General features: G+C 62.4%; 44 protein-coding genes and 1 riboswitch (2 of these 45 running past the window's edge). Of the genes, 17 read left to right on the plus strand and 27 right to left on the minus strand.

The features are described from left to right. From FMF02_RS05710 to FMF02_RS05730, 5 genes are all read left to right on the plus strand, one after another. A protein-coding gene (locus FMF02_RS05710) for a patatin-like phospholipase family protein (RefSeq protein ID WP_019130739.1) crosses the window boundary here: on the plus strand, positions 1-1,401 show its 3' portion. The gene continues 921 nt to the left of window position 1, outside the view; only the last 1,401 of its 2,322 coding nucleotides appear in the window; its start codon lies off the left edge, out of view; its stop codon occupies positions 1,399-1,401. A gap of 31 nt (positions 1,402-1,432) precedes the next feature. After that, positions 1,433-2,281, plus strand: a complete 849-nt coding sequence (locus tag FMF02_RS05715; RefSeq protein WP_019130738.1) for an HAD family hydrolase — start codon at positions 1,433-1,435, stop codon at positions 2,279-2,281. An 11-nt stretch (positions 2,282-2,292) separates the two neighbouring features. Next, on the plus strand, positions 2,293-2,877 hold the full coding sequence (gene rdgB / locus FMF02_RS05720) for an RdgB/HAM1 family non-canonical purine NTP pyrophosphatase (RefSeq protein ID WP_019130737.1): 585 nt from the start codon (positions 2,293-2,295) through the stop codon (positions 2,875-2,877). Between the two features lie 25 nt (positions 2,878-2,902). Then, entirely contained in the window at positions 2,903-4,315 is a 1,413-nt protein-coding gene (locus FMF02_RS05725) for a sulfatase family protein (RefSeq protein ID WP_141412454.1), read from the plus strand. A 370-nt stretch (positions 4,316-4,685) separates the two neighbouring features. Continuing rightward, on the plus strand, positions 4,686-6,839 hold the full coding sequence (locus FMF02_RS05730; RefSeq protein ID WP_162502275.1) for a PL29 family lyase N-terminal domain-containing protein: 2,154 nt from the start codon (positions 4,686-4,688) through the stop codon (positions 6,837-6,839). A 73-nt stretch (positions 6,840-6,912) separates the two neighbouring features. Here the strand turns inward: FMF02_RS05730 and pth are convergent, their stop codons facing one another. From pth to FMF02_RS05745, 3 genes are all read right to left on the minus strand, one after another. After that, the gene (pth, locus tag FMF02_RS05735; RefSeq protein WP_141412456.1) at positions 6,913-7,476 is read right to left on the minus strand and encodes an aminoacyl-tRNA hydrolase; all 564 of its coding nucleotides are present in this window, start codon (positions 7,474-7,476) and stop codon (positions 6,913-6,915) included. A 49-nt stretch (positions 7,477-7,525) separates the two neighbouring features. Further along, positions 7,526-8,101, minus strand: coding sequence for a 50S ribosomal protein L25/general stress protein Ctc (locus FMF02_RS05740; RefSeq protein WP_019130733.1), 576 nt, complete (start codon positions 8,099-8,101; stop codon positions 7,526-7,528). A gap of 162 nt (positions 8,102-8,263) precedes the next feature. Next, positions 8,264-10,036: a hypothetical protein gene (locus FMF02_RS05745; protein WP_141412457.1), complete on the minus strand. Its 1,773-nt coding sequence runs from the start codon at positions 10,034-10,036 to the stop codon at positions 8,264-8,266. A gap of 336 nt (positions 10,037-10,372) precedes the next feature. On the opposite strand from FMF02_RS05745, the gene FMF02_RS05750 reads away from it, so the two are divergent. From FMF02_RS05750 to FMF02_RS05760, 3 genes are all read left to right on the plus strand, one after another. Continuing rightward, positions 10,373-11,347, plus strand: coding sequence for an ABC transporter ATP-binding protein (locus tag FMF02_RS05750; protein WP_141412458.1), 975 nt, complete (start codon positions 10,373-10,375; stop codon positions 11,345-11,347). 113 nt (positions 11,348-11,460) lie between these two features. After that, the gene (locus tag FMF02_RS05755; RefSeq protein WP_141412459.1) at positions 11,461-12,777 is read left to right on the plus strand and encodes an ABC transporter permease; all 1,317 of its coding nucleotides are present in this window, start codon (positions 11,461-11,463) and stop codon (positions 12,775-12,777) included. 22 nt (positions 12,778-12,799) lie between these two features. Further along, positions 12,800-13,651, plus strand: coding sequence for an endonuclease/exonuclease/phosphatase family protein (locus FMF02_RS05760; protein WP_026074955.1), 852 nt, complete (start codon positions 12,800-12,802; stop codon positions 13,649-13,651). Between the two features lie 74 nt (positions 13,652-13,725). Here FMF02_RS05760 and FMF02_RS05765 read toward each other — a convergent pair whose 3' ends face one another. The 3 genes from FMF02_RS05765 to nrdD all read right to left on the minus strand — a co-directional run bounded on the left by FMF02_RS05765 (position 13,726) and on the right by nrdD (position 17,489). Then, positions 13,726-14,604, minus strand: coding sequence for an enoyl-ACP reductase FabI (locus FMF02_RS05765; RefSeq protein ID WP_019130727.1), 879 nt, complete (start codon positions 14,602-14,604; stop codon positions 13,726-13,728). Between the two features lie 251 nt (positions 14,605-14,855). Continuing rightward, on the minus strand, positions 14,856-15,332 hold the full coding sequence (locus tag FMF02_RS05770) for a 4Fe-4S cluster-binding domain-containing protein (protein ID WP_141412460.1): 477 nt from the start codon (positions 15,330-15,332) through the stop codon (positions 14,856-14,858). Positions 15,333-15,341: 9 nt separating this feature from the next. Further along, on the minus strand, positions 15,342-17,489 hold the full coding sequence (gene nrdD, locus FMF02_RS05775) for an anaerobic ribonucleoside-triphosphate reductase (protein WP_019130725.1): 2,148 nt from the start codon (positions 17,487-17,489) through the stop codon (positions 15,342-15,344). Positions 17,490-17,791: 302 nt separating this feature from the next. Further along, positions 17,792-17,996, minus strand: a riboswitch (cobalamin riboswitch). A gap of 491 nt (positions 17,997-18,487) precedes the next feature. On the opposite strand from nrdD, the gene FMF02_RS05780 reads away from it, so the two are divergent. Next, positions 18,488-20,539 carry a hypothetical protein gene (locus tag FMF02_RS05780; protein ID WP_141412461.1) on the plus strand — a complete coding sequence of 684 codons (2,052 nt, stop codon included), beginning with the start codon at positions 18,488-18,490 and terminating at the stop codon, positions 20,537-20,539. 91 nt (positions 20,540-20,630) lie between these two features. Here the strand turns inward: FMF02_RS05780 and FMF02_RS05785 are convergent, their stop codons facing one another. The 3 genes from FMF02_RS05785 to trhA all read right to left on the minus strand — a co-directional run bounded on the left by FMF02_RS05785 (position 20,631) and on the right by trhA (position 24,598). After that, the gene (locus tag FMF02_RS05785; RefSeq protein ID WP_141412462.1) at positions 20,631-21,188 is read right to left on the minus strand and encodes a DUF4924 family protein; all 558 of its coding nucleotides are present in this window, start codon (positions 21,186-21,188) and stop codon (positions 20,631-20,633) included. 304 nt (positions 21,189-21,492) lie between these two features. Next, complete coding sequence (locus FMF02_RS05790) at positions 21,493-23,727, minus strand: inorganic phosphate transporter (protein WP_141412463.1); 2,235 nt, start codon at positions 23,725-23,727, stop codon at positions 21,493-21,495. Positions 23,728-23,950: 223 nt separating this feature from the next. Beyond that, positions 23,951-24,598 carry a PAQR family membrane homeostasis protein TrhA gene (gene trhA, locus FMF02_RS05795; RefSeq protein ID WP_141413580.1) on the minus strand — a complete coding sequence of 216 codons (648 nt, stop codon included), beginning with the start codon at positions 24,596-24,598 and terminating at the stop codon, positions 23,951-23,953. Positions 24,599-25,011: 413 nt separating this feature from the next. Here trhA and FMF02_RS05800 point away from each other — a divergent pair, with 413 nt between their 5' ends. Continuing rightward, positions 25,012-27,210 (plus strand): RelA/SpoT family protein, encoded by a 2,199-nt coding sequence (locus tag FMF02_RS05800; RefSeq protein WP_141412464.1) that lies wholly within the window; start codon positions 25,012-25,014, stop codon positions 27,208-27,210. 119 nt (positions 27,211-27,329) lie between these two features. Here FMF02_RS05800 and FMF02_RS05805 read toward each other — a convergent pair whose 3' ends face one another. From FMF02_RS05805 to FMF02_RS05825, 5 genes are all read right to left on the minus strand, one after another. Beyond that, a complete protein-coding gene (locus FMF02_RS05805) occupies positions 27,330-30,503 on the minus strand; it encodes a glycoside hydrolase family 2 TIM barrel-domain containing protein (RefSeq protein ID WP_141412465.1) in 3,174 nt (1,057 codons plus the stop codon). Between the two features lie 157 nt (positions 30,504-30,660). Next, complete coding sequence (locus FMF02_RS05810) at positions 30,661-31,674, minus strand: ROK family protein (protein WP_019130718.1); 1,014 nt, start codon at positions 31,672-31,674, stop codon at positions 30,661-30,663. Positions 31,675-31,979: 305 nt separating this feature from the next. Then, a complete protein-coding gene (locus FMF02_RS05815) occupies positions 31,980-32,555 on the minus strand; it encodes a sugar O-acetyltransferase (RefSeq protein WP_019130717.1) in 576 nt (191 codons plus the stop codon). A gap of 111 nt (positions 32,556-32,666) precedes the next feature. Beyond that, on the minus strand, positions 32,667-33,404 hold the full coding sequence (locus FMF02_RS05820) for an acyltransferase (RefSeq protein ID WP_141412466.1): 738 nt from the start codon (positions 33,402-33,404) through the stop codon (positions 32,667-32,669). Between the two features lie 24 nt (positions 33,405-33,428). Continuing rightward, positions 33,429-34,247: a helix-turn-helix domain-containing protein gene (locus FMF02_RS05825; protein ID WP_443611740.1), complete on the minus strand. Its 819-nt coding sequence runs from the start codon at positions 34,245-34,247 to the stop codon at positions 33,429-33,431. Positions 34,248-34,712: 465 nt separating this feature from the next. Here FMF02_RS05825 and FMF02_RS05835 point away from each other — a divergent pair, with 465 nt between their 5' ends. From FMF02_RS05835 to FMF02_RS05865, 7 genes are all read left to right on the plus strand, one after another. Continuing rightward, on the plus strand, positions 34,713-35,684 hold the full coding sequence (locus FMF02_RS05835; protein WP_141412469.1) for a polyprenyl synthetase family protein: 972 nt from the start codon (positions 34,713-34,715) through the stop codon (positions 35,682-35,684). A 154-nt stretch (positions 35,685-35,838) separates the two neighbouring features. Then, positions 35,839-37,098, plus strand: a complete 1,260-nt coding sequence (locus FMF02_RS05840) for a peptidase U32 family protein (RefSeq protein ID WP_141412470.1) — start codon at positions 35,839-35,841, stop codon at positions 37,096-37,098. 68 nt (positions 37,099-37,166) lie between these two features. Then, positions 37,167-37,868, plus strand: a complete 702-nt coding sequence (locus FMF02_RS05845) for a Bax inhibitor-1/YccA family protein (RefSeq protein ID WP_141412471.1) — start codon at positions 37,167-37,169, stop codon at positions 37,866-37,868. Positions 37,869-37,966: 98 nt separating this feature from the next. Next, a complete protein-coding gene (locus FMF02_RS05850) occupies positions 37,967-39,364 on the plus strand; it encodes an aminopeptidase P family protein (RefSeq protein WP_141412472.1) in 1,398 nt (465 codons plus the stop codon). A gap of 4 nt (positions 39,365-39,368) precedes the next feature. Next, positions 39,369-39,914, plus strand: a complete 546-nt coding sequence (locus FMF02_RS05855) for a phosphorylase family protein (protein WP_141412473.1) — start codon at positions 39,369-39,371, stop codon at positions 39,912-39,914. 70 nt (positions 39,915-39,984) lie between these two features. After that, on the plus strand, positions 39,985-40,215 hold the full coding sequence (locus tag FMF02_RS05860) for a hypothetical protein (protein ID WP_141412474.1): 231 nt from the start codon (positions 39,985-39,987) through the stop codon (positions 40,213-40,215). Then, positions 40,208-41,026 (plus strand): 1,4-dihydroxy-6-naphtoate synthase, encoded by an 819-nt coding sequence (locus FMF02_RS05865; RefSeq protein WP_162852311.1) that lies wholly within the window; start codon positions 40,208-40,210, stop codon positions 41,024-41,026. Before FMF02_RS05860 ends, FMF02_RS05865 begins: the two co-directional genes overlap by 8 nt. 160 nt (positions 41,027-41,186) lie before the next feature. Here the strand turns inward: FMF02_RS05865 and FMF02_RS05870 are convergent, their stop codons facing one another. The 13 genes from FMF02_RS05870 to FMF02_RS05930 form a co-directional block, all read right to left on the minus strand. Then, a complete protein-coding gene (locus FMF02_RS05870; protein ID WP_141412475.1) occupies positions 41,187-41,747 on the minus strand; it encodes a 4'-phosphopantetheinyl transferase family protein in 561 nt (186 codons plus the stop codon). A 43-nt stretch (positions 41,748-41,790) separates the two neighbouring features. Next, positions 41,791-43,077, minus strand: coding sequence for a gliding motility-associated protein GldE (gene gldE / locus FMF02_RS05875; protein WP_141412476.1), 1,287 nt, complete (start codon positions 43,075-43,077; stop codon positions 41,791-41,793). 37 nt (positions 43,078-43,114) lie between these two features. Further along, on the minus strand, positions 43,115-44,428 hold the full coding sequence (gene ftsZ / locus FMF02_RS05880) for a cell division protein FtsZ (protein ID WP_141412477.1): 1,314 nt from the start codon (positions 44,426-44,428) through the stop codon (positions 43,115-43,117). 108 nt (positions 44,429-44,536) lie between these two features. Then, entirely contained in the window at positions 44,537-46,012 is a 1,476-nt protein-coding gene (gene ftsA / locus FMF02_RS05885; RefSeq protein ID WP_141412478.1) for a cell division protein FtsA, read from the minus strand. 72 nt (positions 46,013-46,084) lie between these two features. Continuing rightward, a complete protein-coding gene (locus FMF02_RS05890) occupies positions 46,085-47,179 on the minus strand; it encodes a POTRA-like domain-containing protein (RefSeq protein ID WP_141412479.1) in 1,095 nt (364 codons plus the stop codon). 3 nt (positions 47,180-47,182) lie between these two features. Beyond that, a complete protein-coding gene (murC, locus tag FMF02_RS05895; RefSeq protein WP_141412480.1) occupies positions 47,183-48,565 on the minus strand; it encodes a UDP-N-acetylmuramate--L-alanine ligase in 1,383 nt (460 codons plus the stop codon). Between the two features lies 1 nt (position 48,566). After that, the gene (gene murG / locus FMF02_RS05900) at positions 48,567-49,667 is read right to left on the minus strand and encodes an undecaprenyldiphospho-muramoylpentapeptide beta-N-acetylglucosaminyltransferase (RefSeq protein WP_141412481.1); all 1,101 of its coding nucleotides are present in this window, start codon (positions 49,665-49,667) and stop codon (positions 48,567-48,569) included. A gap of 32 nt (positions 49,668-49,699) precedes the next feature. Next, positions 49,700-51,238, minus strand: a complete 1,539-nt coding sequence (locus tag FMF02_RS05905; RefSeq protein WP_141412482.1) for a YifB family Mg chelatase-like AAA ATPase — start codon at positions 51,236-51,238, stop codon at positions 49,700-49,702. A gap of 4 nt (positions 51,239-51,242) precedes the next feature. Beyond that, positions 51,243-52,811, minus strand: a complete 1,569-nt coding sequence (dnaB, locus tag FMF02_RS05910) for a replicative DNA helicase (protein WP_019130700.1) — start codon at positions 52,809-52,811, stop codon at positions 51,243-51,245. Between the two features lie 259 nt (positions 52,812-53,070). After that, on the minus strand, positions 53,071-53,793 hold the full coding sequence (locus FMF02_RS05915) for a ComF family protein (protein ID WP_141412483.1): 723 nt from the start codon (positions 53,791-53,793) through the stop codon (positions 53,071-53,073). Next, positions 53,777-56,035 carry a replication restart helicase PriA gene (priA, locus tag FMF02_RS05920; RefSeq protein ID WP_141412484.1) on the minus strand — a complete coding sequence of 753 codons (2,259 nt, stop codon included), beginning with the start codon at positions 56,033-56,035 and terminating at the stop codon, positions 53,777-53,779. Before priA ends, FMF02_RS05915 begins: the two co-directional genes overlap by 17 nt. A gap of 8 nt (positions 56,036-56,043) precedes the next feature. Beyond that, positions 56,044-56,961 (minus strand): YitT family protein, encoded by a 918-nt coding sequence (locus FMF02_RS05925; protein WP_026074950.1) that lies wholly within the window; start codon positions 56,959-56,961, stop codon positions 56,044-56,046. 62 nt (positions 56,962-57,023) lie between these two features. Then, on the minus strand, positions 57,024-57,671 hold the 3' portion of the coding sequence (locus tag FMF02_RS05930; RefSeq protein ID WP_019130696.1) for a YitT family protein. 267 nt of this gene lie beyond the right edge of the window; only the last 648 of its 915 coding nucleotides appear in the window; the start codon falls outside the window, past its right edge; its stop codon occupies positions 57,024-57,026.

Genomic DNA, 57,671 nt, shown 5'->3' on the forward strand with positions numbered 1-57,671 from the left:
ATGGACTCGCTCAAAAGCGCCGTTCCGCGCCGCATGTCGCGGGGCGAGGCGCTGCGCCGCCGCGCCGCCTTCCGCGAACGCTGCCCCGAGCTGCTTTTCAACCGCTACGCGATCGAGGGGCTGAATCCCGCCCAGACGACCTACGTGCGCGACAACATGCAGCTCGACCACCAGCACGACGGCGAACCGAAGATCCTTTCGTTCGAGCGGGTGAAGGACAAATACTTCTCGGTGCTGGCCGACGGCAATTTCTCCACCGAATACCCCTACATGCGCTACGATCCGAAGTCGGGCTATTACGGCATCGATTTCCGGCTGACGACCAAGCCCGACTACAAAATCCTGATCGGCGGTAACATCTCGTCGACGGCCTTCAACCAGGCCTACGTCGGGTTCGAATACCACCGCATCCGCCATGCGGCCAACCGCTACTACACCCACCTGTTCCTCGGGCCGGTATCGTCGGCCGTCATGCTGGGCGGACGGACGGACTTCTTCCTCTGGCGGCCGCTGTTCGTCGATTATTCGTACAACTTCACGGCCCGCAACTACAAGAACGGCAATTTCGGCAACCTCACGTCGGTGTCGAACACCGAGTCGATGAAGTTTCTGGAAAACTTCCTCTCGCTGGGATTCGGCTTTCCGGTCACGCACCGCAGCGCCTTCGTGATCCGGCTCAACGGCGGACAGGAGCGCTACTATTACAGCCTCGACCGCGCCTCCTACAAGGAGAACTACTATGAGGATCTGACCACGCTCAACTACATTTCGCCGAAGATCGAGCTGCGGCGCAGTTCGCTGGACAGGATGATCTTCCCGCACTCCGGTACGTCGCTCTCGCTGTCGGGCATCTATCTCTACGGCCGCGACCGTTTCGTGCCGAGTCCCTATTCGCGCGACGAGCAGCGGCTGCGCAAGTCGAAGCGGGATGTCTCGTGGTGGGGCGCCCGCATCGTGTGGAACCAGTATTTCCAGATTTCGGGCAGCAAATGGTTTTCGCTGGGTTACGGCGCCGAGGCTGTCGTGACGACGATCCCCACGCTGAGCAACGACAAGGTGACGCGCATGCTGATGCCGGCCTACCGGCCTACGCTCCATTCGCAGACGGTCTACATGCCCGAATACCGCGCCAAGCGCTATGCGGCGGTCAGCGTGATGCCGACCTTCGATTTCAGCGACCGGTTCTTCCTGCGGACGGGCATCTACGCGATGTTCGCCGAGCGGTTCCGACCGACCGACGACAGGATGCGTTACATCGTCGACGCGTCGCTGGTCTATCATACGGGCATCGGCCCGATCAGCCTCTCGCTGACGAAGTACAACGTCAAGAACTGGGACAACCTCTTCCTGACCTTCAATTTCGGCTATGCGATGTTCCGTCCGCGCGGAATCCACTATTGACGACCCTATGGTTTAACGATTCGACGACTATATGACACAAGAACCCAAAATCACGGCGGCGCTGATCTACGACTTCGACGGTACGCTGGCGCCCGGCAACATGCAGGAGTACGATTTCATTCCCGCCGTCGGCCAGAGCAACAGGGAGTTCTGGAACGACGCCAATTCGCTGGCCGAGGAGCAGGACGCCGACATGACGCTTACCTACATGGCCAAGATGCTCGAAGCGGCGCGCTCGCGCAAACTGTCGCTGCGCCGCGAGGCGTTCCAGGAGTCGGGACGCAACATCCGGCTCTTTCCGGGCGTGAAGGAGTGGTTCGGCCGCATCAATGCCTATGCCGCCGCGCGGGGCGTGCGCGTGCTGCACTACATCAATTCGTCGGGCTTGAAGGAGATGATCGAGGGGACGCCCATCGCGTCCGAGTTCCGCAAGATCTACGCCTGCTCGTTCCTCTACGACGTCGACGGCATCGCCTACTGGCCCGGCGTGGCGGTCAACTATACCAATAAGACGCAGTTCATCTTCAAGATCAACAAGGGCGTCGAGTCGGTGTCGGACTGCAAGCTGGTCAATCAGTATATCGAGGAGCGCGAACGTCCCGTCCCTTTCAGCCGTATGATCTACGTGGGCGACGGGACGACCGACATTCCCTGTATGCGGCTGGTGAAGAACTTCGGTGGGCACTCGATCGCCGTCTACAACCCCGCGTCGGCGAAGGTGGGGCGCAAGGACCTGGCGTCGCTCATCCGCGACAACCGCGTCAACCACGTCTGTGCGGCCGATTATACCGAAGGGTCGGAGATCGACCGGCTGGTGAAACTCATCATCGACAAGATCGCGGTCGACTTCGAGCTGCAACAGCTCGAAATCCCGCGTTAAACGCATCGCTCATGAAGATCGTATTCGCAACCAACAACGCCCACAAGCTCGCCGAGGTGCAGGCCGTGCTGGGCGACGCCTACGAACTGGTGACGCCGCGCATGTGCGGCGTGGAGGAGGAGATTCCCGAAAACCAGCCGACGCTCGAAGGCAATGCCTCCGAGAAGTCGCACTACCTGCGCGCCCGCACGGGGCTCGACTGCTTCGCCGACGATACGGGTCTCGAAGTCGAGGCGCTGGACGGCGCGCCGGGCGTCCATTCGGCGCGCTATGCCTCCGACGGCCACGACTTCGCGGCCAACAACCGCCTGCTGCTGCGCAACTTGGAGGGGGTGGCCAACCGCCGCGCACGCTTCCGCACGGTCATTTCGCTGCTTGTGGGCGACGAGGAGCACCTCTTCGAAGGGGTCGTCGAGGGGCGCATCGTCGAACGGGAGAGCGGAGCCGAGGGGTTCGGTTACGATCCGCTCTTCGTGCCCGACGGCTGCGACCGTACCTTCGCCGAGATGTCGCCCGACGAGAAGAACGCCGTGTCGCACCGCGGCCGCGCCGTGCGCAAACTGGCCGCCTTCCTGCGCGCCCGCGGCGAAAAGTGACACCCCGACTTCGACACTCCGGCCGATGACCGATAAAGCCCTCCTTCTGCACTGGCTGGCAGCCTGCTCCGGCCCGCTGCTGGCCGCAGGTGCCGCGCAGGCGCAGCAAGCCGCCCCCGCGCAGCGCCCCAACATCCTCTTCATTCTGACCGACGACCAGCGGTGGGACGCCGTGGGATACGTCAACCCGATCGTCCGCACGCCGCACATCGACTCGCTGGCCCGCGAAGGGGTCTGCTTCCGCAACGCCTTCGTCACGACGCCGATCAGCGCCGCCAGCCGCGCGTCGCTGCTTACGGGCATGTACGAGCGCACGCACGGCTACACCTTCCGGCAGGGCCCGCTCAAAGAGCCTTACATGCAGCAGTCCTATCCCGTCCTGCTGCGTGCGAGCGGCTATACGACCGCCTATTTCGGGAAGTTCGGCGTCACCTATCCCGGTGCGCAGCGGCTCTTCGACGCGGCCGACCTCTACGACCGCCGCGGCAAATTCCCCGACCGCCGCGGCTATTTCTACAAGACGATCGACGGCGATACGGTACACCTGACCCGCTATACGGGCTACGAGGCGCAGCGATTCCTGCGCGAAGTCGATCCGTCGAAGCCCTTCTGTCTGTCGCTCGGTTTCAGTGCCCCGCATGCCCACGATCCCGCACCGGAGCAGTATTTCTGGGAGCCGTGGGCCGATTCGCTCTACCGCGACCTGACCGTCGCGCCGCCGCTGCTGGCCGACGACCGCTACTTCGAGGAGCTGCCCGAGGCGGTGCGCAGGGGCTACAACCGCGTGCGCTGGACGTGGCGCTACGATACGCCGCAGAAGTACCAGCACAGCGTCAAGGGCTACTACCGCATGATCTCGGAGGTCGACCGCGAGGTGGGAGCTATCCGGCAAGTGTTGCGCGAGCGGGGGCTCGACCGCAATACGATCATCGTCTTCATGGGCGACAACGGTTATTTCCTCGGCGAGCGGCAGCTGGCCGGCAAATGGCTGATGTACGACCGTTCGCTGCGGGTGCCGATGCTCATCTACGACCCGCGCGGCCGCGACCCCCGCGAGGTGGAGGACATGGTGCTCAATATCGACGTTCCGGCGACGATCCTCGATGCGGCGGGCGTCGCCGTGCCCGAAGCCTATCAGGGCGTCAGCCTGCTGGGCTACACCCGCGGCGAGGCGCCGGCCGCCGACCGCGAAGCGTTCCTGTGCGAACATCTCTGGGAGCTGGACGAAATCCCTTCGAGCGAGGGAATCCGCACCGAGCGGTGGAAATACATGCGTTACCGCTTCATCCCGGGTCGGGAGGAGCTTTACGATCTGGCGGCCGATTCGGAGGAGGCGGTCAATCTCGCCTCCGATCCGGCCTACGGCCGGACGTTGGAGGAGCTGCGCCGGGAGTGCGATCGGCAGATCGAACGTTACGTCTCGCTGCGCCGCCACTGATTCCGGGCGAAGGTGTTCCTCCCGAAAAATCCATGCCGGAGAACAGTGCGCAGCCGCGGCCGTACGCTTTTTCGGGGAAATCGGTTCGGAATGCTTCTCGGGGATTTTTCTGCCGGAATGAAGGCTTTCCCCGGATTTTCCCGATGGAATGCAACCTTTTGTGGCTTAAAATGTTCGGATCGTTATTCCGTGCCGGAACATGCTGCCGGCGTGCGGTTTGCATCTCTTCGGAAAAAAGCGTATCTTTATCGGAAGAGCCGGCGCCGGAGGGCGGCCGGCTCATCGCCCTCGACGGCCCGCTGCCTGCGGGGCGGATACTGCCTGCGAAGAGATGAAAGAAACCCTATTTATTCACTTAACTCAACTGTTTATGAAACATTTTATCCTATGGGGTCTGACGCTCGCGGCCGTGGTGCTGGGCGGGTGCTCGGACGATTACGACGACACGGAGCTTCGCACGGGGTTGAACGATCTGCGGGATCGCGTCGCGAAACTCGAAACGCAGCTGACGAAGCTCAACGGCGAAATCACGACGATCGATGCGCTGGTCAGGAAATTGGAGAGCAATGTCTCGGTGGTGAAGGTCGAGCCGGGCACGGACGGCAAAAGCTACACGATCTACTTTTCGGACGACACGAAAGCGGTGATTGCCAACGGCGAGGACGGCGCCGCGGGCAAGGATGCTCCGGTGATCGGCGTGAAGGAGGAGGACGGTGTCTACTACTGGGCGCAGACGATCGACGGAAAGACGACGATCCTCGAAGTCGACGGGCAGAAACTGCGCGTGACGGCCGAAGTTACCCCCCCCCGGCTGTCGGTCGACGAAGAGGGTTACTGGGAGGCGAGCTATGACGGCGGAGATACGTGGGAGCGGATCACGAATGCCGCGGGCGAGCCGGTGAAGGCCGTGACGGACGACGGATCGTCGATTCAGGACTCGTTTTTCAGCGCCGTGACGCAGGACGACGGCAACGTCTATTTCACGCTGACCGACGGGTCGGTCATCACGGTCGCGAAGCGGACGGATTTCTACCTGATCCTGCGCAAGGCTCCCGATGTGGCACCCTTCGTCTACGGCGAGACCAAGACCTATGAGATCGAGAGCGCCGGCGTGGCGGAGACGATTCTCACCAAACCCGACGGATGGCGCGTGGCATTGAAGGACGACGTGTTGAGCGTGACGGCTCCGGCGGCCGACGCTGCGGGCTTCGAGGCCGAAGGCACGGTGGCCGTGATCTATTTCGACGGTGCGGAGCGCAGCTCGGTGGCCAAGTTGGGCGTCGTGGTCGACAAGAGCCAGACCGGCGTGACCGAGGGCGACGACTTCACGATCGACATCACCGAGGTGACCGACAAGAGCGTCACGGCGACCGTCACGCCGAAGGACGCTTCGATCTATTACTATGTTTCGGCTTACAGCGCCGCCGAGTTCGACGAGAAGGGCGAGACGGCCGTTACCACCGAACTGAAAGCGATGTTTGACTACTATGTTTCGGCCGGATATTGGAGCGATTACTACCGCGATATGTATCTGCACAGCGGAACGTATGCCTATACCACACCTGCGTCGACGCCGCTGACGCCCGGTCAGTCTTACTATCTGATCACCTTCGGTCTGGAAGAGGGAGCTTCGGCGATGACCGTGACCACATCGGTAATGAAGGTTCCCTTCAAGACGACTACGCCGGTGGTGGTCAATACCAAATACCGCGTCACGGTCGACAACATCACGTGGTACGGCGCCGGGTACAGTGTGGTGCCGAGCGACGACCTGCACTATTTCCACGGCATCGTCAAGAAGTCGGCCTTCACCGGCGGGCAGGGGCAGCCTCTGACCGACGCGGAGGTGGCCGCCGCCTATGTCAAGGAGTATGAAAATCGTTATTATGACGAACTCTACCTGAATGATCCGACGACGATCAAGTGGACCGATCTTTCTTCCTGCGGTACGCAGCGGCAGGTCGTTCCGCGCGCCTGGATCCGCGAAAACGAACTGGCCAACGAGGCGATCCGTCCGCTGGTCGCCGAGACGGACTACTGCCTGATCGCCTTCGGCGTCGACGGCAAGGAGCTGCGCACGGACGTGGCGAAGAAGGAGTTCCGCACGCCGGCCTTCACGCCGACCGAGGAGTGCACGTTCGACCTCGACGTGACGGTATCGCGTCAGAATCTCTCGATCAAGGTCACGCCGTCGAACAAGAACCTGACCTATATCTGCCACCTCGACAAGAGTGCGACCTATTATGAGTTCGAAACCGACATGCAGTATGCGGCCGACGACCTCTTCTGGACGAAATACAACCTCGAAGCGGGCCGGACGCTCTCCGACGAGCTGCTGACGGGCGACATCGAAATGAAGGCCGAGAATCTGTGGGCTTCGACCGGTTATGTGGTCTATGCCTACGGCTGTACGGCCGACGGGGTGATTACCACGCCGCTCACGTCGGTCCGCGTATTGACCGAGGCCGGTTCGGATACGCCTCCGGCCACTGCCGCCAAGCCGCGTCTGGTGCGGGTACGGTAGCATCCGTTTCGGAAAATAAAAATCCCCGACTCCTTGCGAGCCGGGGATTTTTACGGATGACGACGGGGGCGGGTCACCGCTTGTTGTAGAGGTTCATCGTGCGTTCGGCGCCGATCGTGGCGAAGGAGAGAACGGCCCCGGCGAAGACTTTCAGCCGCTCGGGCAGCGCCTTGCGCTCTTCGTCCGACCACGACCCCAGCACGTAGTCCACCTGATGCCCGCGGGCGAAATCGCCGCCGATGCCGAAACGGATGCGGGCGTACGCCTCCGTGCCCAGCAGCTCGGTGATGTTTTTCAGCCCGTTATGACCGCCGGCGCTGCCTTTCGGCCGCATCCGCAGCGTCCCGAAAGGGAGTGCGATGTCGTCCACCACGACCAGCAGATTCTCCGGCGCGATCTTCTCGGCTTCCATCCAGTAACGGACGGCTTTGCCCGAGAGGTTCATGTAGGTCGACGGTTTGAGCAGCACGAGCGTGCGTCCCTTGTAGCGCAGTTCGGCCGTCGCGCCGTAACGGCCCGTCGTAAAAGCGATGTTGGACTGCTCGGCTAAGCAATCCAACACCTTGAATCCGATGTTGTGGCGGGTGTCGGCGTATTCGGCGCCGATGTTCCCCAGTCCTACAACGAGGTATTTCATCGTCCGGAATTTATCGGTTTCGACAATCGTTTCGGTTCCGGAGCGACAGCTACTGGGCGGCCTCCGCTGCGGCGCCGCGCGAAGCACGCGTTACGCGAACGGCGCAAACGGCCGTGGTGGCGGGGGTCAGGAATTTCAGGTCGTCCGATTTGAGGTCGCCCACGAAGATCGTCTTGCCCACGCCCAGCGTCGTCACGTCGACGGTGATCTCGTCGGGCAGTTTGTCGACCGGGCCGCTGACGAAGATCTTGCGGGTCGAGAGGACGAGCTTGCCGCCCACCTTCACGCCCTCGGCGTTGCCGGTCAGGCGCACCGGAATGCTGATTGCCACGGGTTTGCCCTCCTGCACGCGGTAGAAGTCGATGTGGAGAATCTCCTCGCGCACGGGGTGGAACTGCACTTCGCGCATCACGGCCTTTTCGGTCTTGCCGCCGATCGTCAGCTCGACGATATAGGAGTTGGGGGTGTAGATCAGCGGTTTGAGCGCTTTGGCGTCTACGCTGAACGATACGGTCTCGCCGCCTCCGTAGAGGACGCAGGGCACCTGGCCCTCGCGGCGGATGGCGCGGCTGGCTTTCTTGCCGAAGTCGGCGCGCGGAGTTGCCTCGATTTTGAGAGTCTGCATAATTTTTTGTTTTTTAGTTGTTACCTCGGGCGTCGCTCAGGCCCGCGTTGCGGCGGGCCCCCTCGGCGCTTGCTTTCGTGCGGCAAAGATAGCGTTTTTTCCTGAAAAACAAATTCCCGCAGCCAGAGTTTCGTTTTCGGCTGCGGGAATCGGGAGGGAATTTTATTCGAATAGTCCGACGGTGCGTTTGGGCGCGATGTTCGTCCATGCGTTCAGAAAGGGCGAGGCCGGCCGGGTAGCATCGGGTATGTAACTGTATGCGGCAAGGTGCAGGTCGGATCTGTGCAGCTTGCGGACATTCGACACGGCCGGCGCGGCGGCAGGATGCGCTTTTCCCTGCTCATCGATCGTGAAGAAGGTTTTCTGCATTCCGGCGGTCACCTCTCCCTGTTGATTCAGTCCGTATGTATATGCCAAGTAGAGATTGCCGGGTGTGAAATTTTCGGGGAAAATATAGGTTTGATCGCCTTGCAGGAAGAAACCGTACTCCGTAAGCAGTTCTACGAGGGACATCTGTTCGCCGGCGGCCATTTCGGTCCATAGCAGCAGATCATCGGTCAGGTACTCCGCGTCAGATGCGAATTCGGCGTAATATTCGGCTTCACCGGCCATGCCGACATAGGTCATCTGCTTGTCGGCGGGAGATACCGTGACGCTCAAACCGTCGTCGGTCATGCCGTTGACGGTGATCGTACACTCCATAGGGGCGAAGACATCGCCGCCCGGAGCAAGCGTCTTGAAGGGCTGGGAGATGTAGACTTCGGTCGTCTGGCGGGCTTTGTTATCGAGTCCTACGGCCATAACGCAGTATTCCGTAGCAGGGTCGAGTGTGGTGTAGACGAAACTGTCGTTTCCGGTTTTGGTGACCATGCCGGCCGCTTTTTCAGGCGTGATCTCGATGCCGGCTTGCTCGGAGAGCGCTTCGGCGATAATTGCCAGTCCGTCGGCCATCAGTTGTGCGACGCCGGCTCCCTTGCGGTAGCTTTCGATAAGCGTCGTGTTGTAGACCTGCCAGAAATAGGGGGTAGCGGGATTCGAGGGTTTGATGGTGATGGTGGCCCCTTGCAGCGTGATGTCGGCGACCGTTGACGAGAAGGTGCAGTCCTGCGGTTTGAGTTCGCCGCCCGGAGTATGGAAGGGGACGACGACAATATCGGTCGTGGGGTAACCGCCCAGGTAGCCGAAGGCTACGGCGCAGTAGTCGGTGTCTTCTTCCAGCAGACGGGTGAAATCACGTGTCACGTCGCCCGTCTCGATGCACTCGCTGATGGCGGATCCGTAGCTGCCGATGAGAAACTCGGCCAGTTTGTCAGTCGGGTATCCTTCGATGCGCGAGGTGGCGATGCAGTCCAGAAAGTAGGGATCGGCATTGGTGGTCGTCACCGAGACGTTGGCGGATTCGGGGGCAACGCTGACGGAGAGTCTGTTTTGGGAGGGCATGACGGCAGTCGTGGAGATGAAATCATGAAAAACGTCGGTCGTAATTGCACCTTCGGCACCAACGCCGAATACCACCACGGCATAGTCGCTCTTCGGTTTGAGGCTCCATATCCTGCCGGCATCGATCGTCTTGTTGCCGCGGTAGATGAGCTGATCGTCGGGGGTGGTCCAGTCGATTGTGCCGTATCCTTTTTCGAGTTCGACCAAGGTCTCGGCTACGGCCTGTGCAGTTTTTAAACGGTCGAAATCGGCGCGTGTGGTGATGCCGACGAAGTAGTTGCGTTGAGGATCATCGGACTCGACGGAGATGCGGAAATTCATGGCTTCGGCCTCGGAGAGCATAAGCACGAATGCCGGTGCGGGTTCAGGTTTCTCGGGTTCGGGCTTTTCAGGGCCCTCCTGTTCGGTACCCCCCCCCTTGTCGGGATCGATCTCTTCGGGCGAATCGCCGCAACCTACGCCTGCGAGGAGCACGACTGTGGCAAGGATTGCCATCCATGTCTGTTTTTTAATCATGAGAGAGAATTTTAAGAGTGGAACATTTTGTTTGTTGTCTCCAAAAATACGTTTTCGTTTTAAAAAGAGCAAATCTCCGCGCAATTTTTCTTCCGAATCGTATCGGCCTGAAATGTCGGATTATAGGCTGGTTGTGGGATTCGGACGATGATTTGTCGCCGATTCGATGCCATCGCCGCCGAATCGATGCATTCGTGCATTTTTCGGCCGTGCGATTGATAGTCGCATTTTTTTTTCGTGTCGGAGCGGATGTCGCGCTGCGTATGCGGTCGATATTCGGCGATTTTCGCTATATTTGTCGAAATTTATCGCCAAATGGAGGATTTTTTATTGCGGGTCGAACATGTTTCGAAACACTACTCCGGCCATACGGCGCTCGACGACGTGTCGCTTGACATCCCGCGCGGTTCGGTCTACGGACTGCTGGGGCCCAACGGCGCGGGAAAGACGACGCTCATCCGCATCATCAACCGCATTACGGCGCCCGACGAAGGACGGGTGCTCTTCGACGGACGGCCTCTCGCGTCCGCCGACGTGCAGCGCATCGGTTACCTGCCCGAGGAGCGCGGCCTCTACAAGAAGATGAAGGTGGGCGAGCAGGCGCTCTTTTTCGCACGGCTCAAAGGGCTGTCGCGTGCCGAGGCCGTGCGCCGCCTGCGGGTGTGGTTCGACCGGTTCGACATCGCGTCGTGGTGGAACCGTCGCGTCGAGGAGCTGTCGAAGGGAATGGCGCAGAAGGTACAGTTCATTGTCACGGTGCTGCACGAACCCGAACTGCTGATCTTCGACGAACCCTTTTCGGGCTTCGACCCGATCAACGCCAATCTGCTCAAAGAGGAAATTTTGGGGTTGCGCGACCGCGGGGCGACGGTCATCTTCTCGACCCACAACATGTCGTCGGTCGAGGAGGTATGCGACCATATCACGCTCATTGACCGTTCGCGCAACATCCTTTCGGGTGCCGTCGACGAGATTCGCCGCCGGCACGGCCAGAATCTTTTCCGTCTCGAATACCGCGGCGACGAAGCGGCGCTCCGCCGTGCGCTCACTGGCCGTTGCGAGGTCGTGGCGTCGGGCGGCGACCTGCCGGCCGAAGAGGCGGCCGTCGTGCTGCACGCCTCGACGGAGGGGCTTCCCGAATTGCAGTCGTTGACGGTTCACGTCGCCGACGACGCTGCGCTGCGCGGTGTGATCGCCGCTGCGAACGAGACGGTGGCGCTGCGCTCCTTCGCCGAACAGATTCCGTCGATGAACGATATCTTCATAAGAGCCGTAGACGGTTCATTATAAATATGTTATAAAGACATGTAGACAATCCCTCCAAACCGCCCTTCTCGAAGGGTGGCTTCGAGATAAGAGCCGTGGGCGGCTCGTTGCAGACCGTAAACAATTTACTATTTTTCATGTCGAATATATGGCTGATCGTGGCGCGCGAGTTCAACGAGCGCGTCCGCAAAAAATCCTTCATCGTCACCACGCTGCTCATGCCCGTGCTGATGCTCGGCCTGATGCTGGCGCCGGCGCTGATGATGCGCTACGCTTCGGGCCAGACCAAGACCATCGTCGTGATCGACCGCAGCGGACTGGTGGCGCAGCATCTCGAAAGCAGCGACGAGGTGCGCTTCGAAACGTCGGACCTGCCCGTCGATACGGCGCGGCGCGTGATGATCGACAAGTTCGGCGTGCTCTGTATCGGCGCCGACGTACTGGCGAACCCCTCCGACGTGAAGCTCTACGCCAATTCCGCTTCGTCGATGATGCTCGAAGAGAATCTGCGGGGCCAGATCGCGAAAGTGCTCGAACGCGAGAAGCTGCGCGCTTACCGGATCGAAGATCTCGACCGGATTCTGGCCGACGTCAAGACCGACGTCAAGATGCAGGTCGTCCGCAACGACGAGGGTTCGCCTTCGTCCGGTTCGTCGGCCGTCGCCGCAATGGTGGGGCTGGGGCTCGGCATGGTGCTCTACATGTTCCTGATGATCTACGGCGCCATGGTGATGCAGAGCGTCATCGAGGAGAAGTCGTCGCGCGTGTTGGAGGTCGTGGTCTCGTCGGTGCGACCCTTCGAACTGATGATGGGCAAGATCTTCGGCGTGGCCTCCGTGGCGGTGGTGCAGGTGCTCATCTGGGCCGTGCTGGTCTGCGGTGCGGGTGCGGCGGTCATGCCCCATGTGCTGCCCGACGGCGCGATGGAGGCTGCCGCGGCCTTGCAGCAGGGCGGCGGTGCGGCGACAGCCGCGGCGGGCGATTTCGACCCCGAAACGCTCGGCGCCATCGCCCTGGCTACCGACGTGGGTTATCTGGCGATGCTGTTCGGCTACCTGCTGCTCTTTGTCGTGGGCGGTTATCTGCTCTATTCGGCGATGTTCGCGGCCGTCGGGTCGGCGGTCGACAACGCACAGGACGCCGCGCAGTTGCAGACGCCGATCATGATCCCCATCATTCTGGCCGTCATCGTCGAGATGTCGGTGCTCAACGACCCCAATTCGCCGCTCGCGTTCTGGTTCTCGCTCATCCCCTTCACTTCGCCCGTGGTGATGATGGCGCGCATTCCCTACGGCATCCCGACGTGGGAGATCGTCCTCTCGCTCGTGCTGCTCTACGCCGCGTTCGTGGGGATGGTGTGGCTCTCGGCCAAGATCTACCGCGTGGGGATCTTCATGTACGGCAAGAAACCGACGCTGCGCGAGATGTTCCGGTGGATTCGCTACAAATATTGATTCGAAACCAATCCAAATATCGATGAAAACATCTATTCTCACTCTTTTGGCCGCGGCCGGATTCACTGCCGCCGCCTTTGCGGCTCCCGTCGCGGATGCGACGCCGGAGGGCGAAGCGAAGATCATCTCCTACAACATCCGCCTCGGCGTGGCCGACGACGGTGCCAACAGCTGGGAACACCGCCGCGAAGCGACGCTGCGGATGCTCGAACGCGAAGCGCCGACGGTCTTCGGCATCCAGGAAGGCTACCTCTTCCAGGTGAAGTACATCGAGGAGAACCTTCCGCAGTACGGCCGCGTGGGCGTGGGCCGCGACGACGGCAAGGAGGGCGGCGAGATCATGGCCGTCTTCTACCTGCGCGACCGCTACGATCTGCTCGACCACGGCGACCTGTGGCTGAGCGAGACTCCCGACCGCGTGTCGCGCGGCTGGGACGGCGCCTGCAACCGTACGATGACGTGGGTGCATCTGCGCGAGAAGGCCACGGGCAAGGAGTTCTACTACTTCAACACGCATCTTGACCACAAGGGCGTGGTGGCGCGCCGCGAGGGTGTGAAGCTCGTCGTGCGGGAGGTGCAGCAGATCGCGGGCCGCAAGGCGGCCGTCGTCGTGGGCGGCGACTTGAACTCGACGATCGACGATCGGATCTTCGACCCGCTCAAAAAGTTCATGACGCCGGCGCGCGAGAAGGCCCCCGTTACCGACCGCAAGGGAACGTACAACGGCTGGGGGCAGGCGCCCAACTCGATGGTCATCGACCACCTCTTCGTGCGCAACATGAAGTGCCTGTCGTACCGCACGCTCGACGGCGACTACGGCGTGCCTTATATCTCGGATCACTATCCCATCGAGATCGTCGTGCGGCTGAAATAGCCGGATACGGGCGATAAAACCGGCGGGGCGGCTCCACGATGGAAGCCGCCCCGCTTGCGTTCGACGCCGAAGCCCTATTCCTCCTTGTTGTCGCCCGTGCCGAAGGGGAACTGATGCTCGTGTACGTCCTCGAAGCGCAGCCCCTTTTCGTAGGTGCGCATCGCGCGGCGGCTCATACCCATCGACGAGAAGCCGCCGTCGTGGAAGAGGTTCTGCATCGTCACCTTGCGCGTCAGATCCGAGAAGAGCGTCAGCACGTAATCGGCGCAGTCGTTCGCCGAGGCGTTGCCCAGCGGCGACATGCTCTCCGCGAACTCCATGAGGTCTTTGAGCCCCAGCACGCCGTTGCCCGCGGTGGTCGGCGTAGGCGACTGCGACACGGTATTGATGCGCACGTGCTTCTCGCGGCCGTAGATATAGCCGAAACTGCGGGCGATCGATTCGAGCAGCGCCTTGGCGTCGGCCATGTCGTTGTAGCCGTAGAGCGTGCGCTGTGCGGCGATATAGCTCAGCGCCACGATCGAACCCCATTCGCGCAGGGCGTCTTTCTTGCGCAGCACCTGGATCATCTTGTGGAACGAAATGGCCGATATGTCGAGCGTCTTTTGCAGGTAATCGTAGTCGAGGTCGTCGTAGGTGCGGCCCTTGCGCACGTTGGGCGACATGCCGATCGAGTGGAGCGCGAAGTCGAACGGCCCGCCGAAGTGCTTCATCGCCTCGTCCACGAGGTGTTCCAGATCGGCCACCGACGTGGCGTCGGCCGCGATGACCGGAGCGTTGCATTTGGCCGCCAGTTCGTTGAGCGTTCCCATGCGCAGCGACACGGGGGTATTGGTCAGCACGATCTCGGCGCCCTCTTCGACGGCGCGTTCGGCTACCTTCCATGCGATCGACTGCTCGTTGAGCGCGCCGAAAATGATTCCTTTCTTCCCTTTTAACAGATTGAATGACATAAAATTCAGTTTTAGTTACCGGACGCCGGACACAAAGCCTTCGGGCGTCGAATCCTGTAAAACAGGGCGTAAAGGTAAACATTTTTTTTCGAATCGCCCGATTCTTTCGTCTGTTTGTCCGCTGTTCGGCCGCTCGCGGGGCGTCTGTCCGCAGGCGGGCAGCATCGCCGGCCGTTCGAGGAGGGGCGATCGGCGGCGGAGACGGGGTCTGACGTGATCGGGGAGAGCATTTGCTCTCCCCGATCGGTTTTTCAGCCTCGTTTGCGCCAGAACCGCGGCGTGAGATCTTCGCGTCGGCCGTCGGGCCGGATGCGCCATAGCCGCTGGTTGGTCGCCGGATCGTCGAGCGGCCCCCGCGCAGCGATGTAGGGGCCGAGTTTCACGTAGTCGAAAACTCCCGTCGGATCGAACCCTTCGGGCAACGCCGCACGTCCGGAGTACCACCCCGTGCGCAGGGCGGGCCGCAGCCGGCGGGCGAAGAGCGCCAGCCGCGCTGCCTCGTGCGGTTCGGCGTCGCCTCCCATCAGGCAGAAGCAGGTGACCGCAGCGCCGTAGCGCGCCAGCAGCCGCTCCACGACCTCCTCGGTGAGCGGTTCGCCGATCGGTTCCTGCAACTGCGGGCTGTGGCAGCCCGGGCAGCGGTTGGGGCATCCCGCGAGGTTGACGGCGAGCGTCGTCTCGTCGGGGATCTCGCGGAACACGATGTCGTAGTCGGTGTAACGAAGCATGGCCGTCGGCTATTCGTCGCGTCGCGGTGCCGCCACGCTGCGCTCTTCGACGCCGCCCTCGATCCGTTCCGGACGGTTGTAATACCGCCGCGCAGCCTCCTGCTGCCGCGCCTGCGAGAAGTTGCTGATGCGCTTCATGTAGCCGATCACGCGCGTCAGGTAGTCGAGGTTCGTCGAGTGGCAGCGGGGGCACTCCTTCAAATAGCGTTTGTCGATGTGTCCGCAGTCGTTGCAGACCGTGTTGGGGATGTTGAACGTGAAGTAGTTGCATCCCTCCTGCGCCGCCACGCGCAACAGGTGGCGGTACTGCGGTTGCGAAAGGTGCTCTTCGAGATTCATGTGCAGCGCCGAGCCGCCCGTGAGGTGGGCGATGTACTGCGCGCCGTGCAGGCGGAACTTGTCGGCGATGTTGAGCGTCGTGTCCTCGACGACGTAGAAATAGCTGTTGTAGCAGTCGCGCGGCACCTTATAGCCGTCCTCGCGATCCCATTTGGCATGCTTCACGCCCACGTTTTCGGCGGGGATCATCTCGCAGTTGAACATCACCTCCTTCGAGCGGTACTTGTGGTTGTAGCGCTCGATCAACCCCAGAATCTCTTCGGTGAAGCGCACGTAGTCGGGGTTGTCGACGATGGCGATCCCCTTGTATTCGGCCGCCTCGACCAGGCCGTTGATGCCGATGGTGAGGTACTGGCGCGACAGGTTGATGTAGCCCGCGTCGAAGAGCGGAAGCATTCCCTTGCGTTGCAGCTCTTTGAGGTTCTCGTTGTAGGCCAGCTGCACCTTGTGCGTAAGGTCGACCACCTCTTCGAGGAACGACAGGTAGGGAATGCCCTGCCGCTCGGCGTACTGGATACAGCGGTTGAGGTTGATCGTCAGCACGCTCTTCGAACCGGTCGAGACACCGCCCGCTCCCAGCGTGTAGCTGAATCCGTTGTCCTGGATCTCGTTGCGCAGGCGGCAGCACGACGACAGCGAGTCGGCGTTGTCGCTCATGTAGGTGAAGAACGAATGTCCTTCGGCGTACATCTGGGCCGTGAAGTCGCCCCACTCGGCGTCCATCACGTCGCCGTCGCGGGTCAGCAGCGCCATCGTCTCGACGGGGAAGGTGAGCACGGTTTTGAGCCGTTCGGCGTTGAACCACTTCATGAAGCGTTTCTGCAACCACGACAGCCCCTCCCAGTCGGGGCGCGACCCGTCGGGGAAACGGAACTCGCCGAAGAGCGATTCGAAGTAGTAGCGGTCGTAGTAGGCGATATTCCAGAAGACGGCCTGGAAGTTGCGTGCGCCGGTGGGCTGGTTGATCGAGTAGACCACCTGTTCGAAGCAGTCGGTGATGACCTTGTCGATCGTGCGGCGGTGGCGCGAGAGGTCGACCACCTCGTCGGCGCGCCGGTAGTAGTCCTCGCCGAACTCCTGCGCGATGAAGTAGTTCATGTACATCAGGAATTCGGGGGTGGCGCAGGCGCCCGAGAGCATCGACGAGACGATGAAGACCATGTTGACGAAGCCGCCGCAGAAGGATTTGAGATTGGTCGGCCGCGTCGAGTTGCCGCCGATCGAGGTCGTGCCGCTCAGCAGCCACGGATACATCGTGATCGAGGCGCAGTAGTTGGCCAGCGACGTCTCGTCGTTCTTGTAGATGAAATGGCGGTCGAGCAGTTCGAGGTAACGGTCGGAGACTTCTTTGCCGTACATCTCCTTCAACCGGTCGGTCAGCAGGCGGCGGTTGAGACGGATGAAGTTCTGCTTGGGCAGCTCGCCGATGAGCGTGGCGATATTCTTGTTCTCGACGTTGGCGTTGGCGTCGTATTTCGAGCCGGTGGCGGGGTTCTTGGCCTCGCAGTAGTTCATCAGGAATTGCAGCTTGTCGCGCACTTCGCGGTCTTCGGTATGTTCCTGCCGGTAGATGATGTAGGCTTTGGCCACCTTGTAGTAGCGTTCGGCCATCAGCGCCGTCTCGACCTGGTTCTGAATCTGTTCGACGGTCGTGCCGTCCGCGACGCGGATGCGTCCCAGAATCTGGGTGAGCATCTCGTCGGTGGCGAAACTCCCGACCGAGAGGAAGGCTTTGGCGATGGCCGCACGGATCTTGTCGATCGAGAAACGCTCGCGTTTGCCGTCGCGCTTGGTGATGAAAATTTCGGAACTGCTCATAGTTGACATGCGTCCGACGGAAGGGGGTGACTTATCTTAGGTCGGGCGTCGGCATGAAATCCCGTCGGACTTGCGTTACGGAGAGTCTCCTCTCCGCCCTTCATGGCGACAATCCCTGTCGAATCGTCCTCTGCGGCGCTTCCGGCGCTTCGCACGGATGCTCCGTGACCGGTCACGGTCGGAAAGGGCGATTTCGGCTGCGGTGTTGCGGGAATGAATGCGATACGACAGCGACCGCGCCGGTACGGGCAGATAATCCCCGCAGGGCAGATCGCATCGTCTGGCTCTTCGACCCGAAAGCTCCGAACGAAGGGAGGACGGCAGGTCTTCTGACTCGTTCCGGCCGGCACGCCTTCCCGTCGCCCGCTGGCGGCAGTGGCGGAGATTGTGCGGCCTTTGTCGTGGAAGTTACAGCTACGGGGATAGTCCCTGAATTGCACAGGCGTTCCCTTTTCATCCCTCCGCCGCATGACACGGCGGCAAGGAACCGTCATCCTTGTGTATGCAAATATAGTGCTTTTGCAAGTGCCGCAGCCGTTCGCAGGGAAAACCTATCAACATTTTATGAACAGCCGCCGTCAACGGACTGATGCTCCGGCGGAAAGGGGTATCCCGCAGTAAAAGGGAATTCGGGCACGGAACGGAGGGGGATGATTCCGGAAAAGATCGAAAAAACGAAAGGTTACGATCCGTAACCCGATCGCTCCGTCCGCGACCGATCCGCCCCGACAATCCCGATTCTTCCTTCCGATTCGTGCGAAAACCGCTGCTTTCGGCTCGGAAGTGTAATTCAACTGCTGGAAATGCAATGGGTTACGATGTTTGGATATAAATTATTTTACGCTATATTTGCCTGTGTGCCCGATCCCGAATCCGGCCGCAAGCCGTTCCGGAGCGAAACCGCAGGCCGGACGGCGGATCGATCGTTTTTAACCGTGACAGGGCGACGGGCGTTTCGGAAAGCCCCGTTTTACCGCCACACAAAATCCATTTTGCCTATGAAACGTTTTTTGACTTTTCTGTTCGCCGCTTCGGCGCTTCTTGCCGGCGGTTGCAGCGACAGCGACACCGACGATCCCGCACCGCCCGAGGCGCCGGCGCCCGTTATCAAACTTCCGGAGGCGGTCGCAGCGTCGCCCCTTTCGGTTTCGCCCGAAGGCGGAACGTCGTGGTTCGAATACGAGGTCGAAAATCCGGTCGAGGGCGAGGCTATCGCCGCTTCGACGACCGATGCGTGGGTGCATTCGTTCGATTACTCCGTTTCCGGCCGGATCGGCTTTGCGTTCGATCCGAGCGAGGGCGAGGTACGCATCGCCAACGTCGCGTTGACCTATAAGGGTGCTGAGAAGAAAGTGGTGACCCTCTTGCAGCCGGCGCCCGAAACGCCGGAACTCACCTTCGACATTCGGGTGTCGGGTATCGACGGAAGCAGCGCCGTAGTGGCGTGGACGCCGTCGGACGATACCGCGAGCTATGTTCCGATGGTGGTCGAGAAGTCGCTTTTCGACAGCTATGCGACCGAGGCCGATTATATCCGCAGCGACATCGAGTACATACAGGGGCAGGCCGACCTGGCTGGAAAGACGTTCGCCGAGATGCTGGACATGTTCCTTACGACAGGCCCCACCGGCGAACAGACGATCTCCGGACTCGCTTCCGACACCGACTATTACGCCTATGCCTACGGTATGACAGCCGAAGGGGTCGCCACGTCGGCGATCTCGAAGACCGAGTTCCGCACCGGGCCCTTCTCCTGCGAGTTCGCCATTGCGCACGAAGAGACCGAATCGACCTGCGACGTGGAGGTGACGCCCTCCAATACGGGTTGCTTCTACTATTTCGATCTGGCGGCGAAGGCCGATTTCGACACATGGGGTACCGACGCCGAAATCGTCGCTTCGGTGGTCGCCGACCTGAAAGAGACGGCGGCCTATTACCAGGCCAACGGTTACGATCTCGACTGGACCGACTTTCTCTCGATCGGCCCCGACGGCTACGAATTCACGAAACTTTCGCCCGATACGGAGTACGTGGTCTACGCGTTCGCCCTGACCGAAGAGGGCAGGCCGCTGACGGGCGTGACGCGCGAGACGGTGCGTACCGAAGCGTTCGTGCCGACGGACGACTGCACGTTCGGCATCTCCTTCCGGAATGTCTCCGTGACGGCATTCGACATCTCCGTCCGGCCGTCCAATGCGGCTACGCGCTACTATATCGGCGTGTGCAGCAAGGAGCTGTTCGACAAAAATACGCCTTCGTCCATTGCGGACGCCTTCATCGAGATGGAGAATGGCTACGAGATCGACTGGGCCGGCAACGAATATATCTGGACGGGCGACGTGACGGTCGACACCGATACCGATCTGGCGATGGGCGACCTCGACGCGGGAACCGATTACGTGGCCGTCGTCTTCGGCGTCAGCACCGAGGGCGTACGCACGACGGAGGTCGCCAGCGCGGTGCAGCGAACCTCCGAACTTGTTCCTTCGACGATGACGATCGGCCTGAACGTCCGCGACGTTACGGCTTCGGGCGCCAAATTCGACGTAACGCCGTCGAATACCGACGAGGTCTATTTCGCCGACGTCTTCGTCTACGATGAGTATACGGCCTACGACGAGGGCAAGGAGGCTTATGCCGAGGTCTATATGGATATTCTCAAAGCGTACGGATTATTCGATTATTCGCTCTATTCGGGCAATCGTACCGTAGATTTCACGGATATGCTCGAACCGTCGACGACCTATGTCGCCGTGGCGTTCGGTTACAACGGGGGACGGACGACGAAGATTTTCGAGTCGGAACCTTTCACCACCTCCGCAGCGGCTTCGGGTACGGTAGCGAAAACCGTGCGCAGCCGCCGTCACGGTTCGCTCGGCGCCTTCCGTCCGGAACGCCGGAGCATAGAGAAACGGTTGTTGGTCGACGCCGGTTCTCCGCGTGGCACCCTCGCGCGGTTCTCCTCGGTGGCCGACCTGCGCGAATTGCCGTTGCAGGGGTTGCGCGGCGAGCCGTCCGACGCCGCGGGGTTGCGTCTGCGCCGTTTTTAAGAGTCCGTAATCCGAAGAAGGGGTTGTCGCTGGCTGCGACAACCCCTTCTTCCATGCGACAGGGCAGTTTCCGCTTCGCCGCAGACTGCGGCTATTTTTCCCGTTCGAAGAGATCGATCTCGCCCCGCTCCACCTTGCCGTACATCGAAGCGAGTTCGGCGATCGCGGGCGAAATATACTCCACCGTGTCGGCGACGGCCTGCTGGCCTCCTTCGCCGCGGATACGGTAGAGCATCGCCGCGTAGAGCGCCCGGAAGCAGAGTTCGGTGTCGCTCGTCTCGTTGCGTCCCAGCACCGCGCGCAGGCGGGGCAGTTCGGGTTCGAGGCGGGCGTAGAGTTCGCGGTAGCGGGCCCCGGCGGGCAGCTTCATCAGTTGCAGGTGGAGGTTGTGCAGGTCGGCGATCAGGTGCAGCGTGTGGTCGAGGTGCCCCTGCCGCTCCTTGCCCTCCTGCCGCAGCAGGTCGGCGATGTCCATATACCATTCCAGATAGAGCCGCTGCTCCGGCTGGGAGAGGTCGCGGGGGGCGATGAGCTGGGAGTGAACGGCTTCGGGGCTGAATTGCAGCGCCCGCAGCAGGTCTTCCAGCTGCCAGAGGTAGAGGATGTATTCGGCGATGTTTTCGCGCCGTTTGGTCTTGGCTATATCCATGATGTCGTCTTTGTTTCGTTGCTCAGCGTGCGATGCGTTCCGTTTCGCCTGCCGCAGCATGTGCGGCGGGCTTCGCACTGTATGAAAAAACCGGACCGTTTGCGGTGAACGGTCCGGTTTCGGGACGCGCCCGACAAAGATACGGATAAGTGAGAGCAATGTCAAATTTATTTGAACATTGCCGAACGGGAGTATCTTCGACGAAGTCAAAGATACGGATAAGCGAGGGTAAAAGCAAACTCGTTTGCGTTTTGCCGAGACCGGAGTATCTGAGGCGTCAGCCGAAGATACGAAATGATTCCGCTTATTTGGCGTAATAGAGCCAGCTCTTGATGACGCCCTTCGTTTCGAGGAAGTGGCGCTGCGCCTTCAACAGGTTGCGCAGCTGGAGCACCATCGTGCGCGTCTCGTTGAGGATCGTCAAGTAGAGCATACTGGCTTTCGTACTCCCCTTGCCGGAGGTGTTGAACCGCCGCAGCTCGCTCTTGATCGCGTCCGAAATGGTCTCGAAAAGACGGTCGCGCATCGAGAGCACCAGGTCGATGTCGCCGAAATCGTTGGTCGTGAGCATGGCGTTGATGCGGCGGTAGATCGCCTCCACTTCGTCGCCCACGCGGATCAGGTCGGTCGTCTGTTCACGGGTCAGCCCTTCGTGGTTGTTGTCGATATGGCCGTATGCGGGGCGCACGATGTGGGTGAGCGCCTTGGTCAGTTCGTTGAGGTAGTCGACCACCTGCACGTAGTACTGCGCCGTGTCGAGATCGCTCTCGCGCAGCATCCGCAGCGTCGACATCATGCGGTATTTGCGTTCGTGCATCCGCTCGTAGAGTTCCGACGATTCGCGGTTGAGGTCGCGCAACACCTTGCGGTTCTCCTTGAAGACGGCCAGCAGCGTGCGGTCGTAGATGCGGGTGGCGGTGTTGATCGTCGAGCTGACCACCGTGGCGATCTCTTCGACGACGTTTTCGTTCGTGACGGCGGTCGTCGTTTCGGCGCTCTTCGTCTTTTTGATGAAGTTGCTGTGGACGAGCATGTAGCCCGCCAGCACCGTCAGCAGGATCAGCATGACGGTTCCTCCGTAGACGAGCGCCAGTCCGACGACGTAGGCGATGATGAAGCCGCCCAGCGCCGTCACGAACCATCCCGCCACGACGGTCATCACGCCCGAAATACGGTAAACGGCCGTTTCGCGTCCCCAGGCGCGGTCGGCCAGCGACGAACCCATCGCCACCATGAAGGTGACGTAGGTGGTCGACAGCGGCAGTTTGAGCGATGTGGCCATGGCGATCAGCAGTGCCGAAGTGGTGAGGTTGACCGTGGCGCGGATCATGTCGAACGGTGCGCCGGTGTGTTCGATGTCCGTCACTTCGAAGCGGCGGGAGATCGCCTCGCGGAGCCGTTGGGGAACGACCCGCTCGATGGCATGGTTGGTGTTGAGCGTCGCGCGGACGATGGCGCGGGCGAAGGCCGACGAACCGTATTCGCGCTGCTCCTGCTCGTCGTTCTGGCTGGCCAGCGAGAGTTCGGTTTCGGTGACGTGCATCGCCTTGCGCGACGTCCAGAGCGTGAGGATCATCACCACGCCCGCACCGACGAGGAAGGCGAAGTTGGCCGGAACGTTCTCGTTGAGCGCATCCATCGTCATCGCGGAGTCGCCGGCGTGGCGGGCGATCCGGAAGGCGTCCCAGCCGGCGATCGGTACGCCGATGAAGTTCACCAGATCGTTTCCGGCGAAGGCGAGCGCGAGGGCGAAGGTGCCGCCCAGGATCGTGATGCGCAGGATGTTGATCTTGAAACGCTGGACGAAGAAGAGGATGAGGCTGCATGTCAGCCAGCAGACCAGCAGCGAGAGGATGATATGGTTCTCGACCATATGGATGAAGGCCGTCTGCGACAGTGTTCCTTTGAGTCCCTTGAAGAGTGCGAAGTAGATGATCGCCGTGAGCGATGCGCCGCACCACAGCGCGCCATAGCGGCTCAGGGCCCGCGTGTAACGGAACGAGAAGATCAGGCGGGAGACGTACATCACGGCCGTACCCACCGTCAGCGCGATGACCACCGAGAGCAGGATCGCCGCGACGATGCCGAATGCGCGGCCCGTGTGGATGAACTCGCCCAGGTCGCCCATCGAAAGTGCGTCGCTGCCGGCGATCTTGAAGGTCGAAACGGCGATCGCGGCGCCCAGCAGGCAGAAGATGAGCGACACGGTGGTCGAGGTGGGAAGCCCCCACGAATTGTAGAGGTCCAGCAGAATGATGTTGGCGAACATCACGCTCAGATAGAGCAGGATCACCTCGTGGAAGGAGAACATCCCCGGATCGAACATTCCGTTGCGCGCCACCTCCATCATGCCGCTCGACGTGAGCGTGCCGACCAGGATTCCGATCGATGCCACGATCAGGATCACGCGGCGGGGGGCCGCCTTCGATCCGATAGCCGAGTTGAGGAAATTTACGGCGTCGTTGGTGACGCCGACGAAGAGGCCTGAGACGGCCAGTACTGCCAGAATGGCGATAATCACTGTGTAAATCGGGTCCATAAATCCGTTTTAATTCGTTTCCGCCGCCCGGCGTGCGCCGCACATTCCGAAAACGTTCGTTAGGCAGGACAAATTTAGACCGAAAAGTCGGTTCTCTCACGTAATGCGCGCAGAATTAACGCAAAGGTAAGGATTCCTTAACGCAAATTTAACCTTCGTCTTCTCCCCGTTCTTTCCGGCAGTCCGACACGAAACATCGCGGAGTATCGCGCGGATAAGTATCTCAGTAGAGGTAGAAGACGATGGCCGTGAAGTGGCAGATCGCCGCCAGATTGATGAGCAGGTGCCATACCATGTGGTGATAGCGGAACCCTTTGCGGGCGTAGACCCATGCGCCGGCGGTGTAGAGCACGCCTCCCGCGGCGATCAGCACGAGCAGCGGCATCGAGGCGTGACGCACGAAAAGCGGCATGAAGAAGACGATCGTCCACCCCATCACCAGGTAGATCGTCAGGCTGACCGCCGGAATCGAACGGCGGGCGAGCGACTTGTAGATGATGCCGAAGAGCACCATCGCCCATTGCAGTACCGTAATGAAGGTACCCTGCCAGCCTCCGATGACCGACAGTGCGATCGGGGTGTAGGTTCCGGCGATGGCGACGTAGATGAAGATGTGGTCCAGGATGTGGAACACCTCCTTGTGGCGTGACGCGGGGTGCATCGAGTGGTAGAGGGTCGATCCGAGGAACATCAGCAGCAGCGAGATGACGAAGACGCTGGCGGCCACGGCGGCCAGCGTTCCGTCGTGGACGTAGGCGCGCACGGCGGCGAAGGGAAGAGCGGCGAGCGTCAGACACAGCATCACGCCGTGCGACACGGCGTTGGCGACCTCTTCCCCGACGGTCGGGACGTAGACTTTCTGTTCGGCCATGAGGTGCTTCCATTTGGTTTTCACGCCAAATGTAGCGATAAAATCGGTAGTATGGATCATCGTCTTCGAGATTTTCTTCTTCGTTTTCCCGCCTCGGCGTAGCCTGTGCGAGTTCGGCTCTGCGCCCGGCTTGGCGGAAAATTAAGTTTTTCGCTGTCGAAACAAAGATTGCACCGTTCTTTCGTTGCGGGACGGTATTTCGGGGAATGCCCGCGGTTTCACCCCTCCGTCCGACTCCGGCAGGGTCTCGGCACGGCCTGTGCTGCCGGCCGTTCGCCGTGCTCCGCCGGCCTTCCGCACGGAACCCGTACGAAAAGAGGTGTCGACGGTGCGACGAAGCACGGGGTTTGTGAAATTTTTGTAACTTTGTTGCGTTAGGTTAACGGGGCATCCCGCTAAAATCGTGCAGAGCTATGGAGACGACACGTTACGACGAGCTGCGGACGCTCGTCGCCGCAAATTTTTCCGAGACCACGCAGCGGCTCGTCGACGAGGCGCTGGCATATGCCGCCGAATGCCTTGAAAAACAGGTGCGCTACGACGGATCTCCGCTGCTGGATCACGCCGCAGGCGTCGCACGCATCGTCATCTCCGAAATCGGACTGGGGCGCAACTCCACGCTGGCGGCCATCCTGCACGACGTGGTGCGGCTCGCCGCCTGCGGCGAGCCGGGCGACCTGATGGGCGTGACGTCCGAAATCCGCCGCCGCTTCGGCGACGAGGTGCTGGGCATTACCGTGGGGCTGAGCAACATCTCGAAGATCCGGCTGAAAGTCTCGAAGGAGCAGGCGGCCAACTTCCGCGACCTGATCGTGAGCTACTCCGAAGACCCGCGCGTGATCCTCATCAAACTGGCCGACCGCCTCGAAGTGATGCGCAACCTGCGGATGTTCCCGCGCGAGAAGTGGCGCAAGAAGAGCTGGGAGAGCATGAACCTCTACGCCCAGATCGCGCACAAACTGGGCCTCTATTCGATCAAGAGCGAGTTGGAGGACATCGCCCTGAGCTATCTCGAACCGGCCGAGTACGAGCATATCCACCGCAAGTTGGAGGAGACCGAGCGCGAGCGCCAGACCTTCATCGACCGTTTTCTGGCGCCGATCGTCGAGCGGCTCGACCGGCAGGGATTCAACTACCACGTCAAGAGCCGCACGAAGTCGATCTTCTCGATCTGGACGAAGATGCACAAACAGCACGTGCCGTTCGAAGGGGTCTACGACATCTTCGCGCTGCGCATCATCCTCGACTGTCCGCCCGAGGAGGAGAAGACCCAGTGCTGGGCCGTCTACTCGATCGTCACCGACTACTACATCCCCAATACCGAACGGCTGCGCGACTGGATTTCGATCCCCAAGTCCAACGGCTACGAGTCGCTCCACACCACCGTTTCGGCCGGCGGCGGCCGCTGGGTGGAGATTCAGATCCGCACCGAGCGGATGGATGCCGTGGCCGAACGCGGCATCGCGGCGCACTGGCGTTACAAGGGGGTCAATCAGGGGGCGCTCACGAGCGAGATGTGGCTCGGCCGCCTGCGCGAGTTGATGGAGGACACGCCCCACGCGCTGGCGCAGCGGTTCGATTCGCGGCCGTCGTCGGGCGAGATCTTCGTCTTCACGCCCAACGGCGACCTGCGCAAGCTCCCCGAAGGGGCCACGGTACTCGACTTCGCCTTCGATATCCACTCCAATCTGGGATGCAGCTGTTCGGGCGGCAAGATCAACGGCCGCGCCGTGCCGATCAAGGAGACGCTCCATAACGGCGACATCGTCGAGATTCTCACGCAGAAGAACCAGACGCCCAAGGCCGACTGGCTCTCGGCGGTCAAGACCGCCAAGGCGCGCAGCAAGATCAAGGCCTTCATCCGCGAGGAGCAGGCCAAGAGCGCGCGGCTGGGGCGCGAGGAGCTGGAACGCAAGCTCAAAAACTGGAAATTCGGCCTCACGATCGACGAGGCGGTGGGGTATCTGTGCAAATATTACAAGCTCAAAGCGGGAACCGAACTCTACGGGCTGATCGCCACCGAAAAGATCGATCTGTCGACGGTCAAGGAGATTCTCACCCGCTGGCAGTCGGGCGAGGCCGACGAGGAGCGGCGCGCAGCGGCCGCCGCAGCCGAGCAGGCCAAGTTGCAGAACGCCGCCGCGCGGCCCGCGCATTCGACCGACGCGCTCGTGATCGACGACAACATCAACCAGATCGAGTACAAGCTCGCCAAGTGCTGCAACCCGATCAAGGGCGACGATATTTTCGGCTTCGTGACGATCAGCTCGGGCATTACGATCCACCGCACCGACTGTCCCAATGCACGGCGTATGCGCGAGAATTATCCCTACCGCGTCATCGACGCCCGCTGGCGGCAGACGGCCGAAGGGGCGTTCCGCGTGACGATCCGCATCGTGGCGGCCGATACGACGGGCATGGCCAACCATATCACCGAAACGGTGATCCGCGACCTGAAACTCAACATCCGTTCGATGAACCTCGCTTCGCGGGGCGGTCTGCTCACGGGTACGGTCGACGTGGAGGTGCCTGCCACGAGCGTCGTCGACACGCTCGTCCACGCCATCCTGCGCATCAAGGGCGTGCAGAAGGCTTTCCGGACGAACGGATAGCGGGGGAGGAATCTTTCGTCACGACACGAACGGACGGTGCGACTTCGCGAAGTCGCACCGTCCGTTTTTGAAGGGCGCCGGCCTTTATGGCCGGCCCGTGAATCCTGATTCTCGGCGCTTCATTTTCTCGCACGCTTCGGGACGAGGGTGAAGCCCCAGTCGCGGAGCTTTCCGGTGCGCAGCGTCACGGACTCCTCGGGGCGCTTGCCCCAGCTGTCGTAGCCGCCGAGCCCCATCTGGCGGTAATCGAGGCATACCTCCACGAAATCGCGTACCGGGATGTCGTTCACGTGGGTCTGGCGGCGCATCACATTACGCGCCTTGTCCGCCTCGTTGGAGTCGCTTTTCGTCCAGTTGTGCCACTGGTAGTGGCGGCCGACGGCCTGTTCGCCGTCGAGATCCTCGACCGTGCAGCGCAGGGCGTTGAACTCCATGGTCGAGTCGGCCACGATCAGCAGTTCGCCGAAATCGATCCATTCGGTGTCGCAGTGGTGTCCCGTCTCCTGCGGCCGCACGTAGGGGAAGCACTCCCGCCGCGCCGAAGTCTCGTAACGGCCGACGAAGGTGCCTGCCTTGCGGTCCCAGTAATTCTCTTCGGGCCCCCGGCCGAAATAGGCGAAGGCGTCCATGCGTTCGGGCAGGCGGAACCGCACGCCGTAGCGCGGCATTTCGGGCATCGGCTCCTCGCCGGGGGCGAAGTGCATCCGCACGTTGACCGCCCCCGACGGATAGACGGTGTAGGTCGTCGTCACGCGGTTGCCGCCGGCCAGCGCGCGGGTCGCGGCGATCACCGCCGCGTCGCCCTCCATGCGGCCCGTTACCTCGGCGTCGGCGTCGCGCGACGCCTCCTTCCACACCTGCGTGCGGCGGGGCATTCCGTCGCCGTAGTCGTTGTCGACGGGTGCCCGCCAGAAGTTGGGACGCACGCCGAATCCGTCGGCGAAGAGCTCCGTGCCGTCGATTTCATAACTCAGCGCCGCTCCCGTCGTGCGGTTGACGGCGAAGCGGACACGGTCGTTCGCCGCTTCGATCCGGTCGCCCTGCGTCGAGAGCGCCAGCCTCTCGCCCTCCTTTTCATAGGCCGGCAGAGCGCCCTTCTGCAACGGGAACTGCTCCTCGGCCACGACCGTGCCGGCGGGCAGTCCCGGCCGGTCGGTGCGCGTCACGGCCCGCAGGCGCAGGTAATAATTCCGTCCGGGTTTGAGTTTCCCGACGGCCGCGTCGACCGTCTCGCGCTGCTGCGGCGCAGTCTGCAACCGCACCGTGCCGCTGCGCACCGCTTTTCCGTCGGCCTCGACCGTGTAGACGATGTCGTAGCCGTCGAGCGAGGTGAAATAGAAGCGGTTCTCGACTTCGAACGATCCCCGTGCCGGCCCGACCGGACGGAAGGCGATGTCGGCGTAGGCGTAACGCACTTCGGCCATGGCGGGATGGGGCGTGCGGTCGGGCGAAACGAGACCGTTGCAGCAGAAGTTGCCGTCGCTCGGCTCGCGGTCGCCGTAGTCGCCGCCGTAGGTCCAATAGAGGGTTCCCGCTGCATCGCGGCGTTCGAATCCCTGGTCGACCCAGTCCCAGATGAAGCCTCCCTGCAAGTTGGGATATTTGTAGATCGACTGCCATTGCAGCCACAGCGAACCGTTGGAGTTGCCCATCGCGTGCGAGTATTCGCACGGAACGACGGGACGGTCGGTGCCCTCGCGTCCCCACTCTTCGAGCATTCCCGCCGTGGGATACATCGGCACGAACATGTCGGTGTTCCACTCCCACTGTGCGCGTTCGTAGCAGATCGGGCGGTTCATGCGGCCTTCGCCCTTCTCGCGGGCTTCGAGCCATTCGTAGGCTTTGTAGAAATTGTAGCCGTTGCCCGATTCGTTGGCGGGCGAGAAGATCGAGACCGAGGGATAGTTGCGGCAGCGCATGTACATGTTGCGCAGACGCGTCTCGTGCGCCGGCCACCATGCACGGTCGTTGCCCAGCGTGCGGCCCGCGGCCAGATCGTACCCCATGCCGTGGCTCTCGACGTTGGCCTCGCTGTAAACGTAGAAGCCCAGCGAGTCGCACAACTCGTAGAAGCGGCGCTGCTGCGGATAGTGGCAGGTGCGGATCGCGTTGACGTTGTGCGCCTTCATCAGCCGCATGTCCCGGAGCAACAGCTCCTCGTCGACGTAGTGCCCCGTGCGGGGGTCGTGTTCGTGGAGGTTGACGCCCTTGAATTTCACGGGCTGTCCGTTGACGAGCAGCACGCGGTAGGGGCGTCCCTTGGCGTCGCGCTCGGCGGCGTCGGCGAACTCGAAGCGGCGGAATCCCACCGAGAAGGGAACGTAGACCGTCCGTTCGGGTGTCCGCACGTGCATCACGAGCCGGTAGCGGTGGGGCGTTTCAGCCGTCCAGTGCGCTGCGTCGGGTATCTCGGCACGGAACAGGGCTTCGTCCGTTGCCTGCTGCCGTCCCGAGGCGACGGTGCGGCCCTCGGGATCGAGCAGTTCGTAGCCCGCCTCGACCTCCCGATCGCCTGCGAGGAACATTTTCAGCGTGAAAAGCCCCGTGCGATAGCTGTCGTCGAGCGTCGATACGACCTCGAAATCGCGCAGCGCATCCGGCGTCTCGGCCGAGAGGTAGACCGTGCGCTCGATGCCGCTGATGCGCCAGAAGTCTTGCGCTTCGAGGTAGGAACCGGTGCTCCACCGCGTCATTTTGAGCGCCAGCGTATTCTCGCCCGGACGCAGGAGGGGGTCGATGCGGTATTGCGCCGGATTCTTCGAATCTTCGTTGTAACCCGCTTCGCGGCCGTTGACATAGACGTAGACGCCCGATTTGGCGCCGCCGATCGTCAGGTAGATCCTGCGTCCCGCCCACGCTTCGGGAACGGTGAAGGTGCGGCGGTAGACGCCTGCCGGAATCGCCTCGGGTAGGTGCGGCGGCGCGGGATCGATCGTGGCGTATTCGTAGCGCGTGTTGACGTAGATCGGCGTGCCGTGTCCCTGCAACTCCCAGTTGCCCGGAACGCGGATGTCGCTCCACGCCGAAGTGTCGGCGTCGGCGGCCGTCGCGTCGGCGGGCAGGGCGCGGACGTCGTCCGCATAGCGGAATTTCCATACGCCGTCGAGCGAGCGGTAGGCATCGCTCTGCTCGAAGGAGCGCGTGAGCGCCTCGTCGCGCGAGGCGAACTCCACGAATTCGGTGCGGGGCGCTTCGCGGTTGACTTCCAGCACGGCGAGGTCGCGGTGGTAGGGTTTCTGGGCTGCGGCCGTCGTCGCGAGGGCGGCCGCCAGCAGGGTGAAGGTTCGTTTCATGAGGAAAAGTTTTGGGTCGGTTCTATGGTTTCGCGGAAATATTGCCGGAAGTCGTCCCGTGTACCGGCCGTTTCCGGTGGCACGGCGCGTGACCGCGGCATAAAAAACAGGAGCCGTCCGACATGCGGATAGCTCCTGTACGGATGTTGCGGACGGATCAGGCTCCGAGCTGTTTCACCTCTTGCCAGATCAGCGCCGAAGCGCCGAGGATGGCGGCGTTCTGGCTCTGGATGCCGCTGGGCAGGAGCTTTACCTTGTTCTTGAAGACGCTCATCATGTTCTCCTCCATGTACCATTGCGTCGGCTCGAAGATGTATTTTCCGGACTTGGCCAGGCCGCCGAAGAGGAAGATCGCCTCCGGCGAAGTGATCGTCACTGCGTCGGCGAGTGCATATCCCAGCAACTCGCCCGTGATGCGGAACGCTTCGAGCGCGATGGGGTCTCCGTGCGATGCGGCCGTCGAGACCATCGCCGCGTCGAAATTGGCGAAGGGGATGTCGCGCAGCTCCGAAGGTTCGGTCATGGTGGCCATCAGTTCGAAAACGGTGCGCTTGATGCCGGTGGCCGAAACGTAGGTTTCCAGACAGCCGCGGCGCCCGCAGCCGCACTGGCGGCCGCCCCGCACGGCGATCACGTGGCCGAATTCTCCGGCGAAGCCGTCGTGGCCGTAGATCATCTCGCCATTGGCGACGAATCCCGAACCGAGTCCCGTCCCGAGCGTGATCATGATGAAATCCTTCATCCCCTTGGCGTTGCCGTAGATCATCTCGCCGATCGTGGCGGCGTTGGCGTCGTTGGTCATCCGGCACTCGACGCCCGGGAACGCCTTCTTGATGTCGTCCACCAGCGGGAACATGCGGCGGCTCTCGTCGGGATTGGTTTCGCCGACGGGGAACTTCCACAGGTTGGCCGGGTGTTCGATCACGCCCGTGTGGTAATTGGCGTTGGGCGCGCCGATGCCGATGCCCACCAGCTCGTATTCGAACGAAAGGCTGTCGGCCAGCGCATGCAGCGATTCGGTCAGCTCGGCCACATAGGCCGGATAATCGGTGAAAAGCGGGAATTTCTTGGTCGATACGACCGAATCGGCATAGAGGTCGCCGTTCTCGTCCACCAGCCCGAAGGCCGTGTTGATGCCGCCGATGTCGATTCCTATTGCAAGTTTTTTCATCGTTGCAGAATGTTGGTTTGTGGCGCGAGCGCCGTTTATTCGCATCCAAAGTTACGAAAATTTCCCTCAACTCCAAACTTTTTCCATAAATCTGTATAGGGAATATAGATATTTGAAATTAAGATAGTTGTGAAAATTGCCTCATTTTTTGGACAATGGTTTGGCAACCGTCCCAATTGCTGCGGCCTGCATTGCTTTGCTCGTTTGGCGACTCTTACGGATGCAAATTGTAAAAATAAAGCAGAAGAAAAGAAAACGCTGCCTCCTTTCGTCGGCCTTAACAATCGTACTCTTTACTGTTCCGTTTACTCCTTGTCTTTTGTTTCAATCGCTTTAATTATTTTTGCCGGATTACCGCCGACAATTGTCATAGGCGGTACATCGTGTGTAACCACGCTGTTGGCACCGATGATAGAACCATAGCCGATATGTACACCGGGCAGAACGGTAGCGCCGATGCCAATCCACACCTTGTCCTCTATGACAATGGGACGACCGTACGTGGCGTTGCGATTGTCGGGATTCGGATCGTGGTTGATGGTGATAAGATTCACTTTCGGGCCGATGAATACGCCATCGCCGATCGTTATACCTCCACGGTCAAAGAAGGTGCAGCCCTGCTGAATCCAACATCCTTTGCCAATGTGGATGTTCTTGCCGTAATCCACATAGAACGGAGGCAGCAGTGTCGTACTCTTATCAATCTCCCTGCCCGTAATACGGCGCAGATACTCATGCACTTCTTCCGGCGTGAGCCAGCCTTTTGCATTCATTTCCGCTGTTGCAGCCATTGTGTCGAATATGGTACTGATAAGTTTGTCATAGCCCGGTTCATCGGGTGAGACCATAGCGCCAGAAAGGTCTTTTTCAAAAATGTCCATTGTATATTTGTTTTTAAGATTCCGGTGCAAAGGTAGCGGGTTTGTTATGAAAAGGCTTTGCCCGTCGGCTCAAAGTGTTTTGCCGTACAGTTCAGAAGAACGGAAATGCAGTTACAACCCTTTCGTGTACTTGTTGATGCACTTGCGGTCCCAGTTTATGCCACGCTTCACTATCTTGGCCGGGGTGCCTGCAAGGATTACGTTCGGCTCGTCGAACCGTTTGGTAACGATGCTGCCCCAACCTACAATGCTGTTGTCGGCGATTCGCACATTCTTGCCTATCTTGACATCCTTGCCCACCCATACGTGACGGCCTATCTCAATGCTTTCGGCATAATTGACAGGGTTTCCTTCGAGGTCGGTAATCGTGTGGGCATCTGTGCACCACACATCCACGCCCCAGCTCAACTGGCTGTCATCGCCGATGCTGACACGCGAATGGTCTTCTTGCAGATAGAGGGTGACTCCGTTGATGACCACCCGGTCGCCTATGGTGACGCTGCATCCGTTTGCTGTCCGGGATACGCCTGCACCCAGTCCGGGCAGCTGCCCGATGATGAGTTTCAGCCCGGTCATGCCCAATATGGAGGAACAACGTACAATGACCGTTCCCATGTCCACTTCGTTTCCATCCCCTTTGACGATAAGCAGGAATCCGGCTCCCGTTAGCAATTCTTCCGCACTATCTTCCGATTCGAAATGCAACAGCACACGGTTATTGTTCCCGATGATAGATATGTTCGACCGTTCCAACATCCGGTTGATTCTGTTGTCTGCCGTATCCAAACAGCGTACTTCCCTGTCCGGGAATGCGAGAATAAGTTGGTTTTCTTGTCCTTGAATATCCATAAGTCCGTTCGTTTGAATAAAAGATCAATTGCTGTGGGCAGGGGAATATCCGTACAGTCCCTTGTATGCTTTTGAAAAGTGGGAAAGGTTTTTAAAGCCTACACGGTAGCAAACGTCGGTCACTTTCCGTGTGCCGGACAGTATGAGCGCATGGGCTGCTTCCAGTCTGCGGCGTATCACCCATTTTTGAGGAGACAGGTCGCTTACTTTATTGAAGTCACGTTTGAACGTGGCAAGGCTCCGCCCGGTATAATTGGCCATTTCCGCCAGCGTAAGGTCGTTCATGTAGTTCTGTTCCATGAAGTCCATGATGTCGATTTTCCACGGGTCGGCGAAGTCGAAAAGCGAGGCATACAGGTTCTTGTCCGTATTCAGGAGTACGTACAATCCTTCTGTCATCTTCAATTCCAACAGTTCGTCCGTAGGTCGGATGCCGGAATTGAAGTATGGGGTCATCGACTCGAACAGGCTTACGATGTCGGGACGGTCGGACGGCAGTCTGTACAGACTGACTTTGCTTCGTCGTGCATTTTCCGGCAGACTTTCCTTGTCCAAGCGGCAGTAAAAGTTACGCAGAAATTTATCCGTGAACATTAGGAATACGGCCTTGAACTGCTCCATTTTGCATGCTTGTTTGGTGAGCTGCACGCTGAAATCCTTACGAATAAATGCGCAATCCCCTTTGTGCAATCGGGTAATTTTCTTGTGTTCCTTTATTTCCAGTTCCCCGGAATACATATAGACCAATACGTGAGAATGGTTGCGATGCAGGCAACTGCTTCCATTGTCAGAATACATAGCCAAAAAAATATCCGAGTAGCGCAAGGTGTCAATTCCTTTCAAACAGTCTGTTTTCATCTATCGTTATTTTGATGGCAAAGCTAGGTATTTGTGTCGATAATTTGTTTGCTGTGAGGCGCCGACTTGATATGTTATCATCAAATTTGATGTGTTTGCAAAAGAGTTTAGGTATATTTGATCGCGTCTTAGATACTCCGTCTCGGCATAATCAAGCCGACGCTTGCTTCTGCGCCCGACTTTTCGTATCTTTGGCTTCGCCTTGGATACTTCCGCTCGGCAATGTTCAAATAAATTCGACATTGCCCTCGCTTATTCGTACTTTGGCTTCGCCGAAGATACTCCCGCTCGGCAAAATGCAAACGAGTTTGCTTTTGCTCTCGCTTATTCGTATCTTTGGACGTGTATTCGCCGACGTTTTCGATAAGCCGAGCGCAATGCCGAACTTCGTTCGGGTTTTGCCGAGGCGGGAAAACGGCTGTCGCGAACGAACGATCAAACGTAAGAAAAATGCAGACCAACGAACAGCTTCTCGACCTTCTCGAAAATTATCTCGCTCAGCGTGAGCTGCCTACCGAACCCGAACGGCTCTACGATCCGATCCGCTATTCGCTCGCGGGCGGCGGCAAGCGCCTGCGCCCGATGCTGCTGCTGCTGTCGTGCGGGCTGTTTGCCGACGACGTCGACGTCGCGCTGCCCGCCGCCGCCGCCGTCGAGATATTCCACAACTTCACGCTGCTGCACGACGACATCATGGACAATGCCGCCGTGCGCCGCGGCAAACCTTCGGTCTACGCCCGCTGGGGCGGCAACGTGGCGATTCTGTCGGGCGATGCCATGCTCATCAGCGCCTACCGGCTGCTGGCGCAGGCACCGCCGGCACTGCTGCCGCGTATTTTGGAGGTCTTCAACACGATGGCGCTGGGTGTTTGCGAAGGGCAGCAGTACGACATGGATTTCGAGAGCAAGCAGAAGGTTTCGGTCGTGGAGTACATGTCGATGATCGAATTGAAGACGTCGGTGCTGGTGGCAGGTTCGGCCATGATGGGTGCGATTCTGGGCGGTGCCGACGAGGAGCAGAGCCGCCGTCTCTACCAGTTCGCCATCGAACTGGGCATGGCCTTCCAGTTGCAGGACGACCTGCTGGACAGCTACGGCGGCGAGGAGTTGGGCAAGACCATCGGCGGCGACATTCTCGAAGGGAAGAAGAGCTATCTGATGGTCACGGCCATGAGCCGTGCCGACGAGGAGCAGCGCGAGGTGCTGCGCCACACCTACAAGGATGCGGCGCTTGCCCCTGCGGAGAAGATCGCCCGCGTGCGCGCCGTCTTCGACGCGCTGGATGTGCCGCGCCTCACGGAGCAGCAGATTTCGCTGCGTTTCGACCGTGCGCTGGCGACGCTCGACGGGCTGAACGTTCCCGATGCGCGCAAGGAGCCGCTGCGCGAGTACGCCCGCAGCCTGATGGGGCGCAGGAAATAGACGATTCGATTTCCCGAAAAAACTCGCGATTCGGCCTCGGAGGTCGGAATCGGACGAGTCTCCGCGGGTTACAGTCCGTCGTGCGGGAGGGGCGAACCGCCTGCGATGCAGAACGCTGTCGGAAAAGAGCGGCGGCACGAGAAAAACATTCGAGATGAAACGAAGCGACATAGAACTGATGGCTCCGGCCGGGAGCTACGAGGCGTTGCAGGCGGCCGTGCAGGCCGGAGCCGACGCCGTCTATTTCGGTGTGGGGCAGCTCAACATGCGGTCGAAGTCGGCCGCGAATTTCACGCCGGACGATCTGGAACGCATCGTCGGGATCGCCCGCGCGGCGGGGGTGAAGAGCTACCTGACGGTCAATACGGTGATCTACGAGGACGAATTGCGGCAGATGCACGCGCTCGTCGACCGTGCCCGCGCGGCGGGGGTCGACGCCGTGATCGCTTCCGACCTGTCGGCGATCCTCTACGCGCGCCGCATCGGGATGGAGGTGCATATCTCCACGCAGTGCAACCTCACGAACAGTGAGGCGGTGAAGTTCTTTTCGCAGTGGGCCGACGTGGTGGTGCTGGCGCGCGAACTGTCGCTCGACCAGATCGGCCGCATCGCCCGTGCGATCGACGAGCAGCAGATCTGCGGCCCTTCGGGCGATCCGGTGCGCATCGAGATGTTCGCCCACGGCGCGCTGTGCATGGCCGTTTCGGGCAAGTGCTACCTGTCGCTGCACGAGACGGGGTGTTCGGCCAACCGGGGCGCCTGCCGCCAGATCTGCCGCCGCAAATATACGCTCACCGACGTGGAGACGGGCGCGCAGCTCGCCGCCGAGGGGCAATACCTCCTTTCGCCCAAAGACCTCTGCACGATCGACTTCCTCGACCGCTTCGTCGGCGCCGGCGTGCGCGTGCTCAAAATCGAAGGGCGTGCCCGCGGTGCGGAGTATGTCAAACGGGTGGTGGCGTGTTACGACCGCGCCCTGCGGGCGATGGAGACGGGCGAATATACGCCCGAACTGGCTGCGGCGCTCAAAGAGGAGCTGGCGACGGTCTTCAACCGCGGCTTCTGGCAGGGTTACTATGCCGGTGCGCCGATGGCCGAACATAGCGAGCATTACGGGTCGTCGGCCACGCGCCGCAAGGTCTACGTGGGCCGGGTGACCAACTTTTTCAAGAAGCAGTCGGTGGCCGAGGTATGGGTCGAGGCGTCGCCCGTGCGGCGCGGCGACGAGCTCTTCTTCCAGGGGCCGACGACGGGCGTGGTCGAACTGACGGCCGACCCCTATGTGGGCAATGCTCCTGCCCAGGAGGCCGTGCAAGGGGTCTTCTGTTCGCTGAAAACCCCTTCGCTCGTGCGGCGCGGCGACCAGCTCTACCGCATGGTGCCGGCCGACGCCTCGAATTCGCAGCCCGACTGATTCGCCGCACGCCTTTTGCAGGGAAAACGAAAAGAAATGTCAAAATAACAAAATCATTCGACACGAAAATGGAAACAACCAAACCGACCTTCGCCGCCGCGCAGCCCGATGCCGCGCGCGCGACGCTTTTCCGCAACGTCTATCTCTGGATGACTATGGCGCTGGCACTGACGGCGCTGACGGCCTATACGGTGGCCGGCTCCGAAACGCTGTTGCAGGCGATTTTCAGCAGCCGCTTCGTCTTCCTCGGCCTCATCGTCGCCGAGTTGGTGCTCGTCTTCGTCCTGGCGGCCAACATCATGCGCATGTCGTTCCTGACGGCCACGCTGATGTTCATCGCCTATTCGGTAGTCAACGGCGCCACGCTGTCGACCATTTTCCTCGTCTACGACCTGGGATCGATCGGCCTGACGTTCCTCGTCACGGCCGGCATGTTCGGCGCGATGTCGCTCTACGGCTTCGTCACGGGGCGCGACCTCTCGTCGTGGGGCAACCTGCTGACGATGGCCCTCGTGGGCGTGATCCTCGCCTCGGTGGTCAATCTCTTCCTCCGAAGCGAGATGCTCATGTGGATCGTCACCTACGTCGGCATCCTGCTCTTCGTCGGGCTGACGGCCTACGACACGCAGACGATCAAGCGGATGATCTACTCCGGCGCCGAGGTCGACGAGCCGATGCAGAAAATGGCGCTGCTGGGTGCGCTGTCGCTCTACCTCGATTTCATCAACCTGTTTCTCTACATGCTGCGGCTGCTGGGCAACCGCCGGTAGGGAGACGACGTAAAAAAGACAACCATTTCGTCAAGCCGAGCGCAATTGAACTTGCTCGAATTGCCGAGGCGAGAAATGGAAGAAAAAAATCAACGAACATGTTTCCGGTCAAAACCTACGTTTCGCGCCGCGCCGAGTTGCGCGCGAAGACGGGCGGCGGGCTGATCCTGCTGCCGGGCAACCAGCCCTCAGCCAACAACTATCCCAACAACGCCTACTATTTCCGTCAGGATTCGACGTTCCTCTACTATTTCGGCCTCGACCGGCCGTCGCTCGCGGGCGTCATCGACGCCGATACGGGCGAGGAGGTGCTTTTCGGCGACGATTTCACCGTCGACGACATCATCTGGACGGGGCCGCAGCCCACGCTGCGCGAAGAAGGCGCCCGCGCGGGCGTCGCCGACTGCCGCCCGCTGGCGGCGCTGGCCGACTATCTGGCCGCCGCGATCCGGCTCGGCCGCCGCATACACTACCTGCCGCCCTACCGCGGCGAAACGAAGCTGCAACTCTCGGCGCTGCTGGGGATCGCTCCTGCGCTGCTGCACGACTACAAGTCGGTCGACCTGATGTTCGCCGTCGCGGAGATGCGCGAGGTCAAGAGCGCCGAGGAGGTGGCGCAGATGGAGGATGCCTTCCACATCGGTTACGCCATGCACACCACCGCCATGCGGATGTGCCGCGCGGGCGTCGTCGAGCGCGAGATCGCCGGTGCGATCGAGGGCGTCGCCAAGTCGATGGGGCTCGGCGTGTCGTTCCCGTCGATCGTCTCGCAGCACGGCGAGACGCTGCACAACCTCAACTCGGAGGGGGTGCTCGCCGACGGACGGCTGCTGCTGGTCGATGCCGGCGGCGAGAACCTGATGAACTACTGCTCCGACCACACGCGCACCTACCCTGTCAGCGGCCGTTTCACGGCGCAGCAGCGCGAGATCTACGACATCGTGCTGGCGTGCCACGACCACATCGCACGCATCGTGCGCCCGGGAATGATGTACATGCAGGAGGTACACCTCGAAGCCTACCGCAAGCTGGCCGAGGGGCTCGTCGGCGTGGGGCTGCTCAAAGGTTCGGCCGACGACGCTGTCGCCGCGGGCGCCATGTACCTCTTCATGCCCCACGGACTGGGACACGGGTTGGGCATGGACGTGCACGACTGCGAAAACATCGGCGAGCGCAGTTTCGACTATTCGCTCGTGGCCGAGCGCGCCGCGCAGTCGGCTACCTGCCTCCACCGCGCCACGTGGCGTCTGCGCCCGGGGACGATCCTGAGCGACGAACCGGGCATCTACTTCATCCCGGCGCTCGTCGACAAGTGCGAAGCCGAAGGCAAGTTCCGCGGGATCGTCGACTACGACCTGCTGCGCAGCCGCTATCTCGATTTCGGCGGCATCCGCATCGAAGACGACCTGCTGGTGACCGACACCGGCTGCCGCATCCTCGGCGACCGTACGATCCCCGTGACGGTCGAAGAGCTGGAAGCCGTCGTCGGCCGGTAGACGTATGCGCACGGTCGTCCTCTTCCCCACGGCGGGCGAAGCCGAGGCTTTCCGGCGCCGCTGTCCCGGCGTCGCGTACCGCATCACGGGCGTAGGCCCTGCCGCTGCTGCCGCCGCGACGGCGCGTGCGATCGTCGACGAACGCCCCGATCTGCTGCTGCTGGCGGGCATCGCCGGCGTCTATCCCGCATCGGAGGTTGCCGTCGGCGAGGTCGTCGCCGTCGCCGAGGAGCGCGTGGAGGGATTGCCGGAACGGTACGCCGACGCCTATCGTCCGACGTTCGCTGTTCCGGGGCTGCGCACGGCGGTTTCTAACAGCGTCGCACGCAGCGGGGCGGCACCTGCCGGAGCCGAGGTGGAGAACATGGAGGGGGCGGCGTTCTTCGCCGTCGCTGCGGCGCTGGGCGTACCGGCCGCCGAGGTGCGTGCCGTCTCCAACCGCGTGGGAGAACCCTTCGGCGTGTGGCGCGTAGCCGATGCCTGCGAGGCGCTGGCACGGGAGTTGGCGCTGCTCGTCGGCGAAATCGGATCCGTCTCTTCGCTGGATTGACTTCCCTTTCGCCGATCCGCCGGGGGTGTCGGAAAGGGGTGATAAACTTGAAATTCAAACCGATAGGCTTATGAAAACATCTACCAAATGGATGATCGGCATCGCCGCCGCGCTGGTGCTCTTCTTCCTCCTGATTTTCTATTCGAGCGAGATCTACGTCTGGGCCATGGGCAAGATCACGACGCTCGTCATCTGGGCCGTGATCTTCCTGGCGGGCTTCCTGATCGGCCGTTTCGGCGGTCGGAGCAGGTCGGAGAAGGCGGTCACGAAAAAACGGCTTTCGGCCGACGACGATGACTGACCGGTTGCGCCTCCGTATTTCGCCCTGCCCCAACGATACGTTCATGTTCGAGGCGTTGCTCAACGGTCGTATCCCGACGCAGGGCCTCGCGTTCGAGGTCGGATTCCAGGATATCGAGGAGCTGAACGAAGGCGTCTCGTCGCCTGACGGGCCCGATATTTCGAAGATCAGCTATGCCGTGCTGCCGGCCGTCGTCGACCGTTATGCGCTGCTCGACAGCGGATCGGCACTCGGACGGGGCAACGGGCAGTTGCTCGTGCGGCGCCGCGGCGACCGGTCGCCGATCCGGCGCGTAGCCATTCCGGGCGAACTCACTACGGCCAATGCCATGCTGCTGCGCTTTTTTCCCTCGATCGTCGACCGTACGCCGGTGCTCTTTTCCGAGATCGCCGCAGCGGTCGAACGGGGTGCGTTCGATGCGGGCGTACTCATTCACGAAGGGCGTTTTACCTACGAGCGGCACAATCTGGAACTGGTGGCCGATCTGGGAGCGTTGTGGGAGCGGCAGACGGGACTGCCGCTGCCGTTGGGCGGCATCGTGGCGAGTCGGGAACTGCCGGCGGAGGTGCGTCGCACCTTCGATCGGGTGTTGCACGACAGCATCGCCTACGCGCTCGAACACCCGACGGTGTCGCGGCCGTTCGTCAGGGAACACGCTCGTGAGTTGGACGACGAGGTGATCGACCGTCATATCGCGCTCTTCGTTAATCGCTATTCGCTTACATTGGGCGAGGAGGGGCGTCGGGCGGTGCGCGAACTGACCGGACTTCCCGATCTGCGGTTGGGCTGGGAACCCCTGCACGGGAGTTGACCGACGCGGGCTTTCCGCCGCCGGAAACGGTTTTCACCCCTGCTGCGATACATTGCAGCAGGGGTGATTTCGTGTGCGCCCGGTCCGGGTGCGTATGTTGCCGTCGATTTCCGGATCGGTCGCTGCATAGAGAAGGCGGTGCGGCGGATGTCGCTGCGGATCAAAGGGTGTGGACGACGATCAGCCCTTCGCGCAATTCCAGCCGCATTGGGATCGGTTCGCCGCCGCGGACGCGGCCGACGACCTCGCCCGCCGCGAAGTCGATCCGTTCGATCGCGAGGTCGCGCAGCAGGTCGAGTCCGCGACGGCGGGCCAGCTTGTAGAGCGTCTCCTTGGCGCACCAGACCACGCCCGCCACGCGCGGATCGTCGCCGAGTGCGGCTTCGGCCGGAGTAAGGAAATGCGCCGCCGCGCGGGTGAAACGACGTGTCTCGGATTCGATGTCTACCGCACAGGGGCGGTCGGAGATCACGACGGCCGCGTGCCCGCCCCCGTGCGAGACGCCGATATGGCGCGGATCGCCGATCAGCACGGGGCCGCCCGCGGCGTCGTAGCCGATCGGCACGGCACCCAGTTCGCGGTAGACGACGGCGCGCCATGTGAGGTATTCGGCCCGTCGGCGGGGCGGAAATGCGGCCGCAGCGGCCCAATCGGCATCGGTCACCTGCCCGCGAAGCGTGTCGGGCGAAGCCAGCGGGGCGAGGATGCAGCGGAGGGTCATCTTTTCGGGATTGAGCGGGTTGGGGAATCCGGTGCGCGGCCGTCTATTCGGGCAGCGTCACCTGTACCTTGTCGATGCGTCGGCCTTCGATCGTGTGGGCCGTGAAACGGAGGTCGTGCGTGGTCACGACGTCGCCCTTTTTCAGAAAATCGCGCTTGATTTCGAGCATCAGTCCCGCCAGCGTCTCGGCCTCGCCCTTGACGTCGGCGAAGGTGTTTTCGGGCAGTTGCAGGATGCGTTCGAAGTCGCCGATGTGGGTCTTGCCGTCGAAGAGGTAGTTGCGGTCGTCGAGCTTGGTGTAGGCGCTTTCGACGGCGTCGCTCTCGTCCGAAATCTCGCCGACGATCTCTTCGAGAATATCTTCGAGCGAGACGATGCCCAGCGTCGAACCGTATTCGTCGACCACGACGGCCATGTGTACCTTGTTCGACTGAAACTCTTCCAGCAGGTCGTTGATCTTCTTGTGTTCGGGCACGAAATAGGCTTTTCGCAACAGTTGTTGCCAGCCGAATTCGTCGCCGTTGTTGATGTAGGGCAGCAGATCCTTGACGTAGAGGATTCCCTTGATATTGTCCAGATCCTCGTCGCAGACCGGAATGCGCGAGAAGCCCGAAGCGATGATGCGTTCCTTGACGCTCAGGTAGTTGTCGCCTATTCCGACGGCGACGACATCCACGCGGGGACGCATGATCTCCTGCACCTCGGTGTTGGCGAACTTGACGATGCCCGAGAGCATGTTGTGCTCCTCGGCCGAGGCGGTGGCGGTCATGTCGACGGCGTCGGCCAGCTCGTCGAGCGAAATCTCGTTGCGACGCGCGGCGTGTTCGCTGATCGTGCTGCTCGTGCGGATCAGGATGTAGGCGAAGGGGCGCATCAGCCAGCGCATCAGCAGGATGGGGCGCGCTACCGTACGGGCGAACCGCAGGGGGCGGCTCTGGGCGAATACCTTGGGGATGATCTCGCCGAAAAGCAGCAGCAGGAAGGTGGCGATGACCGATTCGAAGAGAAAGCGCATGCCGGCCGAGCCGAACGTGAAGAGCAGGTTGATGATGCGTGCGGCCAGGATGACGATGCAGATGTTCACCAGATTGTTGACCACCAGAATCGTAGCGAGCAGTTGATCGACGTCGCCGAGCAGCCGCAGAATGGCGTCGTTCGAAGATTTTTCGGGATGTGCCTTGATGTCCCGTATGTCGTGCGGTGTGAGCGAGAAAAACGACGTCTCGGCGCCCGAAACGAGGGCCGAGACCGCCAGCAGGCACACCGCGACCGCTCCCGGCAGGAGCAGACCGATGTCTACGGGGTTGAGTGTGACCAGACTGCCTTCCAAATTCGTTTATTTTCGTTTTGCACTGCCTGCCGACGGATCAGTCGAAGAGCGAGCCGCCCTTCTCCTGCGGAGGTTTCGCCGCGGCGTCGCCCTCCTCCTTGAGCACCTCCTTGCGGCTGGTCGAGGTCTCGACGATCAGCTCGGCCTTGCGCGTCCGGTAGGCCGGCACGGCCAGTTGCGCCTCGATGTTCTTGTAACGTGTCGGCCGTTCGCCCAGCATCACCTGCGTCATGGGCCGCAGCGTCGGCACGGGGCGCGGTTTGATCGGTTCGAGCACCGTGTTCTCTTCGCGGGGCTGCGCGGCGAGGATGTCGGCGGGCGGGACGACCGGTTTCGCGGCGCGCTCGATCGCCGCGCTGTCGAATCCCGTCGCCACGACGACCAGCTCGATGCGCCGCCCCAGCTGCGGTTTGACGCTCGTGCCCCAGATGATGTTGGCGTCGTGCACCGTGCCGTCGGGGGCCTGTACGCTGGCGTGCGACTGGATGTATTTCAGGATCTCCATCACCTCGTCCAGCGCCAGCGAATCGGCGTCGGAGGTCGAGATGTTCAGCAGGATGTTTTTCGCGCCCGATATGAGCGTATGGTCGAGCAGCGGCGATTCGAGCGACGCGCGGGCCACCTCTGCGGCGCGGTGCTCGCCTTCGGCCGTAGCCACCGACATGTGGGCGCGGCCGCTGTCGCGCATCACCTTCGACACGTCGGCGAAGTCGACGTTGACCATGTCGCTTTCGACGGTGATGATCTCGGCGATGCCCTTGGCAGCTGATGCGAGGATGTCGTCGGCCTTGCCGAAGGCTTGTTTGAGCGAGAGGCGGCCGTACATCTCGACGATGTTCTCGTTGTTGATGACCAATAGCGAATCGACGTTGCGGCTCAGCTCCTCGATGCCCCGAAAGGCCTGTTCGTAGCGGATCTTGCCCTCGACGGCCAGCGGCGAGGTGACGATACCGACGGTGAGGATGCCCATTTCATGCGCCAGTTTGGCGATTACGGGCGATGCGCCCGTGCCCGTGCCGCCGCCCATACCGGCCGTCACGAAGAGCATCCGCGTGCCGGCCGCTTCGAGCCTGCGGCGGATGTCGTCGAGCGATTCGATGGCCGCCTTGCGTCCGTTTTCGGGATCGTTGCCCGCACCGAGACCTTCACGCCCCAGCTGCACCTTCTCCTCGACGGGACTGTTGTCCAACGCCTGTGCGTCGGTGTTGCAGACCATGAACCCGACGTCCTTGATGCCGAGGTTCCACATGTGGTTCACGGCGTTGCCGCCGGCACCGCCGACGCCCACCACCATGATTATCGAAGATTTATCTTTTGCCGCAGCAATTTCGTTCATCAGATCGTCACTCATAATTCCTTAACCTCTTTTTCGTCGGGCGTTCGTTCCGGTTGCCGGCCGGTTTTGTGTTTTCTCGTTCGTATTGTTTCGGCTTCCCGCCGCCTTGCCCGGTCGGGCGACTCAGATTTCTTCGTCTTCCGATCCGGTGAAGAAGTCGTCCAGGCGGGTTCCCAACTTCTGTTTGAGCTTGTCGAGCAGGCCCCGTTTCGGACGATGCGGCGTCTCGGCGGTTTCGGCTGCGGCCCCTTGCGCCGCCCCTTCCGTTGCGGCGTTCGCCGCGGGTGTCGTCGGCGGGGGAGTCGGTGCGGCCGCGGGCCGCGGTGTGTAGGGCGCTGCCGAAACGCCTGTCGCGGGCTTCCCGGCAGAGTAAGGGGTCGCGCGCGGGATCGTCGGCCCGGCGGGCTGTGCCGCACCTCCCTGACGCGGGATATCGGTCACGGCGCAGTCGCCGTGGGCGGCGCCGCGGAGCAGCAGTCCGACGGCCGTCGAGTAGGCCGGCGAAGCGACCTTTTCCCGCGACGTCTCGTCGACGGCCTCTTCGGCCGTGCCGATGCGGACCTCCATGCCCGTTACGCGGCGGAACAGTTCGTCGATATGTTGCAACTGCGCCGAGCCGCCCGTCAGCACGATGCCGTAGGCCAGCTTGTCGCCGAATCCCGAATCCCGGATCTCCTGCGCGACGTATTCGGCGATGTCGCGGGCGCGCGATTCGATCACCACGGCCAGGTTGTGCAGCAGGATATCCTTGGTCTCCTTGGCGGTGCGTCCCTTGACGCTCACCATCTTGTTTTCGGGCGCCAGCTCGGCGACCGCCGAACCGAATTTGCGTTTGAGGCTGTCCACGTGGCGTTCGAGGATGCCCAGCGTGCGGATGTCGTTGTTGATCGCCCCCGCCCCCATGGGGATGGTGGCGATGTAGCGCGGCACGTTGCGGTAGTAGACCGCCACGTCGGTCACGCCGCCGCCGATGTTGACCACGGCCGCACCCTCCTCCTTCTCGTCCGCCGAGAGGACGGCGGCGCCCGTCACCAGCGCGTTGGCGTACATCCCCAGCGAGCGGATGCCCAGCCGGCGCAGCGCCAGGTTGAGCCGTTCGATCGGGGTTTTGGCGCAAAGGATGAAGTTGAAGGTCGATGCGAGCCGCTTGCCGAACGATCCGACGGGGTCGGCCACCTCCTGGTTTTCGTCCACGAGGTAGTTTTGCGGGATGCGCTCCATGATCGTCTCGTCGTCGGGGGCCTGCACGTTGCGCATACGGTCGAACAGCGCCTCCACGTCGGTGCGGTTGACGCCGTTCTGCGGATCGGAGGTGAAGACGTGGTCGGTGTGGCGGGCGCAGCGTACGAAATCGCCCGAAATGCCGGTGTAGGCTTCGGTGATACGGATGCCCAGCTCCTCGCCAACGGCCTCGACGGCCGCCTTGATGGAATTGCTCACCTGCTCGATATTCGTAATCATGCCCGCCTTCACTCCCTGCGAAGGTTTCGAGACGATGCTGCGGACGACCGGACGTCCCTCGGCGTCGCGTTCGGCGACGGCCACCACGACGTTCGACGATCCCAGGTCGATTGCGACGATGTAATTCTTCTTCTCCACGTTTGTCAGCTTTGTTTCATCGGGCGTTTGCCTTGCGGACGGTCTTTCGGCCGCCGCTCCGGTGCAGACGCTCTATTTTGTGCACACCACTTGTTCTTTGTATTTGACGTTGATCGTGCGGTACTCTTCCCATCCGATGTTCCGCAATCCGCGGCGGTAGAACGTCAGCAGTTTCGCGAGTTTCTCCTCCGCGTCGTCGGGGCTGCCGAAGATCACCGTATGGCTGCCCGTGCGGGGTACCAGTTCGATCTCGGGCGCTCCGTCCGGGCCTTTCGCCACGACGATCTGGACGATCTCCGATCGCCAGAAATCGTCCTTTTCGACGAGCACCACAAAGTTAAGCAGTTTCAGGAAATCTTCGTAGCTTTTCCGCAACTTTTTTTGTTTTTCCCGTTCGGCCGCCTGCCGGGCGGAGATTTTATCGATGCGCTCCTGCAAGACCCGCGCCGTATAGCGGTATTCGCGGCGCAGCCGCGCCTTTTTTTCACGCAGCTCCTTCACGCGGCGCTCGAAATTTTCGCGGCGTTCGAACAGCCCTTTCTTGATCGTCATGCGCCGCAGCGCCTTGATGTTTTCGTCGTTCTCGCGCTCGGCGCGGTAGAGAGGATATTTTTCGCGTTCGATCTCGGCGATGCGGCCCTCCGATTCGGCGATCCGCGCGGCGGTGTAATCCGCTATCGATCCCGTGTAGGAGGCCGGAGCGGGCGGGGCGTAGGAACCGGTCATCACCGGAACGTAGAGCGCCGACGACTGCGGCGCCGCGAAGAGATACCCTTCGTCGGTGGCGTAGGCGTTGTAGCCGTCGAACAGCAGCCGCACGACGGGACGGCGCTGGCGTACGGCGATGCGCAGCACGCCGCCGTAGTCGATCGAGGCGGTGGCGTCGGCCACGAACCCGTTGCGCAGGATCAGTCCTTCGATGCTCCGCAGGTCGACCTCGCGCGCCGCCGCACCGACGGTTTTCACGCCGCTGCGCGCCAGCCACTGCCGTACTGCGCCGCCCGTGACGAGCTGCCCGTGCGACGAACTGTCGGCGATCTCGATATCGAGCCGCTGCACGACGAGCTGTCGCCGGTGAGTCCGCACCCGTGCGGCCGAGTAGACGATGTACCCGGCCACGGCGGCCCACAGCAGCCCGATGAGCGTGTATCGCAGCGGTCTGGGCATCCGTCAGGCTTTTTTACGCAATACGTCCGCCACGGCATCGCAGCAGGCGTCGATGTTGCCCGCCCCGAAGCTGACGACCACGTCGGTCGCGGCTGCGCCGAGCGTCGCCGCCAGCGCTTCGCGGCCGACGATGCGGCACGGTACGGTGACCCGTTCGGCGATGATCTCGGAGGCGATGCCCTCGATCGGCTCCTCGCGTGCGGGATAGATCGGCAGCAGCAGCACTTCGTCGGCCTGCGACAGCGCCTCGGCGAACTCGCGGTAGAAGTCGCGCGTGCGGGTGTAGAGGTGCGGCTGGAAGACCGCCGTCACGCGCCGGCCGGGAAACATCCGCCGCACCGAGGTGAGCGCGGCGGCCAGTTCGCGCGGATGGTGGGCATAGTCGTCCATGTAGACCTGCCGCGGGGTATTGACGTAGAATTCGAAGCGGCGTTTGACCCCCTCGAAGGCTGCCAGCGCACGCCGCAGTCGCTCTGTGTCGAGCGTCCCTCCTTCGGCGCGGGCGGCGCACCACATCGCCGCGACGGCCGCCACGGCGTTTTCGACGTTGACCCAGCCGGGGATCCCCAACGTGCAGTCGGCGATCACACCCGACGGCGTGACCAGATCGTAGCGGTAGTGTCCGCCCTCGATGAGCCGCACGTCGCGGGCGTAGAAGTCGCAGGGGGTGTCGTAGGCGTAGCGGTAGACCGTGACGGCGTCGTTGCGCAGCGCCACGTCGACGCCTGCTTTGAGTACCAGCGCGCCGCCCGGCCGGATGCGCTCGATGAACTGTGCGAAGGCCTCCTTCACGGCTTCGTGGGTGCCGTAGATGTCGAGATGGTCGGCGTCTACGGCCGTGACGACCGCCACGTCGGGCCGCAGGCGGAGGAACGAGCGGTCGAACTCGTCGGCTTCGACTGCGAGCCGCGGCCCGTCGCCCAGCACCAGATTGCTGCCGAAGTTCTTCGAGATGCCGCCCAGAAAGGCGCTTCCGGCCCCTTCGACCTCGCGGTTGAGCCATGCGACGAGCGTCGAGGTGGTGGTCTTGCCGTGCGTGCCGGCCACGGCCATCACGTATTTGCCGGCCGAGAGGTGGCCCAGCATCTGCGACCGTTTCTCGACGGTGAAGCCGTGGTCTCGGAACCAGCTCAGTTCGGCGTGGTCGTCCGGCACGGCGGGGGTGTAGACCACCACGGTGCCCTCCCGCTCGCGGAACGGGGCGGGAATGGCCGCCGTGTCGTCCGTGTAGTGAATGGCGGCTCCCTCGGCCGCGAGCGCCTCGGTGAGTGCCGACCGCGTGCGGTCGTAGCCGGCCACCTCGCGGCCTTCGTGGAGGAAATAGCGGGCCAGCGCGCTCATGCCGATACCGCCGATGCCGATGAAATAGATGCGTTGTATCTCCATCTTACCAGATTTTTTCGATTTCGTCGACGATCCGTTCCGCCGCGTCGGGCACGGCCAGCGCCGCGATGTTGCGGGCGAGCAGCGTCCTCCGTGCGGGGTCGGCGAGCAGTTCGCCCGCCGTCTCCATGGCCCGTGCGGGCGCTTCGGCGTCGGCGACCAGAACGGCAGCCTGCCGGTCGACGAGCGCCTGCGCGTTCTTGGTCTGGTGATCTTCGGCCACGTTGGGCGAGGGGACGAAGAGCGTGGGCTTGCCCACCAGACACAGCTCCGAGACGGAGCAGGCGCCGCTGCGCGACACCACGACGTCGGCCGCGGCATAGGCGCGGTCCATACGGTCGATGAAGGCCCCCTGCCAGACGCCCGGCGCGGGATGTTCTTCGAGAAAGCGCCGCATCTCGGCCTCGTAATATTTGCCCGTCTGCCAGATCACCTGGAACGGCGGCCGGAACTCCTGCCGCGCGAGCCACGCCTTCATCGTCTCGTTGAGCGTGCGGCAGCCCAGCGAGCCGCCCACGACGAGCACCGTGGGGCGTGCGGCGTCCAATCCGAAAGCTGCCAGTCCTTCCAGCCGGTCGGCCTCGGTCGGCACGGCGAAGCGTCCGCGCAGGGGATTTCCCGTGTGCACGATCCGCTCGGCGGGGAAGAAGCGCTCCATGCCGTCGTAGGCCACGCAGATACGCCGCGCACCGTGTGCGAGGATCTTGTTCGTCAGACCGGCGTAGGAGTTCTGCTCCTGAATGAGCGTCGGGATTCCCGATCGCTGCGCGGCCCACAGCACGGGCCCCGAGGCGTAGCCGCCGAATCCCACCACGACGTCGGCGCCGAACTCGCAGATCGTGCGCCGCGCACGGCCGACGCTTTTGAGTACCTTGAAGGGCAGCGCCAGATTCGACAGCGCGAACCGCCGTTGCAGTCCCGCCGTCGGCAGCCCTACGATGCGGTAGCCCAGCGCCGGAATCTTCTCCATCTCCATTTTGCCTTCGGCGCCGACGAAGAGGAGTTCCACCCCGTCGCCGCAGCGGCGTTGAAGTGCTTCGGCCACTGCGACGGCCGGATAGATGTGGCCGCCTGTGCCGCCGCCTGAAAGAATCACCCGTTTCATCTGTATGTAATATTCATTCTTAATTTTTTCAGTCATCGTCCCCACGACTCGCGGTCGAGCGAGCGGTAGCCGATCGCCTCGGCGATCGGCGCCGTGCCGATCCGCTCGTCGCCCGCCAGATCGGCGATCGTGCGCGCCACTTTCAGGATGCGGTCGTAGGCGCGTGCCGAGAGGCTGAGCCGCTCCATGGCCCGTTCGAGCAGCGTGCGCGCTTCGGCGTCGATCGGGCAGTATTCGCGCACCATGCGGCCCGTCATCATCGCGTTGGTGTAGACGCCGGCCACGCCCCTGAATCGGTCGCGCTGCACTTCGTGGGCGCGGACGACCCGCCGGCGGATCGCGGCGCTCGGTTCGCCGCGTTCGGCGGAGGCCATCTCCTGAATCGATACCGGCGTCACCTCGATGTGCAGGTCGATGCGGTCCATGAGCGGGCCGGAGATACGGCCCAGATAGCGGTGTACGGCGCCCGGCGGGCAGGTGCATTCGCGCGTAGGATGGTTGTAGTAGCCGCACGGGCAGGGATTCATCGCCGCCACCAGCGTGAAGTTGGCCGGATACTCGACGCTGTAACGCGCCCGCGAGACGGTGATGCGCCGCTCTTCGAGGGGCTGCCGGAGCACTTCGAGCACGTTGCGGCCGAATTCGGGCAGCTCGTCCAGAAAGAGGATGCCGTTGTGCGCCAGCGACACTTCGCCCGGACGGGGCGACTGTCCGCCGCCGATGAGCGCCACCTGCGACGAGAGGTGGTGCGGTGCGCGGAAGGGCCGTTCGGCGAGCAGGCCGCGGTGCGCTCCGATCTTGCCCGCGACGGAGTGGATCTTGGTCGTTTCGAGCGCTTCGTCGAGCGTCAGCGGCGGCAGGATCGAGGGCAGCCGGCGTGCGAGCATCGTCTTGCCCGAACCCGGCGCGCCGATCATCAGCACGTTGTGGCCGCCCGCCGCCGCGATTTCGAGCGCCCGCTTGACGGCCGCCTGCCCCTTGACGTCGGCGAAATCTTCGGCGTAGCCGCCCTCTTCCTCCGCGAAGGCGGCGGAAGCTGCCGCCGGTGCGATCGTCCGGTCGCCGCGCAGGTACTCCACCGTCTCGCCCAGCGATGCCGCACCGATCACCTCCACGCCCTCGACCACGGCCGCTTCGCAGGCGTTGTCGCACGGGACGATCAGACGCCGCAGCCCCTCTTCGCGGGCCTTGACGGCCATCGGAAGGATGCCGCGCACAGGTTTGAGCGTCCCGTCGAGCGACAGTTCGCCCGCCAGCATCGTCCCGTCGAGCGCCTCGGCCGGAACCTGCTCCGTGGCGGCGAGGATGCCCACGGCGATCGGCAGGTCGAAACCCGCCCCCTCCTTGCGCAGATCGGCCGGAGCGAGGTTGACCACCAGCTTCTTGCCCGTCATCCGCAGCCCCGTGTTTTCGAAGGCTGAGCGAATGCGCTGTTCGCTCTCCTTGACGGCGTTGTCGGGCAGCCCGACCAAAAAGAGGCCCAGTTGTCCGGCCGCGGCGACGTTGACCTCGACCGAGACCGTCACGGCGTCGATGCCTGCGACGGCTCCTGCTGCGATACGGACGAACATGGCCTTAGAAGGGGGCTTCGTCGCCGAGCGGGCGGGGCGTGATGTCGAATTCGGTGGAGACCATCGATGCGGGACCGGGGGCGAAGCCTGCCGGTGCGTTCGAATCGCTGGCGAAATCGTCGTACTGCTGCCCCGGTGCGGGCGCGCCGCCCGGCAGCAGGTCGGCGTCGTCGATGTCGGCGAAGCGCGCCTGATCTTTCAGGAAGCGCAGCTTGACGTCGGTCACGGCGCCGTTGCGGTGCTTGGCGATGATCAGCTCGGCCATACCCGCCGTGGGCATTCCGTTCTCGTCCTGGTTGATGCCGTAGTATTCGGGACGGTGGATGAAGGCCACGATGTCGGCGTCCTGCTCGATGGCGCCCGACTCGCGCAGGTCCGACAGCTGCGGCCGCTTCGAGCCGCCGCGCAACTCGGTCGAACGGTTCAGCTGCGAAAGGGCGATGATCGGGACGTTGAGCTCCTTGGCGATGGCTTTGAGCGTGCGCGAGATGAACGACACCTCCTGCTCGCGGTTGCCTCCCTTGGCGGCCTGCGGGCCGCCGGTCATCAGTTGCAGGTAGTCGATCATGATGATCTTGATGTCGTTATGTATTTTCAGACGGCGCGCCTTCGAGCGGAACTCGAAGACCGACAGCGCCGGCGTGTCGTCGATGAAGAGTTTGGCGCTTCCCAGCGGCTTGGTGGCCGATTCGAGGTGGCGCCACTGTTCGGGCGAGAGCCGTCCCAGTTTGAGATCGTTGCCCGGTATGCCCGTCTCGGCCACCACCAGACGCATCATGAGCTGGTGCGCCGGCATTTCGAGCGAGAAGAAGGCGACCGCCTGCTCGTGGTCGACCGACATGTTGCGCGCCATGGTGAGCGTGAAGGCCGTCTTACCCATCGAGGGGCGGGCGGCGATGATGATCAGATCCGACGGCTGCCAGCCCATCGTCACGCGGTCGAGCGCCATGAAGCCCGACGGCACGCCGTTGAAGGCGCTCTTGTTCTTGGCGTTCTCCTCGATCTGCGCCAGCGTGCGCGCCAGCACGTCGGCTGCCGACTGCACGGAGCGTTTCACGTGTCCTTCGGCCACCTTGAAGATCTCCTGCTCGGCGAAGCCGATCAGGTCCGTCACGTCGGTCGATTCGTCGTAGGAACGGCGCTGAATTTCCGTGGCCGAGCGGATCAGTTCGCGCTGCACGTACTTCTGCGCCACGATTTTGGCGTGGAACTCGACGTTGGCGGCCGAACCGACCTTCTGCGTGAGCTGCGCCAGATAGGAGGCGCCGCCCACCTTTTTGAGCTCCTTCTTGACTTTGAGCCGCTCGGTGACGGTGTAGAGGTCAATCGGCTTCAACTCCGACGACAGCTCCTCGATGGCGCGGTAGATCAACCGGTGCTCCTCGGTGTAGAAGGCTTCGGGGGTGACGAATTCCTGTACGGTGATGATCGAGTCCTTTTCGAGCATCAGCGCACCCAGCACGGCCTCTTCCAGTTCGACGGCCTGCGGCGGGACGTTGCCACCCATTTCGGTCAGTGCGGCGTAGGCTTCGCGGTTGCGTGCGGACGGTGTCGTATTGTTTTCTTGTGACATGGCATTCGGTTTCGGATTCAAAATTACGCAAAGCTGCGCAATAAATAAAATTAAGCGTGAAAAATAAAATATCCGTCCGCATAAACGGCCGGAGACGTTTCGTGCCGAGAGGAGCATCGCCCGGCGATGTCGGCAGTCCGTCACCGCCCCGCGCGGCGGCCTGCAACTCGCTCCGGCTCGTGCGGCTCCTTCGCCGACGGCGAACCGGAGCTGCATCCGCACCGTTCGCAGAGCGTCTGACGGTACATTTTCCCGCCCGTCATCCGTCGAGGCCGAACTCCCGCTGCGGGACGGCCAGCACCGCGACGCTCAGCCGGCAGTCGGGCGCGGTGCGCAGGATCGTCTCGGCGCATGAGAGCAGTGTGGCGCCCGTAGTGAGCACGTCGTCCACCAGCAGGAGATGGTGCCCCGCGAGCCTTTCGGGACGGCGTACGGCGAAGATTCCCTCGACGTTGTCCCACCGCTCGGCGTGGCGGTGGAGCGCCTGTGCGGGGTTGTTGCGGATGCGGCGGACGCTGTGGCGGTCGACTTCGGCGCGGAGCGCGCGGGCGATCCCCTCGGCCAGGTACTCCGCCTGATTGTAGCCGCGGCGCAACCGTTTGCGCCAGTGGAGCGGCACGGGGACGATCCGGTCCACCGTGTCGTAGAGGCCGCTGTCGGCCAGGCAGTGACCGTACCATACGCCCATATCGCGTGCAAGGCGCCATGCGCCGTCGTATTTGAAGCGGTGGATCAGCTCGCGCCACCCGCTGCCGGGGATGAAGTAGAGGAAGGCCGAGGCCTGTTCGACGGGAACCAGCGCCGAGAGCCGCTCCCACAAGGGATTGTAGGTCGCATAGCAGAAGCCCGTGAGCGGCACGGCATAGCGGCAGCGGGTGCAGACCACGCGGCTGCCGGGCGGCATCTCGCCGCCGCAGACCGGACACCGCACGGGAAAGAGCAGCCGTCCGACGCCGCGCACCGTATCACTGAGGATCGACATCGCAGCTGAGCGTTACGGTTTGGAACTCTTTCGCACCGAGCGTCTGCCGGAGCACCTCGCGCAGCACTTCCCGGGCACGGGAGGCCGAGGCGCCGCTCTCGATTTTGAGCAGGAATTCGGTGATGTACTCCTCGCGGATGCGGTCGACGGGCGGAGCGACCGGCCCCATGGCCCGTCTGCCGAAACGGCCGCGCAGCGCCACGGCGAGCGCCGCCGAAGCCCGGTAGAGCAGGTCGCGGTCGCGCTGGCGGAGCGTCAGGCGGATCAGCCGTGCGTAGGGCGGATAGGCGAAGGCGCGGCGTTCGGCCAGCTGCGTGCGCGCCATCGCTTCGTAGTCGCCCGCGGCGACCTGCCGGATGACGGGGTGTTCGGGCTCCGTGGTCTGGATCACCACTTCGCCCGCCGCGTCGCGCCGTCCGGCGCGTCCGGCCACCTGCGTCATCAGCTGGAAGGCGCGTTCGGCGGCGCGGAAATCGGGTGCGAAGAGCAGGTTGTCGGCGTTGAGGATGCCTACCAGCGAGACCCGTGCGAAGTCGAACCCTTTGGTAATCATCTGCGTGCCGACCAGCAGGTCGCTCTGCCCGCTCTCGAAGCGGTCGATAATGGCGCGGTAGGCGCGTTCGGAGGTGGCCGTGTCGCGGTCGAGCCGCTCGATGCGCGCCGCGGGGAAGAGGCGCGCCAGCTCCTCCTCGACCTTCTCGGTGCCGAATCCCGCGGGGGTTACCTCACCGGCCCTGCACGCCGGACAGCGGACGGGGACGGTTTCGACGTGGCCGCAGTAGTGGCATTGGAGGCGGTGGTCGCGCTTGTGGTAGGTGAGCGTCACGTTGCAGCGGGGGCAGCGGGCCGTCCAGCCGCAGGCGCGGCACTCGACGTAGGGGGCGAATCCGCGGCGGTTCTGGAAGAGCATCGCCTGCTCGCCGCGGGCGAGTACGTCGGCGAGCTTGTCGAGCAGCAGGCGGTTGAAATGGGTCTTGCGCTCGTTGCGCTTGACGGCGCGCAGCGTGTCCGAAACGAGCACGAGCGGCGGCCGAGCGTCGCCGTAGCGCTCGTCGAGCGTCGCCAGCCCGTACTTGCCGCCCAGTGCGTTGGCGTAGCTTTCGAGCGAGGGGGTGGCGCTGCCCAGCACCGTGCGGGCCTCCCGCAGGCGTGCCATGACGACGGCCACGTCGCGGGCGTTGTAGCGCGGCTGCGCGTCGGTCTGCTTGTAGCCCGTGTCGTGCTCCTCGTCGACGACGATCAGTTGCAGGTGCCGCAGCGGCAGAAAGAGCGCCGAGCGGGCGCCGACGACCAGTTCCCCGCCGTCGGAGCGCGTCAGGCGCAGGTAGCTTTCGGTGCGGCGCGCGAGCGTGAGCTTCGAGTGGTAGGCTGTCACGCGGCTGCCGAAGATGCGTTCGAGCCGCGCGATGAGCTGCGCCGTGATGGCGATTTCGGGCACGAGCAGCAGCACGTCGCCGCCGCGGACGAGCGCCTCGGCGATCAGGTGGATGTAGAGCTCGGTCTTGCCCGAACCGGTGATGCCGTGCAGCAGCACGGTGCGGCGTCCGGCGTCGAAGTGGCCGCGGATCGTATCGAGGCAGCTCTGTTGGGCCGGTGTGAGTGTCGGAAGCTGGAACCGCACGCAGCCGCGTTCGACGCTCCGTTCGCGGCGGGTGAGCGTGACGAGGCCCTTCTTCTGCAATGCCGCCAGCGTCGCGGCGTCGGCCTCCAAGAGCCGTCGGGGCACCTCGCCGGTCGAGATGCGGTCGCCGCCCTCGGCCGAAGCGATGGCCAGGAGCGCGGCGTACTGGCGCGGCGCCCGCCGCGAGAGCCGCTCCATGAGGTCGTGGAACCGCTCCTCGTCGTGCAGCGAGGCGTCGAGCGCCGCGTAGAGCTCGGTGCGGGGGCGGTATTCGCGGTCGGCGAACTCCTGTTCGCTGTTGCCCGACGGCTTGATCGTCTGCGGCAGGGCGAAGCGCATCACCTCGCCCAGCGTGCAGAGGTAGTAGTCGGCCATCCACTCCCACAGGGCGCGCTGCCGTGCGTCGAGCAGCGGACGGTCGTAGAGTACCCGCGAGACGGTCTTGATGCGGGGGAAGTCGGGCCGCCGGCCGTGGATGCGCCAGACGATGCCCGTGTAGATGCGCCGCGCCCCGAACTGCACGGCCACGGCCTGCCCCTCCTCCACGTCGAGACCGTCGGCGACGGCGTAGGTGTAGGCGGGCTGCGCCAGCGGCAGGACGATATCGGCGTAACGCTCCATCGGGCAGGTCAGCGGAGTTGGGTCAGTTTGCGGAATCCTTCGCCGTAGGTGCCCGAAACCGATGCGATGGTGACGAAGGCTTTGGGGTCGACGTCGCGGGCGATGCGCAGGACGTGTCCCGCGTCGCGCTTGTAGCAGACGACCATGACGATGCGGATTTCGTGGCGCGAGTAGCCGCCCGTGGCGTCGATGAGCGTCACGCCGCGGTCGGCTTCGTGCAGGATCGCTTCGGCCATGCGGTCGTAGTCGGCCGTGACGATGAAGATCTGGTTCGACTGCTGGCTGCCGGCCATGAGCAGGTCGACCGACGTGCCGACGACCACCGTGACGATGTAGCCGTAGACCACGTCCGAGAGGCCGTAGCCTACCAGCAGCGTCGAGCCGATGATGAGTATGTCGGTGTAGATGATGACTTTGCCGTAGGCGACGCCCCAGTATTTGTGGAAGATTTTGGCGACGATGTCCGTGCCGCCCGTGGCGCCGCCGGCGGTGAAGCAGACGGCCATGCCGGCGCCTGCGAGCAGTGCGCCGAGGATGATCGTGAGCAGCTTGTCGTCGAGTCCCAGCACGTCGCCCGACGGCGGGTAGTGGACCATGAAATAGGGTTCCATGAGCGCCATGAATCCCGATGCCACGACGATGCAGAAGAGAGTCTTGAAACCGAAGTTCCACCCCACCGTCAGCCCCGACAGGAGCAGCAGGAAGGCGTTGATCGTCAGGAATACCGTACCGATGCGGATGTCGACGCCCCACATTTCGGCGGCCGTGTGGCTGACGATCATCGCCAGCCCCGTGCCGCCGCCGGCGGCCACCTCCATGGGCTTGATGCAGGCGATCCACCCGAACGAGTAGATCAGCAGGCCCGCGGTCATGAGAACATATTCCCGAAGGGTTTTCAGCAGGTTGGGGAAGGCAATGTTTCGCATAGGCGCTATCGATTGGCGACCGTCGCGGCGGACGGTCGGAGGTTTCGGTTGAGGAGCGGTCGTCAGACCTTGTTGAGGGCTTCGAAGCCCTTGCCGTAGACGCCCATGACGGAACCCACGGAGATGAAGGCGTCGCCGTCGACGCCGCGCACCAGTTTGAGCAGCTGGGAGGTTTCGCGCTTGCGGCAGACCACGACCACGACTTTGATGTCCTCCTTCGAGTACCAGCCCGTAGCGTCGAGGATCGTGGCGCTGTGGCGCGTGGTGGCGATGATCTGGTCGGCCATCGCCTCGTAACGGCGCGTGAAGACGAAGATCTGGCTCGACTGCTGGTTGCCGGCCTGGATCACGTCGACCGTATAGCCCAGCACCGCCGTGACGACGAAGCCGTAGATGACCGAGTCGACGCCCATGTCGCCCACGAACAGCGACGAGAGGATGATCATCGAGTCGACGGTCATCACGATGCGGCCGTAGCTGATCGTCTTGTACTTGTTGACGATCATGGCGATGATGTCCGTGCCGCCCGTCGAGCCGCCCTGCCGGAAGCAGATGGCGATGCCGATGCCGGCGATGATGCCGCCCAGGATGACCAGCAGGATGCGGTCGCTGACGGGATCGAGCGCGAAGAGCGTCTGCCCGGCCGGCGTAACGGCAGCCAGCAGCGGTTGCAGCACCGACATCGTGACCGAGAGCATGGCGATGCAGAA

Origin of the sequence: Alistipes communis (assembly GCF_006542665.1) — a bacterium.
Lineage (GTDB): Bacteria > Bacteroidota > Bacteroidia > Bacteroidales > Rikenellaceae > Alistipes > Alistipes communis.

Bases quoted from the DNA above. Each gene is read 5' to 3' on its own strand.
- FMF02_RS05835 (WP_141412469.1), top strand. From the start codon at position 34,713: ATGCAGACCAACGAACAGCTTCTCGACCTTCTCGAAAATTATCTCGCT.
- trhA (WP_141413580.1), bottom strand. From the start codon at position 24,598: ATGGCCGAACAGAAAGTCTACGTCCCGACCGTCGGGGAAGAGGTCGCC.
- FMF02_RS05750 (WP_141412458.1), top strand. From the start codon at position 10,373: ATGGAGGATTTTTTATTGCGGGTCGAACATGTTTCGAAACACTACTCC.
- FMF02_RS05765 (WP_019130727.1), bottom strand. From the start codon at position 14,604: ATGTCATTCAATCTGTTAAAAGGGAAGAAAGGAATCATTTTCGGCGCG.
- FMF02_RS05725 (WP_141412454.1), top strand. From the start codon at position 2,903: ATGACCGATAAAGCCCTCCTTCTGCACTGGCTGGCAGCCTGCTCCGGC.
- FMF02_RS05870 (WP_141412475.1), bottom strand. From the start codon at position 41,747: ATGACCCTCCGCTGCATCCTCGCCCCGCTGGCTTCGCCCGACACGCTT.
- FMF02_RS05785 (WP_141412462.1), bottom strand. From the start codon at position 21,188: ATGGATATAGCCAAGACCAAACGGCGCGAAAACATCGCCGAATACATC.
- ftsZ (WP_141412477.1), bottom strand. From the start codon at position 44,428: ATGAGTGACGATCTGATGAACGAAATTGCTGCGGCAAAAGATAAATCT.
- FMF02_RS05905 (WP_141412482.1), bottom strand. From the start codon at position 51,238: ATGTTCGTCCGTATCGCAGCAGGAGCCGTCGCAGGCATCGACGCCGTG.
- FMF02_RS05925 (WP_026074950.1), bottom strand. From the start codon at position 56,961: ATGCGAAACATTGCCTTCCCCAACCTGCTGAAAACCCTTCGGGAATAT.
- FMF02_RS05915 (WP_141412483.1), bottom strand. From the start codon at position 53,793: ATGTCGATCCTCAGTGATACGGTGCGCGGCGTCGGACGGCTGCTCTTT.
- FMF02_RS05815 (WP_019130717.1), bottom strand. From the start codon at position 32,555: ATGGACATTTTTGAAAAAGACCTTTCTGGCGCTATGGTCTCACCCGAT.
- pth (WP_141412456.1), bottom strand. From the start codon at position 7,476: ATGAAATACCTCGTTGTAGGACTGGGGAACATCGGCGCCGAATACGCC.
- FMF02_RS05890 (WP_141412479.1), bottom strand. From the start codon at position 47,179: ATGCCCAGACCGCTGCGATACACGCTCATCGGGCTGCTGTGGGCCGCC.
- priA (WP_141412484.1), bottom strand. From the start codon at position 56,035: ATGGAGCGTTACGCCGATATCGTCCTGCCGCTGGCGCAGCCCGCCTAC.
- dnaB (WP_019130700.1), bottom strand. From the start codon at position 52,811: ATGTCACAAGAAAACAATACGACACCGTCCGCACGCAACCGCGAAGCC.
- FMF02_RS05850 (WP_141412472.1), top strand. From the start codon at position 37,967: ATGTTTCCGGTCAAAACCTACGTTTCGCGCCGCGCCGAGTTGCGCGCG.
- FMF02_RS05805 (WP_141412465.1), bottom strand. From the start codon at position 30,503: ATGAAACGAACCTTCACCCTGCTGGCGGCCGCCCTCGCGACGACGGCC.
- FMF02_RS05730 (WP_162502275.1), top strand. From the start codon at position 4,686: ATGAAACATTTTATCCTATGGGGTCTGACGCTCGCGGCCGTGGTGCTG.
- FMF02_RS05860 (WP_141412474.1), top strand. From the start codon at position 39,985: ATGAAAACATCTACCAAATGGATGATCGGCATCGCCGCCGCGCTGGTG.
- FMF02_RS05855 (WP_141412473.1), top strand. From the start codon at position 39,369: ATGCGCACGGTCGTCCTCTTCCCCACGGCGGGCGAAGCCGAGGCTTTC.
- FMF02_RS05755 (WP_141412459.1), top strand. From the start codon at position 11,461: ATGTCGAATATATGGCTGATCGTGGCGCGCGAGTTCAACGAGCGCGTC.
- FMF02_RS05865 (WP_162852311.1), top strand. From the start codon at position 40,208: ATGACTGACCGGTTGCGCCTCCGTATTTCGCCCTGCCCCAACGATACG.
- FMF02_RS05760 (WP_026074955.1), top strand. From the start codon at position 12,800: ATGAAAACATCTATTCTCACTCTTTTGGCCGCGGCCGGATTCACTGCC.
- murG (WP_141412481.1), bottom strand. From the start codon at position 49,667: ATGAAACGGGTGATTCTTTCAGGCGGCGGCACAGGCGGCCACATCTAT.
- FMF02_RS05810 (WP_019130718.1), bottom strand. From the start codon at position 31,674: ATGAAAAAACTTGCAATAGGAATCGACATCGGCGGCATCAACACGGCC.
- FMF02_RS05715 (WP_019130738.1), top strand. From the start codon at position 1,433: ATGACACAAGAACCCAAAATCACGGCGGCGCTGATCTACGACTTCGAC.
- FMF02_RS05845 (WP_141412471.1), top strand. From the start codon at position 37,167: ATGGAAACAACCAAACCGACCTTCGCCGCCGCGCAGCCCGATGCCGCG.
- nrdD (WP_019130725.1), bottom strand. From the start codon at position 17,489: ATGAGCAGTTCCGAAATTTTCATCACCAAGCGCGACGGCAAACGCGAG.
- FMF02_RS05780 (WP_141412461.1), top strand. From the start codon at position 18,488: ATGAAACGTTTTTTGACTTTTCTGTTCGCCGCTTCGGCGCTTCTTGCC.
- FMF02_RS05740 (WP_019130733.1), bottom strand. From the start codon at position 8,101: ATGCAGACTCTCAAAATCGAGGCAACTCCGCGCGCCGACTTCGGCAAG.
- FMF02_RS05840 (WP_141412470.1), top strand. From the start codon at position 35,839: ATGAAACGAAGCGACATAGAACTGATGGCTCCGGCCGGGAGCTACGAG.
- FMF02_RS05820 (WP_141412466.1), bottom strand. From the start codon at position 33,404: ATGGATATTCAAGGACAAGAAAACCAACTTATTCTCGCATTCCCGGAC.
- rdgB (WP_019130737.1), top strand. From the start codon at position 2,293: ATGAAGATCGTATTCGCAACCAACAACGCCCACAAGCTCGCCGAGGTG.
- FMF02_RS05790 (WP_141412463.1), bottom strand. From the start codon at position 23,727: ATGGACCCGATTTACACAGTGATTATCGCCATTCTGGCAGTACTGGCC.
- FMF02_RS05800 (WP_141412464.1), top strand. From the start codon at position 25,012: ATGGAGACGACACGTTACGACGAGCTGCGGACGCTCGTCGCCGCAAAT.
- murC (WP_141412480.1), bottom strand. From the start codon at position 48,565: ATGGAGATACAACGCATCTATTTCATCGGCATCGGCGGTATCGGCATG.
- FMF02_RS05770 (WP_141412460.1), bottom strand. From the start codon at position 15,332: ATGCTTCGTTACACCGACTACGACATCGTGTTCCGCGAGATCCCCGAC.
- FMF02_RS05745 (WP_141412457.1), bottom strand. From the start codon at position 10,036: ATGGCAATCCTTGCCACAGTCGTGCTCCTCGCAGGCGTAGGTTGCGGC.